Source organism: Bacillus sp. EKM202B (assembly GCF_011066025.1).
GTDB lineage: Bacteria > Bacillota > Bacilli > Bacillales > Bacillaceae_G > Bacillus_A > Bacillus_A toyonensis.
Genome location: NZ_JAAMNK010000021.1, coordinates 1 through 57,671, shown reverse-complemented (window position 1 = coordinate 57,671; position 57,671 = coordinate 1). Strand labels below are relative to the sequence as shown.

Sequence of the window (57,671 nt, the reverse complement as noted above, 5' to 3'; positions counted from 1 at the left end):
TCCGTTCTTCACAATACCATGAATCGCTTGAATCATTGCAGCTGAATGTTCAGATTGCCATATGTTTCGGCCCATATCTACGCCAATTGCACCTTCTTGCAGTGCATTGTACGTAATGTTTAATGCGTCCTCGATTGAATCTAGTTTCGGTCCACCGGCGATGACGACTGGGGCAGGGCATGTGCTCGTTATTTTTTCGAATCCTTCGCAGTAGTACGTTTTAATAATGTCAGCACCCATTTCAACACATACGCGGGAAGCGAGTGCGAGGAAGCGTGCCTCTCGTTTTTGTAGTTCTTTTGCGACCGCGGTAATGCCGAGAACTGGTAATCCGTAATCATGAGCTTCTGAAACTACGTTTGCGAGATTTGAAACCGTTTGTGTTTCATAGTCTGATCCAACAAAGACAGAAACGCCGACGCCAATTGCGTTTTGTTTTACTGCTTCTTTCACAGGTGTAACAATAGTTTCGTTCGCTAAATCTTTACCGACGACAGTAGCTCCGCCAGATACACGCATAACCATCGGTGTGCTGCAGTTTTCAGGAATACAAGAGCTAAGTACACCTCGCGTTAAAAAAAGGGAATCTGTATAAGGAAGTAAGTTTTTAACTGTTTCTAATGGTTGTTCTAGTCCGTGAATCGGTCCTAAAAAATAGCCATGGTCGATCGCTAACATAACCGCTCTTCCATCAGGTAAAATTGTATTTAATCGATTTTTAAATCCCCAAGTCATTCGAAATCACTCCTTCGTTAAAGTTGGATTTTCCGTTTGTACAGTATCTTTATTTGGTAAATGTGGTGACTTTATAAAAACAGCTTTAAAAGGTTTGTCAGAATGGTTAATAAGATAATGAGATTCATGAGGACGAACTTGTAAGACATCACCTTGTTTAATTGGAACTCTTTCATTATTTACATAGAAGTCTATTTCTCCTTCTAATGCATAAAAGACTTCCTCGCATGTTGTATGGTAATGATTTTGAAACTCTTGCCCAGGCTGAATGACAACAAGGCCAAGATCAATATTTGGACCTTGTATTAAATATTTCGGCCCGTTATCACCGAAGCGATAGGAGAAATCATTTTCATTCGCTTTTCGCATACATTTCACTCCTTTATGTAATGTGTTACAGTGCACCTGGTGCGATCCACATATGTGATGTAAGTCCTATATCAGCTAAAGTGAGCTGACTGTCATACACAGTTTTCCAAGTTTCATAGAACGCCTTATATAGTTCGTGATTTTCAGTAACTGGTTCGAATGTGTTTTCCCACTGTACAAACTGTTCGGCAGTCTCTCCTATAGATGAATATATGCCAACACCAACACCAGCAGCAATCGCAGTTCCTAAAGCAGCTGCTTCTTTCACAACAGGTACTTTAACAGGAATTCCGAGTACGTCTGAAAGAATTTGTGGCCAAAGTTTTCCTTTAGCGGCGCCGCCAGCAAAAATAACTTCAGAAGGGAACGTACCAGTTAGATTTTCTATTAATTTTAAGTTACCAAGTGTAACGAAGGCGGCATTTTCTTCGATAGCGCGGAACATTTCTTTTTTTCCACATTTGTCAGCATCTAAGCTTAAATTTAAAAAAGAAGGTGCGGCATGACGCCAAGAAATGTAGTTCATGACGTTTGAAAAAGTAGGGATAATGCCATGTGAACCGACCGGTACGTCTTTCGCTTGTTCTTCTAACAATTCATAAGCATCTACACCGAGTTTTTCTGCAAGTTTCTTTTCTTCTTGGCAAAAGGCATCTCGAAACCAGCGCATAACGAGACCTGGGAAAAAGGCAATCGTTTCATATTGCCATAGGTTTGGAACGACGTGGCAATTTACGCGAATCGCAGCATGCGGATCTGTTATTGGTTTAGTAATATTCACTTCTTGTTGCCAAAAGCTGCCCCCGCATATTAATGTTTGATTAGGCTTCACGACTCCAGTTCCGAGTGATGCCATTTGAGCATCTCCGCCCCCGGCGATTACAGGAATTCCTTCGCGTAAACCAGTTAATGCTGCACACTCTTTTGTAACATTACCAATCACGGTGCCAGCTTCATTTACTTTTGGTGAAAACGGTAAAGTTATCCCGCACTCTTTAGCGACATCGTTATCCCAAGTTCTATTGTGTAAATCAAAAATTCCGGACGTACAACCGTTTGAAGGGTCGATTTGCAGTACGCCGCTTAATTTATATAAAATCCAATCATTTAACATCGTAAAAGAATGAATATTGCTATAGACTTCGGATTCATGTTTTTTAATCCAAAGTAGGCGAGGTAAAGCACCTAATGAAAAAGTTTGACCAGATTTTGTATATAAATCTTTTTCAAGATGTGACCGAATTTCTTTTAGTTCACTAACTTCAGCGGATGCGCGCCCATCAACATTTGCACAAGCCCATATTTCTTGCCCATCTTTATCATATAAAACAAAACCTTCTCGCATACTAGTAGCGCTAATAGCTTGAATAGAAGAAGGAGAGGTATTACTTTTTTGTAGAACTTCTTTCGTGCACTGTTGTACTAGCTCCCAGTTTTCAATTACATCAAAATTCATAGAGCCTGGGTAAAGAGGATCGGTTTTATGAACCCATTCTTTTTGACTGACCGCAATTTGATTACCGAGTAAATCAAAAAGTACAGCTCGAATACTTCCCGTACCAGCATCAAAAGCTAATAAAGTAGACATTAACAATCACCATCCTTTCGTAATAAGGAGAGGGCTGTTTCCTCATCTGTAATTAATGTATGAATGAACTTTCCTTTTAAGGCACCATAAATTGCATCTATCTTTTCTGTACCTCCAGCAACACCAATGACATGTTTCATATTGCGAAGAATAGAGAGCGGCGTACCAATAAGACGATTGTGATGTGGAAGCTCCAATAAATCGCCATTCGTATTATAAAACTGTCCTAAAATATCGCCAGTACCGTTTTGGCTACGAATATATGTCATTTCACGTAGTGTTAATTTTTCTTCTCTCACAATGGTAGCATCTTGAGATAACCCTCCAATACCGACAACTGCCGTTTGTGCAAGTGAAGCGACATGAAGCATATCTTTCACACTCGGTTCTGATAAAATACTTTTTGCCATTTCAGTAGTAGATGCAAGAAAAGGAGTGGGGATAATATGAAGATCACCTTGCATGTAATGTAAATAATTTTGTTTTCTTGGGAGGTAGTGGTTGACTCCGCCTGTTAGCGTTACGATTGAAAGATTAATAGAACTTTCAAAATGAATGTTTTCTAGCATTTTGCTAATCGTTTCTCCCCAGCCAATACCGAGTAAATCGCCTTGCTGGAGCTGAGTCTCTAAATATTGTGCAGCAGCTTTTCCGAGAGAAGTGGCATAATTGTCTATTGGAGTAGGGATAATGAAAGCATCTTTTAGGTTGAATTTTTTCATTAGGTCACGCTCAATGCTCAAACAGTGTAAACCAGTCCCTTTTACGTGAAAAGTAACGATTCCTTCACTGCGCGCCTTATCTAATAACCGAACCACTTTATTTCTTGAAATGTGAAGAAGTGAAGCGATTTCTTGTTGTGTTAATTGATCTTTATAATAGTACCAAGCGACTTTTGTTAACAAATTTTCTTCAAAGTTCAGCTGTGGCATACTCTTCATCCCTTTCAACAATTGACCAATGCTTAAACATATGTGCCACATATTTTGTTTATTCCAGTTGAAACGATGAAACGTCTGGTGAAAAAAGTGTTCTAGATATGAAAAAAGGAATATACAATGCTACAAAACAAGTAGAACAAATAATCATTTTCTCAAAAAATGTTCTGCATAAAGTGAAACTGTAATTAGTGGGGGGGGTTATTCATTCCACTGATTTTCAGCCCGCACCAATCGGGCATGAACGGGTAGTAAATAGCGGGATAAAGGCAGGTGACATCATGTGGAGAACATACCCTTATTACAAGTAAAGAAAATGAGGAAGGCGTTTTCAAATCAACTTGTGCTAAAAGAAGTGAACTTACAAGTAGAGCGTGGAGATATATACGCTTTAGTTGGGGGAAATGGTGCTGGAAAATCAACATTAATGAAAATATTAACGGGGTTATATTCGTATGATAGTGGAGAAATGTATGTAAAAGGAAAGAGGCAACAATTTTCAAATCCGTCAGAAGCACATCGAGAACGTATGTATTTAATACCACAAGAACCACTCATTTTTCCGCATATGACTATTGAAGAAAATATATGTATTGGGCTAAACAGAAAGAAAAAGGAACTGAAAGTAAAGATTCAGCAATTAATGGACAGTTTAGGTTGGGATATTGCCCTTTATGAGCTAGGAGCATCGTTATCCATTGCGCAGCAACAATTAGTAGAAATCGTTAGGGGATTAATACGAGAAGCCGAGATTCTTATTTTAGATGAGCCAACATCGACATTAACAACTCACGAAATGAAGAGTCTTTTTGTGTTGATGAAAAGTTTACAAGAAAAAGGAATTGGGATGATATACATTACGCATCGTTTTCCAGAAATCTTTGAAATTGCTAATAAAGTAGCGATATTACGTGATGGAATGATTATAAGCCAAGGGGATGTATGTGACTATACTTATGACATGCTGATGGAGGGACTATTGCCAAAAGGATATAAACAGGAAGAAAAAAGAGAAGTAGTTCAAGAGATAGAAAGGACGAAAAAAATATTAGAAGTAACGAATGTAACTGGCCACGCATTTTCAAATATATCATTCGCTGTACACGCTGGAGAAATTGTAGGTATTGCTGGCATCGTTGGATCAGGTAGAACTGAATTAGCAGAAGCGATATTTGGATTGAAATCTATAAAAACAGGGTCTATTTTATTAGAAGGAAAATCTATTGATACATTTTCTTTGCATAAAAGGCTAGGCGAAGGACTCGTTTATGTGCCAGAGGATAGAGCGAGGAATGGGATTTTCTCAATCGCATCTGTTACAGAAAATATTACAGCAGCATGTTTACAGCAAAATAATCGTTTTTTTATTAGCCGAGAAAAAGAAAGCGCTTTAGCGAAGTCGTATATAGACCAGTTTCGAATTGTTGTGCCAAACATGAATGAAGAACTGGCATCTTTATCAGGAGGTAATCAGCAAAAAGTCGTGCTTGCGAAATATTTAGCATGTAACCCAAAAATTATTATTCTCGATGAACCGACGCGCGGAATTGATGCAAAAGCAAGACTTGAAGTGTATGAGGCGATAGAAAAAATGAAAGGGGAAGGACTCGCCATATTAATGATCTCTTCAGATATTGAGGAAATTGTCCAATTTTCTAACCGTGTATATGTAATGCGAAATGGTCAATTTGTTTCTCATTTAGAGAAAGAACAAATGAGTGTAGGTGAAGTTACACGTCTTGCATATGGGGGTGTAACGGAATGAAACGCATGTATAAAATGCACGAAACGTCTATCATACTGTTACTACTTATGTATATAGCCATTGTCGGAATGATAAATCCTAGTTTTGTTCAGTTTAACTCGTTATCTTTAATGATGAAATCAAGCGTTATTTTAGTCGTTCTAGCAATTGGCCAATCTTTCGTCTTATTTACGAAAAATATAGACGTATCAGTTGGCTCGATTATGGGATTAAGCGCAGCGGTTTGCGGAATGTTGTTAACGAACGGGTATAGTGCATTCTTTTCAATTGTTGCTACTATGATACTTGGCACTATTATCGGTTTCTTAAACGGGATTGGCGTTGCGAAGTTTCGGGTACCAGCCATTATTATGACATTAGGCATGCTAGGAATTATTAGAGGTGCAATGTTAATCTTCACAGGCGGGAAGTGGATTGAAGATATTCCAAACGATTTTAAGCAGCTGTCATCTATCGTCATACTTGGTCTACCGATAACTGTATGGATTGTTCTTATTATTTTACTACTACTCTATTTCTTTTTAATGAAAGTGCCGTACGGAAGATACTTTTATGCGGTAGGTGATAATGAAAATGGTGCAAGACTCATTGGGATACCTGTTAATAAAGTGAAGATAAATGCGTTTATTATATCGAGCTTAAGTGCGGCACTTGCTGGTTGCATTTTTGTTATGAATATCGGGTTCGTTCCAAATCAAACAGGTACAGGAATAGAACTACAGGTTATCGCAGCTGCTGTGCTAGGAGGAATTCATTTAAAAGGGGGAACAGGTTCTATATTTGGGGCCGCATTAGGTGCATTATTTTTAGAAGCAATAAGCAGTTCACTCGTCTTTTTAAAAATACCAGCATTTTGGAATAATGCTATTTCAGGATTTTTACTATTACTTATTATTATATTAGATAGTGTAATGAAAAAGTGGAGAGCAGAAAGGAGGATGAATATATGAAGCATGTTTACAGATGGGAAGGTGTTCTAATCGTATTCCTTCTTATAGAATTCATTCTCTTTAGTTTTCTAAATAGTGATTTCTTCAACGTTAGTAATCTCCTTTTTAGTACAAATGATTTCCTATTTATCGCAATCGCGGCGATACCAATGACTTTCGTTATTGTAACAGGAGGAATTGATGTATCGGTCGGCTCAATAATGGGGCTCACTTCGATTTTGATTGGTGTACTTTGGATGAGCGGAATACCTATTTTGTTTGCTGTCATAATCGCCCTAATAATAAGTTGCTTAGCAGGCGCTTTAAACGGAATCATTATAAAAATGACAGGTGTAGAACCACTTGTCGTTACACTCGGAACGATGTTTTTATACGGAGGAATTGCACTCGTCATTTCAGGAGGTGCGGGCGCTTCTGGATACGAAGGAATAAGTGGTTTACCTGATGCGTATGTGCAACTGGCAAATGGTAGTTTAGTAGGAATACCTAATCTATTATGGATCCTAATCGTATTAACTGTTTTATGCACTGTATTGTTTCATCGTACCATATATGGGCGCCACGTAAAATTAACAGGCGCAAACGAAAATGCAGCGAAATACACCGGAATCAAAACGGAGAAAGTAGTCATCATCGCTTATATAATTTCTGGGTTAGGAGGTGGATTAGGGGGAGCTTTCTTAACTGCATATTTTGGTTCCGCACGTGCTGATATGGGAAGTGAAACAATTTTACCGATCATTACAGCAGTCGTATTAGGCGGGACACTTATTACAGGGGGAAAAGGAAGTATTATCGGTACTGTACTAGCGAGTGTATTTATAGGACTAATGCAGTATGGCTTGCAAATGACAGGCTTAACTAATGAACAATCCAATGTAGTGATTGGTATTATCCTTATTCTTTCAGTTATTATGAGACATTTCAAAGTACATCCATTCTTAGCGGGAAAAAGAAGAAATTTGCATAAGGGGGAAATGTCATGAAGAGAAAACTGGGGATTGTTATTATTGTATGTATTTGTTTAATCGGTTTAATTGCTTGCTCTAGTCAAACAGCAGATAAGAAAAAGGCTGATGATGTAAAATTTGCATTCATCCCGAAATTAACTGGAGTTGGTTTCTTCACATCAGGTGGTGAAGGCGCGAAAGAGATGGGGGATAAGCTAGGTGTACAAGTAAAATATGATGGACCGTCTGAAGCGAGTGTATCAGGACAAGTAAAATATATAAACAATTTTATTAACCAAAACTATGATGCACTAATGGTTTCTTCTACGTCGGTGGACGGCCTATCACAATCACTGCAACGTGCTAAGAAAAAAGGGATGACAGTGTTAACGTGGGATTCTGATGTGAATCCGAAAGATCGTTCTTTTTATATAAGTCAAGGAACACCAGATCAACTTGCTAATGTATTGATTGAAATGACTTCAAAGCAAATTGGAGATAAAGGAAAAGTAGCATTCTTTTATTCAAGTCCAACTGTAACGGATCAAAACCAATGGGTAACGAAGGCGAAAGAAATAATTAAAAAGAAATATCCGAACTGGGAAATTGTAACGACTCAGTATGGTGAAAATAATGCGCAAAAGTCTTTGTCAGTAGGGGAGAACATATTAAAAACGTATCCTGATATAAACGCAGTCATTTGTCCAGATGCAACAGCACTTCCAGCAATGGCACAAGCAGCAGAAAATTTTAAAATGGATAAAAAAGTAGTTGTAACTGGATTTTCTACGCCGAACGTTATGCGTGATTATGTAAAACGAGGAACAGTACAACAATTTGGATTATGGGATGTAAAACAGCAAGGGGCTCTCGCAACATATGTAGCAAATGAAATTGTTGTAAAAGGGAAGAAGTTAAAAGTAGGGGATAGCTTCGAAGTAAAAGGTATCGGAAAAGTGAAAGTAGAGCCTAACTCCATACAAGGATATGACTATGAGGCAGAAGGAAACGGAATTATCGTATTACCAGAGCGAGTTGTCTTTACGAAAGATAATATTGATAAGTATAATTTTTAATGAAGAAAAAACGTCCGAATATATCGGACGTTTTTATTATGTCATTTTGTGAATGTATTCATTAATTATGAACAGTTTCTTTTTCGTTTAATCCAAGTGTACGTCCAGTTGAAGTGTGTAAATCTTGGAATAGTCTTGGATTTTCAGTAAGAGAAATGCCATAAGAAGGAATCATTTCTTTTATTTTTTCTTCCCATTCTAATATACGATCAGGGAAACATTTTTCTAATACTTCAAGCATGACGTGAACGGCAGTAGAAGCACCTGGTGAAGCACCTAGTAATGCAGCGATTGATCCGTCAGCTGCACTTACAACTTCTGTACCGAATTGAAGTGTGCCTTTACCGCCAGCATCAGTATCTTTAATTACTTGTACACGTTGCCCAGCAACTACAATATCCCAATCTTCACTTTTTGCGTTCGGAATGAATTCGCGTAATTCTTCCATACGTTTTTCATGTGATAACATAACTTGTTGAATTAAGTATTTTGTTAGTCCCATTTCTTTTACACCAGCAGCTAACATCGTTAAGACGTTATTCGGTTTTACAGAACCGATTAAGTCAAGATTTGAACCAGTTTTTAAGAATTTAGGTGAGAACCCTGCGAACGGTCCGAACAGTAAAGCTTTTTTATTATCTATATATCTCGTATCTAGATGAGGTACAGACATTGGTGGAGCACCAACTTTAGCTTTACCGTATACTTTTGCATGATGTTGCTCAATTACTTTTTGATTTTTACATACCATAAATAGTCCACTTACTGGGAATCCACCGATATGTTTTGATTCAGGAATACCTGTCTTTTGTAGTAGAGGTAGGCTACCGCCACCGCCACCGATAAAGACAAATTTTGCAGTATGATGCTCAATTTTACCACTATTCATATCGTGTACTTTTACTTCCCACAAACCATTTTTCGTGCGTTTAATATTTTCGACACTATGTTTGTAGTTTAGCTCGACATTTTTCGTTTGTAAGTAATCAAACAACATACGTGTTAATGCACCGAAGTTAACATCTGTTCCAGAGTCAATCTTCGTTGCAGCCATCGGTTCATTAGATGTACGACCTTCCATAATGAGAGGAAGCCATTTTTTTAATGTTTCAGGAGCATCAGAAAACTCCATTCCTTGAAACAGTGGATTTTTTGAAAGCGCTTCAAAACGGTTTTTTAGAAACTCTACATTTTTTTCCCCTTCTACTAAACTCATATGAGGAAGTGGCATAATAAAATCTTGTGGATTACGAATTAATTTGCTTTTTACAAGATATGCCCAAAATTGTCTTGAAAGCTGGAATTGCTCATTCACTTTTACAGCCTTACTAATATCTATAGATCCGTCAGATTTTTCGGAAGTATAGTTCAGTTCGCATAGCGCAGAATGCCCTGTACCTGCATTATTCCATTCGTTAGAGCTTTCTTCCCCGGCACTTGCGAGTTTTTCAAAAACTTTAATTTCCCATTCAGGTGCTAATTCTTTTAGTAATGAGCCTAACGTTGCACTCATAATTCCTGCACCAATTAAGATAACGTCTGTTTTTTGCTGCATGTTGCTCATGATAATCTCTCCATCCCCTATATTGGCAAAAAAGAGTAGGTGTTTTCTATGTCTAAGCCGTAAAAGAGAAACACCGCCTAGGCCCCACCTAGGTGTATACCTTTTTTGTCTCAATTATATAACCATCTCATACTCTATTATAATAATTAATAGACTAAAATATCTAGTGTTATCTGATAATTTTAAACTATTTAACGTTTTATTTGCCAAAATTCTTATTTAACAAGCACTTTTCAGTTAATGAATAGAAAAAAATTACAGTTTGAAATTATCTCGAAAAAGCTTACGTATCCTTAAGTGACTAAATCGAGTACCTTTTTATGGGATTTTCTCTCGGTAATGGTAAGATTATTCTGAAAAAAGAAAAGGAGGGACTTTAATGCGTACAAAAGAGCAAATTTCAAACTTATTTCGAAACTTTTCAATAAAGGAATGTAAAGGGTCAAGTGATTTATATGAATATTTATCAATGAAAATTGCTGAAGATGAGGAAGTACTTACACTATCGTCCTATGCTCAGGTAGGTCAACCAGTCCCAAACTTATTATTAGGTGCAGTACATTATTTATTGCTTGCAGGGAAAGAACATCATTTAAAAACGTATTATAGTAGTTTAGTTGAAAATGCCGAAACAAATTTAGATAAAGCTTTTGATTATTTTAAAGGTTTCTGTAAAGAATACCGAGAAGAAATCATTACTTTGTTACAAACAAAACTCGTTCAAACAAATGAAGTAAGGAGGTGTGCATACTTATACCCAAGTTTCTGTTACATATTTAACAAAGTGAATAAACCAGTAGCATTAATTGAAATTGGGACAAGCTCTGGATTACAATTGTTCTGGGACCAATACCGTTATTCGTACGGAACGGATGAAATGTACGGAAATGTAAATTCAAATGTGCATGTAACTTCTGAAATAAGAGGGGAGAATGTGCCGCGTTTTCTAAAACAAAGTCCGCCTGTCGTAGAAAGAATCGGGCTTGATTTACATGTGAATGATTTACATAATGAGGAAAATTATTTATGGCTACGTGCACTCATTTGGCCAGAACATAAAGAAAGGCTTGAAATGTTTGACCAAGCAGCGACGCTTGTAAAAGAAAAATCAGTGCAATTAATTGAAGGGGACGGTGTAGCGCTTCTTCCGGCCATTGTAAATCAAATAAGGGAAGATGCTGTTATTTGTATTTTCCATACACATGTGGCAAACCAAATACCTGAAAATGTAAAACATACGCTAGAAAAACAAATGAAAGAAATTGGTGCAAAACGTGATGTATTCCACCTATATAACAACATGTGGGATCGTGATCTTCATATTGATTATTATATTAACGGAAACGAATATCGTGAAACTGTTGGGAAAACGGAAGGGCATGGGAGATGGTTTAGTTGGAAGCTTGGGGATGAGTCGCTTTGTTAATGTAATTCTATAGGAAGGGGACCTTTTGTTTTAGAATTTAAATTATCTGATTAATATGATAATACTTTATGATAAGTTGTATATAAAGATAAGATAAAAAGGATGATAAGCATGCAAAAGAGACCAGACGCAAATGAATATAATCCGTATTATTCAACGTACATAAATTTAATACCAAATGGAGATATCATACGTATTCTAGAGCAACAAATGAAGGAAACAAATCTTTTATTGAAAGATATTTCTGATAGTGAGGGACATTTTCGATATGCTCCTAATAAATGGAGTATAAAAGAAGTAATCGGTCATATTGTGGATACTGAACGTATTATGGCATATCGATTGCTTTCCATAGCAAGAGGTGAGACAGCAGAACTTCCTGGCTATAATGACGATATGTATGTTCTTAGAGCAGCTTTTGATAAGCAATCTATGCAAGATCTTCTTGAGAATTTAACAGTTGTTCGCCAATCTACTGTGCATTTGCTTAAAAGTTTAGATAAGGAAGCCTGGTTACAAAGGGGAATCGCGAACAATTCTGAAGTCACGGTTCTTGCATTAGCAAACATTATCGCTGGTCATGAGCTTCATCATCGTCAAATTATAAAAGAACGTTATTTGGGTTCTAATGCATATCCAGCATGTTAAAATAAAAAAATAGTAGTACCTGCAAAAGAAGGAAGAAATGCATACCAAGTGTATATAAACGATAGTATGTTGTCTAAAAAAGAGCTTGAGAAAGTTTTTACTTTCGGTGGTGGAATAGTGCGTGGTATGTAGAGACTAAATGAAAAACGGTGAAAGTAATAACTGATTCGTTTTTTATACTCATAATATTATTATGTAAACAAATTTAACGGATGTACATTTGTTAAATGATTCAATATTTTTGATTTTTCTATGGCTGTATCAGTATGATGTTCTTAGGGGGGATCATATGTGTAAACACAAAAGGGTCATAGCGATTTCAGGAAGTATTAGGGAAGGGTCATCCAACACAAACGTATTAAAAACTTTAGCAGCATTTATTCCAGAAGGTATAGATTACACTATTTATAATGGGATAGGGGAACTACCTCATTTTAATCCGGATGTAGATCGAGTTGGAGCACCGATTGTTGTTGAAAAATTTCGAAAGACATTAAGTGAGGCACATGCACTTATTATTTGTACACCAGAGTACGCAAAAAGTATTCCAGGAGTTTTGAAGAATGCATTAGAATGGCTTGTTTCATCAGCGGAACTTTATAAAAAGCCAGTTGCTATTATAACAGCTTCACCGTCGATTGCTGGAGGGGATAAAGCTCATGAATCATTATTACTTACGCTAGGTATGCTAGATACAATTGTCGTTCAAAATGGTTCGCTATTAATCCCATCAGTGCGCACTAAATTTAGTAATGATGCAAAGGTAACAGATGAGGATACAAAGGAAGCTCTTATCTCTTTAGTTCAAAGTGTAGTAGACGAGATAAAGAAATAATGATTTAGTTCGTATTAAAGTGAAAATGGACTTTTATAATAATAAAAGATAAAAGCAATGCTACGGTTAGTTCAAATGTAGCACTGCTTTTTTATATAGTTAAATATATGTACTCAAAATCTCCCCAGGCAATCCATCAATCTCGCAAACTTTTTCAGATGTAAAACCGAAGTTTAATAATATTTTACGAGAGGGGATATTATTCGGATCAATAATTGCTTTTAATACGTTTACTTCTGTTTGCTTCGCTATATGCATTAATTCCTTTGCAATCGCACTACCATATCTCTTCCCCCAGTATCCTGGCAAAATCATATAACCAATTTCAGCCTCTTTTTCATTTTCCTCACTGAGTGTAACGTGTCCAAGGCCGATATATTCATTTGTAATAGAGTCATACACTTTATAGGAGCCAAATAGCCGATGCTTTTCGTTGCGCTTTAACAATTTTTCAAAGTCATTTTGTGCCTCATCTAACGGAATGGCACGCTCGGTAATTTGCGCCATCACTTCTTCATTTGATACGAGTTGGAAATATTGATTGAAATCTGTTGCTCCATATTTAGTAAAATATAGCTTTTGCATAATATTCCTCCAAACCAATTTTTATTTGTTCTTCAGAAAAGAAAAAGTAAGCTAAATCGTAATTTCAATTTGATTACCTTCCGGATCGCCTATCACACTTTCGTAATATCCATCTCCAGTGAAACGAGGTCCACTTAATAAAGGGTAACCATCATCTTGTAATGTTGTAGTAAATGTATTTACACGTTCTTCACTACCGACAGAAAAAGCCATATGTGCATAGCCAATTATATGAAGGTTAGGCTGGTTTTCTATACCTTTTTTACGCATTAGTTCGATCCTTGCTCCAGATTCGAACGTAATAAAATAAGATTCAAATTGTTTCGCTTCATTATGATATAAAGAGTTTGATTTACCGTTAAAGTATTTTATATAAAAATCACGCATTAATTCTAAATCATTTACCCAAATTGCGATATGTTCAATTTTCATAGGTTCCACCAATCCTATCTGTACTAATTAGGCTTTCACTGTATAAAAACTGTATTTATATTACAAGGGATTTGATTTGGCAAAAAAGATAATTTTTAATTTTTAGTTGTGTCCGTACATACAATGTGTAATTAAGTGAATGACTTACATAGGAATTACAGAAAAGGGTGAATGAGGCTTATGAGTCAATTTGAGCAAATGATGTACGTTGGTGTCATTATGTCTATTGTACTTTCCGTAATGATATTGGGGTCTGTATATTATAATCCTCGTCTATCATTAAATGATTATCCGAAAGATATTCAAAAGGTAGTTCTTCCGAAATCAATTCATGAAAAAAAGCAAACGATTTACTTTAATATTGCATACAATATAATTCTTTTCGGTACTCCTTTCGTTTCTACATATATACTACATCAACAAGAAAAATTATTGTATATTGAAGCTTATTTACATACTTTAGGCATTTTAATGATCTTCAATTTAGTAGATTTAATTATAATTGATTGGCTTATTTTTTGCTGGATTACTCCGAGGTTTGTTGTTATTCCTTGTACGGATGGGATGAAGGGATATAAAGATTACATGTTCCATTTAAGAGGGGCTATAGTCGGTACTTCATTTTTAGCAATTGTAAGTTTATTTCTGGCAGGAATTGCAACGACTATTTAGTAAAAAGAAAAAGGATTAGAAACGTTTATATAAGATAAAGAGATTGATAATTTATAGAATTAAAAATGAGAATTTGATACTATTGGAGTAAAGGGTTTTAATAACAGTATATTAGGCGGTATAAATATATTGTTGCAAATGTTTTGATATTCCGTGAAATTACCTAATTTTATGGGAGCATTTCATAAAACCCAAAAAAAGCAATGGAGGCTAATATGAAAAAAATAATTGGCGCAGCAACAGCAACAGTTTTTGGATTGGGGGCTTTTACTACATCTGCTATCGCAGAAACGATCGTAACAGCGGATGTACTCAACGTACGTGAAAAGCCAACTACGGAATCAAAAGTTATCGAAAAAGTAAAAGAAGGACAAAAGTTAAAAGTAATAAATACCGAAGAAGGATGGTCAAAAATTGATTTAAATGGTAAAGAATTGTTTGTAAGTTCGGAGTTTACAAAAGATATTTATCATGTAACAGCAAACTTGTTAAATGTACGCTCTGAAGCAAACACAGAATCAGAAATTCTTGGTAGACTGAAAAAAGATGATGTAATTGAATCAACGCATCAAGCAAAAGACGGATGGCTACAATTTGAGTATAAAGGAAAAACAGCTTATGCAAATGTTTCTTTCCTATCAAGTACAGCACCAAGTGAAAAGAAAGCTGGAGAGAAAACGAAGCAAGTAGCGAAAGTACAAAAAGCGGTAAAAGCTAAGGAAGAAGCCAAAACGCAGAAAGTAGCAAAAATACAGGAAATAGCAAAAACGAAAGAAACAACAAAAATGCTGGAAGAAGTAAAAGTACAAGAAGTAGCAAAAGGTAAGGAAGAAAAGAAAGTGCAAGAAATAGCGAAGCCTAAAGAAGAAACAAAAGTACAAGAAATAGCGAAGCCTAAGGAAGAAGCAAAAGTAAAAGAGGTAGAAAAAGTTAAAGAAGAAGCGAAAGCCCAAGAAATAGCAAAGGCTAAGGAAGAAGCGAAAGTACAAGAAATAGCAAAGGCTAAGGAAGAAGCAAAAGTAAAAGAGGTAGAAAAAGTTAAGGAAGAAGCGAAAGCCCAAGAAATAGCAAAGGCTAAAGAAGAAGCAAAAGCCCAAGAAATAGCAAGGGCTAAGGAAGAAGCAAAAGCCCAAGAAATAGAAAAGGCTAAGGAAGAAGCAAAAGCCCAAGAAATAGAAAAGGCTAAGGAAGAAGCAAAAGCCCAAGAAATAGCAAGGGCTAAGGAAGAAGCGAAAGCTCGAGAAATAGAAAAGGCTAAAGAAGAAGAGAAAGCAAAAGAAGAATCTAAAAATAACACACAGTCTGCTAAACGTGAATTAACGGTAGTAGCGACAGCATATACTGCTGATCCAAGTGAAAATGGTACATATGGTGGACGCGTTTTAACTGCGATGGGGCATGATTTAACGGTTAATCCGAATATGAGAATTATCGCAGTTGATCCGAAAGTAATTCCTTTAGGATCTAAAGTATGGGTAGAAGGTTATGGAGAAGCTATCGCTGGAGATACCGGAAGTGCGATTAAAGGTAATCGTATTGATGTTTTAATGGGGTCAAAAAGTAAAGCTATGAATTGGGGAAGACAAACCGTTAAAGTGAAAATTCTATAATATATATAGTTATCTAGATAGAAGTCAGTTCTCTTTATTGAGGCTGGCTTTTATTTTTTGAGTTAGTGTGATTCATTGAGAAATTGACAAGAACAGTATGATGGCAACGAAGGGTTAATATATAATGAAATATATAAATTAAATTATTTGCTAAGCACTTTCACTCATATTCGTGTAATTAAGTTCAAAGGATAGGTGTATTGTATGAAAGAAGTAAGAGAAATTATTGAAACAAAGAAACAAGGTGTATTTGAATTGTATATAAAAGAAACCGAAGAAAAGTTAGGTGTTGTTTTCCCGGCACAATATAGAGATCTTTTTAAATTAGTAAATAACGCTGAAATAGGGGAATGGATATTATATCCTATTAAAGATAATAAAAATGTAGCAAAAACTTGGGATGATGTAGTTAGACAAAATATTGAGTTGAGAGATGAATATATATCTGAAGACCTTATAATAATTGGTGACGATGGTTCAGGGGATAAATTGTGCTTTAAAATACATAACGGAATAGTTTGTGATGAAATATATATTTGGTATCACGAAGATGCGGAAATGGAAGAAATAGCCCGAAATTTAAAAGGATTTATTATAGAAACTATGCAGGAAGACGATGCTTTTTAGTGTTAATTAATATTATATGGTGGATCACATTTATATAAAGCGAGGATGGAATATGACAACGGAATTATATGGCGCATATTGCAATGAAAAGAAAGGGTATAGAGTAATCGAAGGGAAAGATTTGTATAATCATTATTTCGGCGATCAAGATTGTCATTTACCAGTATGTAAGTTATGTGGTGAGAAGATGCACCAAATCATTTGTTTTGATTTGAATGATGAGCGGCTTGCTGAACTTAAAAGTGGAGAACTAAATATTTTACCATTAGTTTCATGCTTGAATTGTGCAATGGTGTGGGAGCCACAATATTTCCAATTAAGTAATGGAGGTAAAACAGTTCAAATTATACGGCAAGAAAATACAGAAGAATGGGTAATGGAAGAGGAAGATAAGCTTCCAGTTTCATTACCAAAAACAACTGTAAAGCTTATAAATATGAAAAATGAAGATATACCTACTGATGAGGATAGTTACTGGGAAGCTTTTGACTTGTTCGGTTCAGAATATGTTTGTAGATTATTAGGGGCACCATTATATGAAGATCTTCCAGAGGATTTTGCATGTCCAACTTGCTCTAAAGAAATGAAGTATGTTGCTACAATTACACAAGATATTAAGGAACGGAAACTTATTTCAGTAGTTGATTTCCAGTTCGGGGAAATGAATATATATTTTTATTTATGTAAAGATTGTTCAATTATAAAAACCGAAATATAAAGTACATCACGAAAATAAGACTGACATATTCTGTCGGTCTTATTTTCGTATCGCAACATCATTAAGAATCGCATAAAATATATCTTTTTGCGTAAAAGCATCTGTAAAAACAGTCTCCCTATTCACTACAATTGTATCGTGAGGATTGTACCATTTTCGTAATGAATCCTCTCTAAACTCAATTCGTTTTTCTCTTGTATTATGGCGTCTAATCGTTTCCTCTAATGATAAATCGAAGTAGTATATATACGCGTTTCCATCAAAGTGGTGTATTAATTCTTTCAGCATATCACCGTATCTACGACTGTTTAAAATACCTTCTAAAATAACAAATTCACATTTTCCTTTTCCGTATTTTGTAATTTCGAATAGTAAATCATGAGATAAGTTACCCATTGTGTCGTGTACTTTTAGCATATCTCTACGCACGACATCTTGTGAGACTAATAGTGTACCTTGCCCGAAATGTTCTTGCAGTTCCTTTGCGATTGTTGTTTTGCCACTTGCGGAGTTTCCCCGAAGGATAATTAAAGTTGATTTTTGTATAGGATTAGACATCATATATTTCCCCCAACATCTTTGATTGTATAGAAAATTTTAACAAATAAAGTGAGGAAAGTGTATAATCAATATGATAGAAATAAAAAAGGTGAGAGCTAGATGGAAGATACATTAAATAAAGTGCAGTCGATTTGGAATTGAATTTGGTTTCGGTATTTAGGGGCATTTTTAATTGTACAATTCATTTTTATTATTTGTGATGTTACTGAATGGAAACCAAACTTTAGACTAGGCGGAGAGTTTTTTAATAGAATTTTACATTCTCAATTTTTCACGGAATGGTTCACACCATTTAAAATCTCGCAATTGAATGTATTTACAATATTTTTTGCGATAACATTACTACCATATGCACTAGTAGGTGCAAGTAAAGATGTAATAGTAAAGAAAAATATACAGGAACAATAGAGGTGTCACATGCTTTTTCAAAAAGGAGATTTATTGGTTAGGTACGTAATAGAAGATGACGCACCTATCATGTCTAAATGGTTAACAGACCCAGAAGTTTTGCAGTATTACGAAGGACGCGATAATCCGCAATCTGTAGAAATGGTGCTTACTCATTTTATACATAATCCAAACAGCCATGAAAAAAGATGTTTAATAGAATTTGATGAAGTGCCGATCGGATACATTCAAATGTACCAAGTTGATTCTGAATGGAAAGCGTTATATGGATATGAAGAATCGCAAAATATATGGGGGATGGATCAATTTATCGGAGAACCGACCTTTTGGGGAAAGGGAATCGGAACAAAACTCGTTCAAGCAGCGATTACATATATTGTAGAGAACGTGGGGGCGGAAGCAATCGCAATGGATCCAAAAGTAAATAATGAACGTGCGATAAAGTGTTATGAAAAATGCGGATTTAAAAAAGTGAAGATTTTAAAGGAACATGAACTGCATGAGGGGAAATTAGAAGATTGTTGGATGATAGAATATAAACAACTATAGTGAATATCCAATGGCTTATACAAACAAAGGGGATGAGCGAAATGAAAAAAGCATTAATAGTAATTGATGTACAAGCAGGTATGTATACAGCAGGAATACCAGTACATAATGGGGAAAAGTTTTTAGAAACATTGTAAGAACTCATTGGGGAATGTCGCTCAAATGATATTCCGGTTATGTATGTCCAACATAACGGGCCAAAAGATCACCCGTTAGAAAAAGGGACAGATGGCTGGGAGGTGCATGCGGCAATTGCACCAAAAGAGGGTGATAGTATCGTTGAAAAGACGACGCCAGATTCATTCCATAAAACAAACTTAAACGAAGTGTTACAAGAAAAAGGAATTGAACATGTTATTATTTCAGGCATGCAAACAGAGTACTGTGTGGATACGACAACGCGCAGAGCATGTAGTGAAGGGTATAAAGTAACGTTAGTAAGTGATGCACATAGTACATTTGATACAGATGTGTTACGTGCTGAAGATATTGTGAAGCATCATAACGTAGTGTTTGGAGCGTTTGCTGATGTTGTGACGTTAAAAGATTTGAAAGTGGCTGCCTCTAAATAAGAGGCAGTTTTTTATTTGAAGATAACATATCAAATATTGTTGGTAAGTCTATATAATTTCATGTACCGAAATGATAGTACAGAAAAAGGAGCCCACATGATTAAAAAGGGAGCTCCTTCATCAAGATGTTACTTCTTCTTATCTTTATCCAATACATTCTGTTCTTCAGCAAACTCCGTACCATATGCAAATCGGCGATTAATATGAATATTATCGTTGTGATGTCTTGTGTGTGAGTTAGAGAAGCGATGTACAATTACTTCTGATAATGTGAAGACAATCGCTGAAAGGATACTTCCCCATGCAATTTGCATGTAGTTGTCTAATAAAATATTACCGAAAATCCAAACGCTTAAATACGCTAATAAGAAATCTGTCATAATGGCACCAGTATTGCCAATGCGATTTAAAATAATTTTATCAACGAACATATAAGATACGATTGTCACAAAAAGACTGAATGAAATAATTTGGACGAACGTTGCAGGGAAAAATAAAGCTAGTCCGATACTAAATGCGATAATGCATGATATGAATTTGATAAGTACTACAGTAAAACCATTCAATAGTTACACCTCCGATTTATACATAGTTTTGCAATAAACTCAGGAGTTCATACATTGTAACTAATATATTTAAATAAAACTTTTTCATGTTCGAATTTATGTCTAAATATTAAAAAAATAACAAAAAAATGTTATAGTAAAATGAGAGTATATGACATTTTTAGGTAAGGGGTGAATCCAAATGTGGATTACTTCAGAAGTAGAAATTCCAGATGAGCTAATCGATCATCTTGAACAAGGAAAGTTAGTATTGTTTGTTGGAGCGGGAGTTTCTATGAAAGGGAAATCAAACTTACCGAATTTTGATGATTTAGTTGATGAAATTGCAAAAACTTTATATGTCGAAAAGCGTGAAATAACAGAACCTCATGATTATTATCTTGGTAAAATTGCGAAAACAAAAGATGTACATCAAGTTGCAAAAGACCTAGTTCATATAGAAACGTCAAAACCAAATCCGCTTCATTTTGCAATTCCGAGGTTGTTTCCTTTAGATACAGAAGTTCGCATTGTAACGACGAATTTTGATCGACATTTTACAACTGCGATGAACGAAATGAACAGAGAATTAAGTGTTTATTATGCACCTGCTTTACCTACAGGTAGAGCGTTTAAAGGGCTCGCTTACATACATGGAAATATAGAACAAGAAAAGGAAGCTTTAATTTTAACAGATGGTGATTTTGGAAGGGCTTACTTAACGGAAGGATGGGCGAGAAGATTTTTAGTTGATTTATTCTCCAATTACACCGTTTTATTCGTTGGGTATAGCCATAATGACCCAGTAATGAAATATTTAGCAACTGGTTTACCACCAAGTACAAGGCGCTATGCATTTGTCGCACAAGGAGAAAATACGTATCACTGGGAACATTTAGGGATAAGGCCGATTGTGTATCCGAATAAATCAAATAATCACCAGTCCCTCGTCAAAGCGGTAAAACGCTGGGCGGAATTAATGGGGGATAATTATATTACAAAAAGAATGCGTATTCGTGACATTGTAACAGTGCCACCATCAGTAGAGCAGGAACAATTATCCTACATAAAACAGTCCATTAAAAAAATTGAAACTGTTCGATATTTTGTTGAATTTGCCCGAGATTATGAATGGGTGGAATGGCTTGAAGCAGAGGGGAAATTACGAAATTTATTTTTGCTTACGTCAACCTATGATGAAGTAGATGAATTGCTTGCAGAATGGTTGGTGGAACAATTTCTTTTTAGTCATCAGAAAGAATTATTTCAATTGATTTTTAAAAATCATTCTAAAATATCCCCGTTATTATGGAGAACAATTTGCAGCTATTTAAACGAGACGAAGATCAAAATGGACCCATTGTTGTTTGCAAGATGGACACTCCTTTTATTAGAAACAGCTGAAAAAGATAGTAAATCTATAGAAAAAATCTCTTACTTATTGCAAAAGTGTTCTTTTCCTGAGCATAAAGAAATTGCTTTATTGTTACTAACGTTTATTTTGGACGGAAAACTTAAGTTGAAGCGTGAAAGAAAGTTAGGAAATGATACGCAAGAATCCATTGAACTCGAGGAATCGAGTCGGTTACCGGTGTCTACATTTTCTCATGTGGAGCAAATTTGGAATGAGAAGATGAGACCGCATATTTCTTATTACGCAGTTCCCATTTTGATGATGGGATTAGAGAAGATGCGAATGTTGTCATTAAGACAAACGGCACTGAAAAAAAGAAATAAGGAAAATGTAGAAAAAGAGTTTCATCAAAATGACCTTGCATTTTTAATTCAAATTGTAAAAGAGTGTCTAATCTATTTATGTGAAAACAATGAAAAAAAAGCGAATTATTATATTACAGAAATGATAGAAGCAAATAGTTTGCTTCAAAAGCGAATTGCAATTGATGCGATGAATAAAAATTTATTTGTTAGCGTAGATGATAAAATGAAATGGTTGTTACAGGAAGGGCTTCTTTTAGATGTCACATATAAACATGAGGTGTTTCAACTTTTAAAAAATCATTACGCACATTCTTTAGAAAAAACAAAGGAAGAAGTCATTCAAACTGCAATGAAGCACCTTGCAGAGGAGAGGGCATTTGATGTTTGTTTAGTCTTAGATTTATTATTCACTTGTGATTCAAATAGTCCATCAACAGCACAAGGATACGAGCTAATGAAACAGAAACATCCGCATTTTCATTCTGATCTATACAGTGTACCTAAAAAAAAGGCTATCGAACAAAGTATTACTTGTAATGTAACTGCCGATGGATTACTGCAGCTGAAAGACGATGAAATCATGAACCAAATTCGGCAATTTTCGAATGACGGTGTTTTTGAACAACGTCATTTTTTAGAGATGTTATCAAAGGCATGTAAAGTAAATACAGAGTGGAGTATTTCATTTGCGTACCAATTAGTAGGCATGCATGAAATAAGTAACGAAGTGTGGTTTGTTTGTATTAGAGAGTGGCGAAATAACCGGAGACTGACAAATGAGCAAATCCAAAAAATTATTCCGCTGTTACAGAAATTTGTTAGAAACACTGCGTTTCATTGGTTAATTAGTAGTTTTCTATATGAGATTAGTAATCGATTAGAAGAGTTAGAGGAGAATAGTATACGGTTTGTAAAACGTTTTGCTTTTTCGGTATTTCCTCAAGTTATGAAAAGCGATACAGATTTTAAGATTGGAAAACAAGACTTTTATAACGAATCGATTCAGCATCCTGTTGGAAAAATGACAGCTGTATTATTAAAACTGTTATCATATGATCATTTATACGATCGCAATGTGTATGAATATTTATTTTTATTTGAAGAACAAGTAAGAGTAAGTTCTGAACGGACAAACTTTATGTTTGCGCGTTTAATAGCAGATATTACATTTTTATATCATATTGAGAAACAATGGTGCCGAAAATATTTGTTACCTTACTTAGAATTAAAGAAAGAAAATGAGATTACGAAATATGCTTGGGCAGGTCTATGTTATACGCAAATAAATTTACCTTTATTTACTGAAATGAAGAGGTTTATTAAGTATGCAGTAGAGCATTTAGAAGTTTTACACCCGCATACGAGGGAAGCTTTCTTGAAGTGGCTTAGTTTTGTATTTATAAAATGTGTGCTGTATTGGGAACAAAAAACAGATTGGCTATATCCGTTGCTTATACGAGAAAATGAAGAGAATAAAATTAAATTTATGCAACATTTATGCTATTACGTTAAAACATTAAGTGTAAAAGAACAACAAAAATTTTGGACAGCTTGGCTCAGTATATTTTTACGAGAACGACCAAAAATGGGTGAGATAACAACGAGAGAATATGTAATGATTTTACGTATTATTTTATACATGGATGAAATTTTAGAAAAAGGATTACGTATTATGTCGCGTACATTTATAGATGTAAATGGAGAATGTGCAGGGGAGGAAATGAAACAGTTATTTATTGAAATGTTTGAAAAGAAAGAGAGTATGAAAGCGTATAAAGAAATGTATGCAAATGTCTTTTTCACTTTACTGCAAACACGTCAGGAAGCTGATTTTCTTGAAAATGAAATCATACAAATAAAAAAACGATTAGCCCAGTTTGGAATAGAAAAACACGTATTAAATTTAATAGAAAATGAGATGATTCGCATCGGAATTGTAATGGGGAATTTACAAGAAGAAATATAGGACGAAAGTGGAATTTTAAAAAATATATAAAAAAGATATTGACAGTGTTTTGAAAAGCGTTCTATAATACGAATCATACTTATTCAATTTCAAAAACATTTGAATAAACAAAGTGCAATGAAGAGATCACAGTAGTGGTTAGTCTTACTGTAACAGAGAGCTGGTGGTTGGTGTGAACCAGTACAGGGATAATCATGAATTACAGTCTTGGAGCATCTTTTTCGTAGTAAAGATAGGATTGTCTTTATGAAGAAAGGGCGGTCAATTGATCGTTAACAGTGAAGAGAGGTAGACGGAAAGTTAGTCTACAACTAGGGTGGTACCGCGATAAATATCGTCCCTACTGATTTATTCAGTAGGGACTTTTTGTATTTTAGTGGTCCAACTTGAAAATAAAATAGTCATGCATTGAAAGGAAAAGCAGTAGTTGTTGTTTCCCTGTAACAGAGAGCTGGTGGTTGGTGCGAACCAGTACAAAAACAAGAGCGAATTACAGTCCTGGAGCATCTTTTTCGTAGTAAAGATAGTATTTGTCTTTATGAAGGGAAAGACGGTCACATTGATCGTTAACAAGGAAGAGAGGTAGACGAAAGAAGTCTACAACTAGGGTGGTACCGCGATAAATATCGTCCCTACTGATTGGATCAGTAGGGCTTTTTTGTACAAAAAAAGTGGTTTTCAGCTAGTAGATAGTGTCTTTGTGGTAATTATTAGTTTAAGATAAGAAGAGGTATCGATTCCACTTTAAATTTGTATAATTAACCAGTTCAGAAAATAGAGAATTTTTTATTCTCTTACTATACTTTTAAAACATTAGAGGAGGATTTCCAAATGGCAAATCATGAATTAGATCAATTACGTAAACAGGTAGATGAAATTAACTTACAACTATTACACCTTTTAAACAAACGTGGTGAAATCGTTCAAAAAATCGGGGAGCAAAAGCAAGTACAAGGTACGAAACGCTTTGATCCAGTACGTGAGCGTGAAGTACTTGATATGATCGCAGAGCATAACGAAGGACCATTCGAAACGTCAACAGTTCAACATATTTTCAAAACAATCTTCAAAGCTAGCTTGGAATTACAAGAAGATGATAACCGTAAGGCGTTATTAGTATCACGTAAAAAGAAACAAGAAAATACAATCGTTAATGTAAAAGGTGAATTGATTGGGGACGGAACACAAACGTTCATCATGGGGCCTTGTGCAGTAGAAAGCTTAGAGCAAGTTCGCCAAGTAGGGCAAGCTATGAAAGACCAAGGCTTAAAATTAATGCGCGGTGGTGCTTTCAAACCGAGAACATCTCCATATGATTTCCAAGGTTTAGGAGTAGAAGGGTTACAAATTTTACGCCAAGTAGCAGATGAGTTCGACTTAGCGATTATTAGTGAAATTTTAAATCCGAACGATGTTGAAATGGCATTAGAATACGTTGATGTAATTCAAGTTGGCGCACGTAACATGCAAAACTTCGATTTACTACGAGCTGTAGGTAAAGTTAATAAGCCAGTATTACTAAAACGTGGATTAGCAGCAACAATTGATGAGTTCATTAATGCAGCAGAATACATTATTGCGCAAGGTAATGACCAAATTATTCTTTGTGAGCGCGGTATCCGCACATACGAAAGAGCAACACGTAACACATTAGACATTTCTGCAGTACCGATTTTAAAGAAAGAAACACATTTACCAGTTATCGTTGACGTAACACATTCAACTGGACGTAGAGATTTATTATTACCAACAGCGAAAGCGGCACTTGCTATTGGAGCTGATGCAGTAATGGCTGAAGTTCATCCAGATCCAGCAGTTGCATTATCAGATTCTGCACAACAAATGGACATTCCAGAATTCCATAGATTCATGGATGAGTTAAAAGGTTTCAAAAATAAATTATCTTAATTCCATATCATATATGCGCTGAAGAGGAAACAGTAGTGCTTATCTCACTGTTATAGAGAGCTGATGGTCGGTGTGAATCAGTACAAAGATAAGCATGAATTACAGCCTTGGAGCATCTTTCCCGACAACTTTTGGAGGGGAGGACGGTCAAACGATCGTTAAAGAAGAAGAGAGGTAGACGATAGTTGTCTACAACTAGGGTGGTACCGCGATAAACATCGTCCCTACTGAGCGCTCAGTAGGGACTTTTTTGTACAAAAAAATAGTAAAGGGGCAAAAGAAATGAGATACATTACAGCTGGAGAATCACATGGTCCGCAGTTAACAGTTATTTTAGAAGGTGTACCGGCAGGTTTAACATTAACAGCGGAACATATTAATAAGGAATTATTAAGAAGACAAAAAGGACATGGGCGCGGAAGACGCATGCAAATTGAAACAGATACAGTTGAAATTGTAAGTGGTGTTCGTCACGGGATGACACTTGGCTCACCGATTACGTTAATCGTAAAAAATGATGATTTCAAACATTGGACGAAAGTAATGGGTGCAGACCCGATTTCAGAGCAAGAAAGTAAAGAAATGAAACGCACAATTACAAAACCACGTCCAGGACATGCAGATTTAAACGGAGCTATTAAATACGGTCATCGTGATATAAGAAACGTATTAGAGCGCTCATCTGCAAGGGAAACGACAGTTCGTGTAGCTGCTGGAGCAGTTGCGAAACAAATTTTGAAAGAGTTAGGTGTGGAAATTGCAGGGCATGTGCTTGAAATTGGTGGGGTGCAAGCGAAGCATATTTCCAACTTATCAATTGAAGAGATTCAAACGATAACTGAAAATTCACCTGTTCGATGTTTAGATAAAGAAGTAGAACAAGAGATGATGGATGCGATCGATAATGCAAAAAGTAGTGGAGATTCAATCGGTGGTATTGTCGAAGTCATTGCAGAAGGTATGCCAATTGGTGTTGGTAGTTACGTTCATTACGATCGTAAATTAGATGCAAAACTCGCTGGTGCTATTATGAGTATTAATGCATTTAAAGGTGCTGAAATTGGTGTTGGTTTTGAAGCGGCAAGACAGCCAGGAAGTAAAGTGCACGATGAAATCCTTTGGGATGAAGAAAAAGGATACACGAGAAAAACGAATAATGCCGGCGGTTTAGAAGGTGGTATGACAACGGGAATGCTGATTGTTGTAAGAGGTGTTATGAAGCCGATTCCTACATTATACAAACCGTTAGCAAGCGTTGATATTGATACGAAAGAAGCATTCCAAGCGAGTATTGAAAGATCTGATAGTTGCGCAGTACCAGCAGCAGGTGTAGTAGCTGAATCTGTTGTGGCATGGGAACTTGCAGATGCACTAGTCGAACAATTCGGAAAAGATCGTATGGAATTATTAAAGCAAAACATTACAGAACATAACAAATACGCAAAAGAATTTTAAAAAAGGTGGGTTTAACATGCAAGTAAAAGATCAACTATCATCCTTACAACCATATAAACCAGGTAAATCACCAGAACAAATGAAAGAAGTGTACGGAGATCATTCGTTTGTGAAATTAGCATCAAATGAAAATCCATTCGGTTGTTCGCCACGAGTGTTAGAAGAGTTGCAAAAATCGTGGTTAGAACATGCTTTATATCCTGACGGAGGTGCTACAACGCTCCGTCAAACAATTGCAGAGAAATTACAAGTTCAAATGGAACAAATACTTTGCGGTAGTGGTTTAGATGAGGTCATTCAAATAATAAGTCGCGCCGTACTTCGAGCTGGAGATAACATCGTAACGGCAGGTGCAACATTCCCACAGTACCGTCATCATGCAATTATTGAAGGTTGTGAAGTGAAAGAAGTTGCTTTAAATAACGGTGTATACGACTTAGATGAAATTTCGTCAGCAGTTGATAACAATACGAAAATCATTTGGCTTTGTAATCCGAACAACCCTACAGGCACATATGTGAATGAGCAAAAATTGACTCAGTTCATTGAAAGCATTAGTGAAAATACGTTAATTGTCATTGATGAAGCGTACTATGAATACGTAACAGCAAAAGATTTCCCTGAGACATTACCGCTTCTAGAAAAACATAACAACATTCTTGTACTTAGAACGTTTTCTAAAGCGTACGGATTAGCATCTTTCCGCGTTGGTTATGCGATTGGACAGGAAGAGTTAATCGAGAAATTAAATGTCGTACGTTTGCCATTTAACGTATCTTCATTAGCGCAAAAAGCAGCAACGATTGCTTTTAACGATGAAGCGTTTATTGAAGAAATTGTACGTGTTAATACAGAGGGAATACAACAATACGAAAGTTTTTGTAAGGAAAACGAATTTCCATTTTATCCGTCACAAACAAACTTCATCTTCTTACCGGTAGAGAATGGTGGAGAGATTTATGAAGCTTGTGCACACGCAGGGTTTATTATTCGTCCGTTCCCGAATGGTGTCCGTATTACAGTCGGCACAAGGGAGCAAAATGAAGGAGTGATTTCAGTGTTAAAACTACACTTTGAAAATAAGAAAAATAAGTCTCGAGATGAGGCAAATGTGTAAAAAGGTAGTATTAATTGGAACAGGCTTAATAGGAGGTTCTCTCGCATTAGCAATTAAGAAAGAGCACGATGTAACGATAACAGGTTATGACATATTTCAAGAGCAAGTAGAGCGTGCGAAAGAATTACACGTAGTAGATGAAGTAGCAGTAGATTTACAGCGTGCATGTGAAGAGGCACATTTAATTGTTTTTGCTTCTCCAGTTGAAGAAACGAAGAAGTTATTACACAAATTAGCGTCATTTCGTTTACGAGAAGATGTGATAGTGACCGATGTTGGTAGTACAAAAGGAACAATTATGAACGAAGCGGAAGCTTTATTTTCAAAGGAAATTTCTTTCATTGGTGGACATCCGATGGCAGGTTCTCATAAAACTGGGGTTGAAAGTGCAAAAGCACATTTATTTGAAAATGCATTTTACATTTTAACACCGATGAACCATGTGCCAAATGAACAAGTGGAAGAACTAAAAGGTTGGTTAAAGGGAACGGGGTCTCATTTTCTCGTTTTAAATACAGAAGAGCATGATTATGTAACAGGGATCGTTAGTCATTTTCCGCATCTTATCGCAGCAGGGTTAGTCAAGCAAGTGGAGAAACATGCAGGAGATAATCCGCTCATTCATCAGCTAGCTGCAGGCGGATTTAAAGACATTACACGCATTGCATCTAGTAGCCCGAAAATGTGGAGTGATATTGTAAAGCAAAATCGTGAGCATTTAATGGTAGTATTAAAAGAGTGGATCTCTGAAATGGAAGAATTATATGATACTGTTTCTACTGGAGATGCAGGCGAGATTCAAAACTATTTTGCAGATGCGAAAGAATACCGTGATTCTTTACCAGTACGAAAAAGAGGGGCAATTCCTGCCTATCACGACTTATACGTCGATGTTTTAGATAAAGTAGGGGCATTGGCTCATATTACGAGTATTTTGGCGCGTGAAGAAATTAGTATTACGAACTTGCAAATATTAGAAGCGCGAGAAGGATTGCTTGGCGTATTACGCATTAGCTTCCAAAGAGAAGAAGATCGTATGAAAGCGAAACTAGCGCTTAGAGAAGAAGAATACCAAACTTATGAAACAATTTAAATGAGAAGGTGAAAACATGAAAGAAAGAACGATACAACCTATAAATAGCGGATTGAACGGCAACATTACAATTCCAGGTGATAAGTCCATTTCACATCGTGCTGTTATGTTCGGCGCAATTGCAGAAGGAAAAACGACAATTAAAGGTTTCTTGCCCGGTGCAGACTGTTTAAGTACGATTTCGTGCTTTAAGGAAATGGGAGTAGAAATCACGCAAAATGGTGATGAAGTAACTGTAGTCGGAAAAGGAATTGAAGGCTTACAAGAACCGAAAGCTGTATTAGATGTTGGTAATTCTGGTACAACGATACGATTAATGTCAGGAATATTAGCAAATACACCATTTTTCTCTTGCGTACAAGGTGATGCGTCTATCGCAAAAAGACCGATGAAACGTGTTACAAATCCATTAAAACAAATGGGCGCAAAAATTGATGGCCGAGAAGAAGGAACGTTTACGCCGCTCACAATACGTGGCGGAGATTTAAAAGCAATTGAGTATATTTCTCCTGTTGCAAGTGCACAAGTAAAGTCAGCTATTTTACTTGCAGGTCTTCGGGCAGAAGGTGTAACAGCTGTTACAGAACCACATATTTCGCGTGATCACACGGAAAGAATGCTTGAAGCATTCGGTGTTAACGTAACTCGTGAGGGAAAAACAGTGAAACTTGCAGGTGGACAGAAGTTAACAGCGACAGACGTTCAAGTACCAGGTGACGTATCATCAGCAGCATTTTTCTTAGTAGCGGGAGCAATTATTCCAAATAGTAAACTAGTATTACAAAATGTAGGAATGAATCCAACTCGTACAGGTATTATTGATGTTTTAGAGACAATGGGTGCTACATTTACTGTAGAGCCGATTAACGAAGGGGCATCAGAACCAGCTGCAAACATTACGATTGAAACATCTTCATTAAAAGGAATTGAAATTGGTGGGGATATTATTCCAAGACTAATCGATGAAATTCCAGTTATCGCTTTAGCGGCAACACAAGCAGAAGGTATTACAGTTATTAAAGATGCACACGAGTTAAAAGTAAAAGAAACGAACCGTATTGATACAGTCGTTGCGGAGTTAACGAAACTAGGAGCTCGCATAGAAGCAACTGATGATGGCATGATTATATACGGAAAATCAGCTCTAAAAGGCAGTACAGTAAATAGTTACGGTGATCACCGCATCGGAATGATGCTTGCGATTGCTGGCTGTCTAGCAGAGGGAAAAACAACAATTGAAGATGCAGAAGCAGTAGGCGTATCATATCCTACATTCTTTGAAGAACTTCAAAAGTTAGCAAAATAAGGTGATGAGAAGCAGATACATTATGTATCTGCTTTTTTATGTTAGGTTGTTGTAAAATCGATATTTTTTGTTGAAACGTCTGTGTAATTTCACTTACCGAACTACAATAGTAAGAATTATGATACAATTCAATCAGGGAATGGAGGAGAATTATATGAATGTCATACAATTACAAGAAGATAAATTTAGAGAAGCATTACGTTTATCAGAATACGCTTTTCAATATAAAGTAAATGAGGAACGATTGCAGCAGCAAATCACTCGAATGAAAGAAAGTCATGAAATATACGGCATTATGGAAGGGGAAGACTTAGCAGCAAAACTACATCTTATTCCATTTCATATATACATAGGAAAAGAAACATTTAAAATGGGCGGCGTTGCAGGGGTAGCGACGTATCCTGAGTATAGAAGAAGTGGGTATGTAAAAGAGCTACTTCAGCATTCTCTTCAAACGATGAAAAAAGATGGATATACAGTATCGATGTTACATCCATTTTCTGTTTCATTTTACCGTAAATACGGCTGGGAACTTTGTGCGAATCTTCTCGTATGTCATATGACTAAGAGCGATTTAGTTATGAAAAAACAAGTAAATGGCACTGTGAAACGTTTCAATAAAGAAAATCATCCAGAAGAAGTCGAGAAGCTATATGAAATCTTTGCAGAACGTTTTTCAGGTATGTTAGTTCGAGAGAAAAACTGGTGGTTACAAGTGGTTTATGATGATTTAGCATTAGCGATTTACTATGATGAAAATAAAACGGCAGCTGGTTACATGTTATATAAAATAGAAAACTATAAAATGACAGTAGAAGAATTTGTACCACTGCATAATGAAGCACGAAATGGTCTGTGGAACTTTATTTGCCAGCATGATTCTATGATTAAAGAACTTGAAATGACAGTAAGTGAAAACGAACCGTTGTTATATACATTGCAAGAGCCACGCGTGAAGACAGAAATAAAACCATATTTTATGGGAAGAATTGTAGATGTGGAGAAGTTCTTAAAACAATACGAGTTGAACTGGAACAATGTACAGCAAGAAGTGATCTTACATATTACAGATTCATTTGCTCCGTGGAATAACGTAGTAGTGAGACTTGCAAATCATGAATTAACAATTGTAGAAGAAGCAACGGAAAAAGGAATCAAACTGGATATAAATGCACTATCGACAATAATGTTTGGATACAAACGTCCATTAGAACTAAACGAACTTGAATTAATTAGCGGAAGCGAAGAGGCAATGCGGTCATTTGAGAATTTAGTACCAGTGCGTAAGCCGTTTATTTATGATTTCTTTTAATTAATATACTGTGCAATGTGTCATTAGAAAAGTACTATAATGAAAAACAGTTATTATAGTACTTTTCTATTAATAGAATGAAAGCATTATTTTAGGAGGGGAAATAGAATGATTAGGCAAGCTGTAGGCGCAATCATATTCCAAAATAGTGAATTTTTATTGGTACATAAGGTAAAAATAAGCGATATAGAAGGAGAATACAATTTGTCAAAGGGGGAGTGGGATTTTCCTAAAGGCGGATTAAAACATACAGATAATGACTTAGAAAGTGCTATATTGAGAGAGCTTGAAGAAAAAACCGGTTCAAAAAAGTTTATAGTTATGAAACAAATGGAAGATAAAATTTGCTTTGAGTTTCCTGAAGAATTAAAAGTGAAAACTGGATTTGAAAAACAAGAAACAACTATGTTTTATGTAGAATATATAGGTGATAGAACAGATTTGAATCCAAAAGATAATGAAATAAGTCAAGTTCAATTTTTTAAGACACAAGATATATTGAGCATTTTAAGTCACGATGATACAAAGAATTTTTTTGAAGTGTTAATTCAAAAAATGCATTGAAATCTAAGTGAGTGTGTTATTTGAAAATGCTACATTTGCTTAGTCACACACTTGACTTTTAATCCATCTAATTTATAATTAAAAAAGGAATGAATTTTCATTCCTTAAAATTGAGGTGAGAAAAATGGCTAAAAATAAACAAGAAGACATTTTTGAAGCAGCTATACAACTATTCGCAGAGCGTGGTTACGATGGTACGACAATTCCGATGATCGCTGAAAAAGCAAATGTCGGCGCTGGTACGATTTATCGCTATTTTGAAAATAAAGAGGCACTCGTTAACTCATTATTTTCAAAAAGTATGTTGCAACTATCTGAAATGATAAAAACAGATTTTCCTGTTGAAGCAAATATTCGTGAACAGTTTAGTCATACATACAACCGTTTATTTGAATTTGCGAGAAACAATGTGGATGCTTTTCTTTTTACAAATTCTCACTGTGATAGTTATTTTCTTGATGAACAGAGTAAGAAAATATTTGACGATTTTATAGGCTTCTTTATGAATATTATAGAAGATGGAATCGCAAAAGGGTTTCTCCGTCCATTGCCTCCAGTTGCATTAATTATCATTGTATACCAACCGCTAGAAAAATTAACTAAAGTAATGGCGACAGGGCAATTAGAATACTCAAAAGAATTAGTAAAAGAATTGGAAGAAAGCTCTTGGAATGCTATTAGAATCATTTGATTCTAATAGCTTTATAAGGACAGGAATGAACATTCATTCCGAAATGGATTTTAAAAATGAAATAGGGGATGATATATTTGTAGTACTAAGAGAATGAATATTCATTCCGTGAAAGGTAATTTAAAAGGGTTTTAAAAATAATTTAATAGAGTGATAGGAATGAACGTTCATTCCGAAATGATAGTTTTAAAAGGATAGAAATGAATGTTCATTCCTAGCTTAACATGACAAGCTAAAAATGGGAGATGATTCAAATGAGCAAGCTAAAAAATTGGAGAAGTTTATCTTTTCTATTATGGATAGTTATTACTATTACAATGATCGTAGCGATGCCTAATATGGATAAATTAGTGAAGGAAAAAGGGAAAATTACAATTCCTAATACAGAACAAAGCAGTATTGCTGACAAAATGATCAAAGAAATGGATAAAGAAGGGGTTGAAAAATACGAAGTTATCGCCGTATTTAATAGTGGCAATAAAGCAGCTTTAACTACTGAGCAAAAAGAGGAAATAACAAAAACAATCAACGCTTTGCAAAATGAAAAAGAGCAATTAGGAATTAAGGAAGTTGTTTCACATTTAGATAATAAAGAATTGGAGAAACAATTAGTTTCTAAAGATAATACGACTATTTTAACGCAAATATCAATAGATAAAAAGCATGGTGAAATATCAAAAGTTGCAAATAATCTTCATAAAAAAGTGCAAACGAAAGGAGTAAAAACGTACTTAACAGGAAGTGACTTAATAGCGGGTGATTTTCTTACATCCTCTCAAGAGGGAGTGAAAAAGACTGAAGTTATTTCAATCATTTTCATTCTTATAGTATTAATCATTGTATTCCGTTCACCAATTGTTCCAATTGTTTCTCTTCTTACAGTTGGTATATCGTATTTAGTTTCAATGGGTATTATTGCTCATCTTGTAGATCAATTTAATTTTCCGTTTTCTAACTTTACGCAAGTGTTTGTAGTTGTCGTACTGTTTGGAGTAGGAACAGATTACAACATTTTATTATATACGAGGTTTAAAGAAGAATTAAGTAAACAAGAAAATGCATTTTTGGCCACGAAAGAAACATTTAAATCGGCAGGTAAAACCGTTTTATATAGCGGGATAGCGGTGCTAATTGGTTTTGCATCACTTGCTTTAGCGAGTTTTAAATTATATCAATCTACTTCAGCGGTAGCAATTGGTGTTTTAGTATTACTACTCGTAATAACCACTTTAAATCCATTTTTTATGGTGCTTTTAGAAAAAGGAATGTTTTATCCAGTTAAAACATTTAAAGGTCATGAGGATAGCCGTTTATGGGGATTCTTTGCTAAAAATTCAGTAGCAAGACCATTTGTTGCTTTAATCATCGTATTCGTGATATCGATTCCTTTCGTATTAAAATACTCTAATACACTGAATTACAATGATTTGTTTGAAGTGGATAATAAGTATGAATCAAAAATGGGTATTAATGTGATAGAAGAACATTTTCCACCAGGATTTTCTTCACCAAGTACGTTAGTGATTCAATCTAACAAAAAATTAGATGAAGGAACGTCTCTACAAACTTTAGATGAATTAACTGATAAAATTTCGAAAGTTAAAGGTGTTTCAGAAGTATATGCACCGACGCGTCCAACTGGTGATAAGATAAAAGAATTATATTTAAATAAACAAGCGGGAGAACTAAATACTGGTTTAGGCGATGCCAATGGTGGCATAAAGGAAATTAATGATGGCTTAACGGATGCGAAAGATAAAATGGGTAGTAATGACTCAAATAGTCTTGCAAATGTTCAAAAGTTAATTGATGGAACGAACGAAGCGAAAAATGGAGTATCAGCATTAGGAACAGCTTTAAATCAATTATCCACTGGCATAAACGAAGGTGCACAAGGAGCGCAGCAAATTGAGAGTGGGTTAACTTCAGTAAATGAAAATATAAATGTCCTATCGGGTGCAACGTCACAGCTTCATGCTGGTTATGCACAGTTAGAAAAGGGTTTAAGTTCTTACGATCAATACTTCGGAAGTATTTCTCAAGCGATTGACGGTGCGAAAAAAGGATATGAACAAATTGAAGTGTTAATGACTAATTTCATTCAAACGAAACCAGAAGTAGCAAATGATCCTAATGTACAGCAAACGATAGGAATTGCGAAGGAAGCTCAAAAGCAATTAAGTGGACTTTCAAAAGAATTAAATCAATTAGCAGTGCAACATAAAGCTGCGGTGAATTCATTTAAAGAAGCGAATCAATCATTACTGAAAGTAGATAACGGCTTAAAGGAAATGAATAATGGCGTTACCGAGTTACAAAAAGGAGCTGCCGGACTAAAAACTGGATTAAACGAAGGAGCTACAGGTTCAAAACAAATTGCAAACAAATCATCTGAGCTACAATCCGGCTTAACAAAAATAAATGATGGGCAAGGGCAGCTTTTAACTGGATTGAAAGACCTGCAAGAAAAGATGGGGCAATTACAATCCGGCTTATCTAAAAGTACAGAAGGGCTTGGAAAAGTAAGTAACGGCCTAGGGGATGCTCAGAAATATTTAGGCGAGCTTAATGAGTCAAAAAGCTCTGAGAAATTTTATATTCCTAAAGAAGTGTTAGCGGGAGAAGATTTCCAAAAAGCATTGAATACGTACATGTCACATGATAGAAAGACTGCTAAAATGACAATCATTTTAGACGTAAATCCGTATTCAAAAGAAGCGATGCCAATCATTCAAGAAATTAATAAAACGATAGATGGTACGCTAAATGGTACTGAATTAAAAACGGCGAAAAAAGCGATCGGCGGGACAACAGCTAGAAATGTTGATTTAAAGGAAGTAACCGGGCAAGATTTCTTACGTACAGCTACGATTATGTTGATTGGAATTGCGATTGTATTAATCGTAATTACACGCTCATTACTAAACACAATATTTATTATTGGCTCATTACTATTAGCGTACTTTGCATCACTTGGTATAAGCGAACAAATTAGTGCACATGTATTACATGTAGATTCATTAAGCTGGAATGTTCCATTCTTTAGCTTCATTATGATTGTCGCTTTAGGAGTGGATTATAGTATTTTCGTAATGATGCGCTATAACGAGATAGAAGGGGATTCGGTAACGAAAATTGTAACTGCATCTCGTCATATAGGAGGAGTTGTATTATCAGCGGCGCTAATTTTAGGCGGGACATTTGCCGCATTAATTCCATCAGGTGTATTGACACTTATACAAGTAGCATCAGTTGTTGGCGTTGCACTATTACTATTAGCTTTAACCGTGATGCCGATATTGTTACCTGCTTTAATAGGGTTAACGAGTAAATTGAAGAGTTATAAAGAGAAAATAATAAATACGAAATAAGAAAAAACTGTAGGGAATGTTTTCTCTACAGTTTTTTCTGTATATAAAAATTAAAAATAGGAAATTAATCCAATGTATTACAGAGTGAGAATCGATAAAAACTATCCGATTTCATTGTAGAAAGGTAATCAACCGTTGCTATTCATCCAGCTTCTACTATATAATAGCTATAGTCTACAATAATTGAGTCGTAATATGCGATTTTTTAAGACAATCGGTGAGAAAACGCTGAAATAAGCGGTATTAGTAGGAGGACACAAATGATTACAGTAAGTAACGTTAGTTTGCGTTTCGCGGATCGCAAATTGTTTGAAGATGTTAACATAAAATTCACGCCAGGTAATTGCTACGGTTTAATTGGAGCAAACGGTGCTGGTAAATCAACATTTCTAAAGATTTTATCTGGAGAAATCGAACCATCAACAGGTGACATACATATTACGCCAGGTGAGCGTCTAGCAGTATTAAAACAGAACCACTTCGAATATGAAGAGTTCCCAGTATTAGAAACAGTAATTATGGGTCACACGCAACTTTATAAAGTAATGCAAGAGAAAAATGCTATTTACATGAAAGAAGACTTTAGTGATGAAGATGGTATGCGTGCTGCTGAACTTGAAGGTGAGTTCGCTGAGCTTAACGGTTGGGAAGCTGAGTCAGAAGCTGCAATCTTACTAAAAGGACTTGGTATTGGTGAAGATCTTCATGATAAGAAATTGTCAGAATTAACTGGGGCAGAGAAAGTAAAAGTATTACTTGCTCAAGCTTTATTCGGTAAACCTGACATTCTATTACTAGATGAGCCTACCAACCACTTGGACTTAAAAGCGATTCAATGGTTAGAGAACTTCTTAATGAACTTTGAAAATACAGTAATCGTTGTATCCCATGACCGTCACTTCTTAAATAAAGTTTGTACGCACATGGCTGATCTTGATTTCGGTAAAATTCAACTTTATGTTGGTAACTATGACTTCTGGTATGAGTCAAGCCAATTAGCTTTAAAATTAACACAAGATGCTAATAAGAAAAAAGAAGAGAAAGTAAAAGAGTTACAAAACTTCATTGCACGCTTTAGCTCAAACGCATCTAAAGCGAAACAAGCAACTTCTCGTAAAAAATTATTAGATAAAATTACATTAGATGATATTAGACCATCATCACGTCGTTATCCATTCGTTGGTTTCACACCTGAGCGTGAAATAGGAAATGACTTATTAACTGTTGAAGGACTTTCTAAAACAATTGATGGCGAAAAAGTGTTAGATAATGTGTACTTCACTTTAAATAAAGGTGATAAAGTTGCATTTATCGGTCGTAACGATATTGCGATGACAACATTATTTAAAATCCTTATGGGTGAAATGGAGCCAGATAGCGGTTCATTCAAATGGGGTGTTACAACATCTCAATCGTATTTCCCAAGAGATAACTCTAAATACTTTGAGAACAGTGACTTCAACTTAGTTGATTGGTTACGCCAATTCTCTCCACAAGATGAGTCAGAGAGCTTCTTACGTGGTTTCTTAGGCCGTATGTTATTCTCAGGTGAAGAAGTTAAGAAGAACGTTTCTGTATTATCTGGAGGCGAAAAAGTTCGTTGTATGCTATCTAAAATGATGTTAAGTGGTGCGAACGTAATCACACTTGACGATCCGACGAACCATTTAGATCTTGAGTCTATCACTGCATTAAACAACGGTTTAATTGCATTCAAAGGTACAATGTTATTCACATCTCATGACCATCAGTTCGTACAAACAATTGCAAACCGCATTATCGAAGTAACACCAAACGGTGTAATCGATAAAGAGGCAACTTACGATGAGTACTTAGAAAATGAAGAACTTCAAAAACAAGTAGATGCAATGTATAAAGGTCAATAATATATGATGAAAACCCCCGCTCTTTGTTAGAGCGGGGGTTTTGTTGAAAAGAGATGAAGACCAAGGTACGAAATGAATAATTATTCAAATATAACATTTATGGTGGTAAGAAGTTGTAATGTTATGATTGCATAGATTTTTGACATATAGATGACATGTAATGTGTATAGAATTGAAGGAGTTAATTGTAACAGGAGAAGTGTATTTTGAGTAATAAGATTAAAATACACTATTTTTTTATGTGAAAAATGTACCAAAAATGGAGATAGATTAGTTTGCGAAGTAGTGAATAAAGGTTTATAGTATGTGGTGTCATAATTAGTGGATGAAACTTGGGAGAAAACAGGAAATGTTACAAATGTATTTTGTTAAATAGAAACCAAGGTCAAAATGTCTGGAAAGAAATAGTTGAATAAATACTAGCTTCAAATTATAATTACTAATATTCTTCATATAGTTAAATAAAAATAATCTATTTGAAGAAGAAAAAATGAATAGAGAGACAGACTTATAAAAAATAAGCCTTGGATGATCAAAAGAGGTGGAGAAATGAAACAATTCTTATTAAAGAGCAAAAGTGTGTTAAGTAATCATTTTGGATTCTTTCTGTTTGCCGTTATTTTATTATGGCTCAAAACATATGCAGCCTATGTAACGGAATTTAATTTAGGAATTTCAAACACAATCCAAAAATTCTTGCTGTTTTTTAACCCGCTTAGTTCAGCAGTTCTATTTTTAGGACTTGCATTATTTGCAAAAGGGAAACGATCTTATATTTGGGTAATTATTATTAATTTGTTATTGTCGATACTTTTATACGCAAACGTAGTATATTATCGCTTTTTCAGTGATTTTATTACGTTCCCGACATTAACACAAACGAATAACTTTGGAGATTTAGGTGGTAGTATTTTCGCTTTACTACACTTATATGATCCACTATATTTCTTAGATACAATTATTTTAATTGTTTTAGTCGCAACAAAATTTGCAAATCCAAAACCTATTCGTGTTGCGAAACATAAACTATCACTAGTATTTGTAGCGGGTATTTTATTATTCAGTGTGAACCTAGGGCTTGCAGAATCTGACCGTCCTGAATTGTTAACAAGAACGTTTGACCGTAATTATATCGTGAAATATTTAGGGGCATACAATTATACGATTTATGATGGTATTCAAAGTGCGAAAGCATCAACAGAACGAGCATTAGCTGATGGAGATAATATGACAGAAGTTAGAAATTATCTTGCATCAACATATGCAAGTCCAAATCCTGAGTACTTCGGTAAAGGAAAAGGAATGAACGTAATTTATATTCATTTGGAGTCATTCCAAAACTTTTTAATCGATTATCAATTAAATGGTCAAGAAGTTACACCATTTCTAAATTCATTTACAAAAGATGCGAATACGTTATACTTTGATAACTTCTTCCATCAAACAGGACAAGGTAAAACATCTGATGCGGAGTTCATGTTAGAAAACTCAATGTACGGATTACCGCAAGGATCTGTATTTACAAATAAAGCTCATAACACGTATCAATCGGCACCAGCTATTTTAGGGCAACAAGGATACACTTCAGCAGTGTTCCACGGTAACTACAAAACGTTCTGGAACCGTGATGATATTTATAAATCATTTGGTTTTAATAAATTCTTTGATGCGTCATACTATGATATGAACGAAAAAGACGTTGTAAACTATGGCTTAAAAGATAAACCGTTCTTTAATGAATCAATTCCATTATTACAAACGTTAAAACAACCGTTCTATACGAAGTTCATTACGTTATCAAACCATTTCCCTTATCCTATTGATAAAGCGGAAGCAACGATTGAACCGGCGAAAACAGGTGACTCATCAGTAGATACGTATTTCCAAACAGCAAGATATTTAGATGAATCTGTAAAAGGGTTCATCGATTACTTGAAACAATCTGGCTTATACGATAACTCAATTATCGTTATGTACGGTGACCATTACGGTATTTCAGATAATCATAATGCAGCAATGTCACAAGTAATGGGTAAAGAAATGAACTCATTTGAAAATGCACAGTTACAACGTGTACCATTAATCGTTCGTGTACCAGGAGTGAAAGGTGGCGTACAACATCAATATGGCGGTGAAATTGACGTTCTTCCAACGTTATTACACTTACTAGGTACAGATACGAAAAATTATGTTCAATTCGGTTCAGATTTATTATCACCAGATCATAAACAAGTCGTTCCATTCCGTAACGGTAATTATGTAAGCCCAACAGTTACGGCATTGAACGGAAAATATTATGATACAACAACTGGAAAACCTGTAGAATTAACAGATGAAATAAAACAAAATGAACAAATGGTTCAAAACTCATTAAAATACTCTGACCAAGTCGTAAATGGTGACTTATTACGATTCTACACACCAGAAGGCTTCACTCCAGTAGATCGTTCAAAGTATAACTATAACCATCGTGATAAAAATAAAACGAAGGTAAAAACGACTGAAGACGGGGAAGCTAAATAAATATTAAAAAGCGCTACTCATATGAGTAGCGCTTTTGTTTGTAACTATAATTACATTGACATTATATAGTATCATCTTTAGTTTTTTGTTTCATCTTTCCGAAGAATACCACACCGATGATGATAATAATGATGAATGCCCATTTCATGAAAGGGTTACTTTCGAAAAATCCAGCGAACCATTTTTCATCTACAATCATTTTTGCGGCAGTATAAGCTAAAACAGCTGCTCCAATCGTAATGATGACAGGGAAACGGTCAACCCATTTTAAAATTAATGTACTGCCCCATACAACTACTGGAATAGACACTAATAATCCGATGATTACTAAAGAAAAGTTACCATGGGCAGCTCCCGCAACAGCGAGTACGTTATCAATTCCCATTAACGCATCAGCTATAATAATGGTTTTAATAGCAGACCAAAATCCTTCTTCAGCTTTAATATCATGATTTTTGCCCTCAGCAATTAATTTGTAAGCAATCCATATGAGGAGTACACCACCAATTAGAAGTAATCCTGGTATTTTTAATAACCAAACGACAATTAAGGTGGCGAGGGCTCTAATAGCGATAGCCCCGACAGTTCCCCATATAATAACTTTCTTTTGTTGATCTTTCGGTAATCGCCTTGCTGCTAATCCAATTACGATGGCATTATCTCCAGCTAACACTAAATCAATTACAATAATGGCAAGCAAGGCTGACAAATATTCAGATGAAAGAAAATCCATATACATATCACTCCTTATGATTAATATGTACTTATAAGCTATTCAGTATTAAGAATTCTAACGATTATTTAAAAGCATAACTGTAAAATATAATCTCTTCAAATAGTAATCGAGGATTATAATTATAGTCGTAAGCACTCAAAAAGATGGCTTCGGTATAATTCCGGAGCCATCTTTTAAGTGCTTAATTTTTAACAATCATTTTATGTTTGAAGATTTACTTTCGTATCTTTTGATTACTACTTTTTGGGGCATGAAACTTGCGATAATCAAAGCTATAAAAGATAAGACTAACATAAACACGTATGCATCACTTGAGCTGAAGATAGAAGATAATTTTGTTACTTGCGTAGCTGTTATATTTCCATTCCTACTAGATAACTGTGATATGTGTGAAGTAGATTGAATTGTATACACCGTGATGATAACTGCTGTCCCAATCGCACCTGCTAATTGGCGAATTGTATTATTTACTGCTGAACCATGTGAACCCAGTTCTATTGGCAAAGCGTTTAAGCCGGCTGTATTTAAAGGCATTGAAATGAAACTTAACCCAATTCGTAAAATAATGGTACGAACCATTAAATACATATAAGTTGTGGAGTCGGTCAAATCAATTACACCCCACATCGAAATAATGACACAGATTAAACCGGTAATAAAGAGTGGTTTCGCTCCATATTTATCAAACATTTTGCCTGTGATAGGTGATAAGAAGGCGTTAATGACAGCTCCAGGTAATAGAAGTAAACCTGATTCAAATGCAGTAAAGCCTCGTCCGTTTTGTAAGTAAATTGGTAATAGAATTAAATCTGCATACATAATCATCGTAATGAGTACGTTAATGACTGAAGTAAGAGTGAAAACTTTATATTTAAATACTGATAAATTCAATAATGGATCATTAGACTTTATTTGACGTAAACAGAATAAAGCTGTAACGATGATACCGATAGTAATTGTTATAATAACAACGGGATGATTCCATCCTTTACTTCCTGCACTACTGAATCCGTATATAACACAACCAAAGCCAATTGTTGATAAAATGACACTTACGATATCTACTTTTGCTTTTGTTGTATTTGCAACATTCATTAAATATTTAATCGCGAGAATAATTACGATGAATATAAATGGAGCTAATCCAATAAATAGCCATCTCCATGATACATATTCAATAATAAAGCCAGATAAAGTTGGAGCGATAGCTGGCGCAAAAATTATAGCGAATCCGATGGTCCCCATAATACTTCCGCGTTTTTCACTAGGGTACAAATATAAAATAATAGTCATCATGAGTGGCATAATAATTCCTGCTCCAACTGCTTGAATCATTCTTCCTGTTAACAAAATGCTAAAATTCATGGCGCATGCACAGAGAACGGTCCCAATAAACAAAGAGAGCATTGAGCTAATAAATAGCTGCCTTGTTGTAAATCGTTTCATTAAAAATGCAGTAATTGGAACTAGAACACCATTTATGAGCATAAAGCCTGTTGATAGCCATTGCACTGTTGCAGCTGTTACATCAAATACCTTCATTAAATTACTCATTGCCACATTTAATAGCGTCTGATTTAAGGTTGATAAAAAACAGCCGGTAATGAGGACAACTAATATAATTTTTTTATTTCTTTCTGATATTTCCTTTTGCATTGGTAATCTCCTTCATTGTTACCTTGATTTATCGACATTGTGTCGATAAAATTAATGGTAACAAAATACGTTTTCTCTGACCATGAACAGTTTTGTTGAAAATGTTCACTACTCGACAGAGAAGATATGTACTGTCGAGAAAGTAAAGAGAAAATCTATAAAGGAGTTTCAAAATGTCTACACTTAAAAAAGAGGACCCTCGTACAGTTCGTTCAAGAGAAATGTTTAAAAATGCTGTTTTTTCTCTTTTATGTGAGAATCCTACTATTTCAAGCTTAACGGTTCAGAAAATCGCAACAAAAGCAGGATTAAATCGAACAACATTTTACTTACATTATCAAGATATTCAAGATTTACTAGACCAAATCAATAGCGAGATTTTAAATGAGCTTTCTAATAAAATTGTTGATTTAATACATGCAAAAGATTTATCAGAAAAACAAAAGCTAACACAATTGCTAGATTATTTATATATCCACCGGAATTTTTTATTTATATTATTTAAAATGAATCAATTTGAAGAGCAATTATTTTTATTTTTAAAGCAATTAATAGAAACGAGAAGAGAGAATACGAAAAATAAATTACCTGATGATTATGTTGCAGTTGATATTAAAACAGCCTCTTTGGTAGGTATTATCATGTGGTGGATAAGGAATGGACTTCACTTTAGTTCAGATTATATAGCAAATCAAATATATTTAATGTATAAAGGATGATATGTTAGAATCAGCCATGTGTATTAATAAACGAAAATCATTATATTTAAGAATCGAAATTAACAGGAGATAGAAAAATAATTGTCTTGCAAGTAAAGGCTTATATATTTCAAATTTATAAAGTAAAAGTTTTATAGCAAGAAGGGGAGCAATTTATGGATTTTCAAAATGAAAAAGTAGCATTACATTTAGAGGTGGTGAGATACCAATTTAAAGATGTAAAAGAGGAGTGTGATAGAAATTGGCTTATGGTAAAAGCGAAACTGTCAGAAGGAAATAAAGTTTTTGAAACGATGGATCCTTTTCTACAAACTTTCGACTTACAGCATATGAAAAAATGGTTTCAATCATTATCGAATCCTACATATACCGAACTAGATTTCATAGAGCCTAATATAGCGTTTGAATTAATGGGGAAAAATGAAGGTGAGTTTCAAATTGTAGTCCGATTATCTCAGGAACTTACCCCTTCATGGTGTAAGGAAGAGGAGTACGAATTTTCTATAAGTATTACGCATGAGGACAGAGAAAAGATTATTCGTTTTATTGAAGAGCAACAAAGAAACTTTCCAAAACGTTAAAAAAAGACTTGATATCCTACTAGAGGGAATCAAGTCTTTTCATTACATACGATTATCATGCCAGAAGTTTAATGGGAAGTGTTCGTTCTCATTATAGGCTTCTAATTCATATCCTTTTTCTTTCAGTCCTTTTATAATTCCAGGTACTGCTTTAACTGATTGTGGGTGAATATCGTGCATAAGGATAACTTCTGTTGGATTTGTAGCACCATGTAGAACGTTTTCTACAATTTTAGCTGATGCAGCATCAACTTGCATTTTGTTGTATCTCCAGTCTAAAGAATCAATTGTCCAATCCCAAACTTTCAACCCGTTTTCCACCACTTTGTTGCGAAGTGCTTCGTTTAATCCTGGCATTGAGCCGTATGATGGACGAGTTAATACGGGTGATTTGCCTAGAACGCCAGCGATTAAGCCTTGATCTTCTTTCATTTCATCTACGTAATGTCCTTCTGTGTAAAGTTTCTTATAGTTATGAGTCATACTGTGCATCCCAACATAGTGGCCTTCAGCATCTTCACGTTTCACAAGATCAGGGAAAGCTTTCACGTTTGAACCAATTAGGAAGAATGTTGCTTTTGCATTTTCTTTCTTTAACATATCTAAAAGCTCAGCTGTGTATTTTCCAGGACCGTCATCAAATGTTAAGTAAGCGACTTTTCTAACTTGCCCATTATAGTGTTTTGGAGCTTCTTTCGGTGCAAGAGATGTTTGAATTTCACTTACAAATTGAACAGACTTTGCTTCATCTTCTGTACTTGCTAGAGCAGTATGTACTGATCCTAAAGCGGCCTCATATGTAAATAATACCCCAGCGCAAATCAACATAGCCCTTTTTACTAAAGTTGTCATTCGAATTCCATTGTGCATAATTTTCCTTCTCTCTATAAAAGTTCTACTCTACTATATTAGCAATTATAGGTAGGGAAATGCAAAAAAACTTTTTTACAACTGTAAAAAAGTTTGGTCAAAAATATGCAAGATTTTGTATCAACTGCATGCTTGAAAAATTGGATGGTTTTAAACTTTATTATGAAAATCTTCAAGCATCAAATTTAATTCTTCTAATAATGATGCGGATGCTTTTTTTGGTGAACCTGTATCAAAAGGAGGCTGTGGGTCGTATTCTAACATGAGCTGAACTGCTTTACTCTTTTCATCTCCGAATTCCCAAGCCATCAACTGGAGAGCCATATCAATACCTGCAGATACACCAGCTGCTGTTATGATTTTTTCATGGCGAACGACTCTCTCTTCAGTTGGAATAGCCCCGAGAGAACGAAGTAAGTCAAAAGAGCTCCAATGACTAGTGGCTTTAACACCAGTTAGTAGGCCAGTAGCACCTAAGATTAAAGAACCTGTACATACAGTTGTAGTCCATTTAGTAGTTTCATGTATTTGGAGAATCCAATTGAGAGTTTCTTCGTCCTCCATAAGTTGTTTAAAGTTAGGCGGGCGACATCCAGGAATAATAAGGATATCAGCTGAATTAACTTCAGTAAAATTATAATCGGCATGTAAATAGCCCATTTTTGAATCTAATTTAATTAAGCCCGTAGTTTTAGCAACAAACTTTATGTTGTTATTGCTTTCTGCTGCAAATACTTCGTACGGACCAATAGCATCTAATGCAGTAATTCCTTCATAGAGCATAATAACGATTTCCATTATAATCTCCCCTTAAGTTATTACAAATGTAATCTAGTAACGATTAAAAAATAATTTATTCAATATTCTTTTTTATCGTTACTTTAAATATACTATACCCCAGATGTGTATTAGTTTATACTACAGTGTCAAACTTGTGACAAAAACTATGAATAGGTTCATTTATTTCGTATAGAGTTACTCTTTCATGTAATGATTGAAAAATTTAACTTCCCAGAAAGAAGAAATATAAAATATAGTACTTAGACTAAATTCTTAAATAGAAGGGGAATAATCGTACTTTCGTATGACTTCATTTTAGTCACAATTATTGATTTAATTATTTTCGTTTTTTATTAAAATATTGGTAAAGAATCAATTACATTTAAAAAGGGAGTGGGAATATGGTTCATTATATTTGCACGACATGTGGAGTTCAGTATCCCGAAAATAAAGAGGCACCTTCTCGTTGTAAAATTTGTAATGAGGAAAGGCAATATATGAATCCAATGGGGCAGTCATGGACAACATTAGAAACAATGCAACATAGCAATTTATACAAAAATGAAATAATAAAAGAAGAAACTGGTTTGTATAGCATTACTACTAAACCTAAGTTTGCAATTGGACAAACAGCATTTTTAATACAAAGTAAAACTCTAAATGTTTTGTGGGATTGTATTAGTTATTTAGATGATAAAACGATACAACGTATATATGATTTAGGTGGTATTCAAGCAATAGCACTTTCTCATCCACATTATTACTCTACACAAGTAAAATGGGCGGAAACATTTCATATACCTATCTATATTCATGAAGATGATAAAGAATGGGTGGTTCACCCGAGTAAGCAAATTAAATTTTGGTCTGGGGAACATTTGATATTATCGGAAGAACTTACATTGCATCGGTTAGGAGGCCATTTTAAAGGTGGAACTGTTATGCACTGGAAAGACGGTAATGAAGGGAAAGGTATTTTGTTATCAGGTGATATTATACAAGTAGTTTCGGATCGAAAATGGGTAAGTTTTATGTATAGTTATCCCAATCTTATCCCATTACCAGCGAATAAAGTTAGAAAAATGGCAGAGAAAGTAAAAGGAATCCAATTTAGTCGACTGTATAATGCGTTTCATGGTGTTGTGATGGAAGATGCGAATAGGGCTGTACAAAGATCTGCTGATCGATATATAAAGGCCCTACAAGGAGAATTATTTCATACGTAATAATATATATGGAAGAAATCGTTATTTTATCTCCATATTTGTATAACTAAGTTTATATGAATTTTATACTAAAGTCCTACTATGTATGAACGAATAGGTCTTTCAACTTAAGCAGTTCTCACACTAATGAGGGATATTAAACTAAATATATGTAACTTATAATGGCTACTATAAAGCTTTGGAAAATGAAAAGGAGGAGATTTGCATGAAGAATTGGGTTCAATTTAGAATTGCAAGACCAACAGATAAATTTGAAGAAGTTATAAGTTTTTACGAAACAGGATTAGGGTTAAAACGTATAGGGGAATTTCACAATCATGAAGGATATGACGGGGTTATGTTTGGATTACCGGGTGAAGAGTACCATTTGGAGTTTACTACGCATGTAAATGGAAGCCCATGCCCAGCACCGACAAAAGATAATTTACTAGTTTTTTATATGCCGAATAAAGATGAAATTGAAATAATCGCGAATCGGTTAAGTGAAATGGGCTACCATGAGGTGGAACCGGAAAATCCGTATTGGATAGAGAAAGGTACTACAATAGAGGATCCAGATGGCTGGAGAATTGTGCTTATGAATGCATTTGAATAAAGAAGTTCTTTTCGTATGTAATAGAGTGCAACAAAATGATTTAGACAAAAATCCCTACAACGTTTGTAGGGATTTTTTATAGGAAAATATAGTTAATAGCGTAATTGAAATATAGAAAGTATTTTGACTAAGAACAAATGTTATAAATATGATGTATGACGGAGGTATAAAAGTATGATAGTAAACCATTTTGAAGAGTTTTCTAAAAATGTTGGAAATACCCCTCTCATTAAATTAGAATGCGAAGAAACGAAGAATCTTTCAATCTATGCTAAATGTGAATGGGACAACCCTACAGGATCGATTAAGGATAGAGCAGCACTTGGAATGATCAATAAATATTTACAAGAAGCGAACAAAAAACAACATATTTTAGAGTATAGTGGTGGAAGCTTAGCGAGGTCAATTGGCTATCTTTGTTATTATTTAGGGATTGAATGCACGTTAGTGTTAAGTTCTGCAACTGGTCAATCTCTATTAAATGAACTCGAATATTATGGTGCTAACGTAATCTTAGTTGATAAATGTAAGGGATTTTACGCTGTAATTGAGAAGACAATAGAGATTAGCAAACAAAAACAAGAGTTATACTTTTTGTTCCAACATTATAATAATGCAAATTTATTAAGTCATATAGAAGGAACAGGCCGAGAAATTATTGCACAAATGAACGGAAAACCAATACACGCATGGGTAGCATCCGCTGGTACTGGTGGAACTCTAATTGGGGTCTATAAAGCAGTAAAGAAGTATACAAAAAATGTTGAGCTACATTTAGTAATGCCTGCCGAATTACCATATGGATCTGAACAACCGCCAAATGCTTTAAAGAAATATGCAGGATCAGGTGGATTCGGTCTAGGACGGAAACAACATTTCATAGAAAAGGAAGACAATTTGATAGAAAAGCAATGGACTTATTCATATGAAGAAACCTTGTATGAAATGGCCCGTTTTTATAAGGCTACTGGTATGAAAATAGGAACGTCTGCGGCAGCAAACTTATTAGCTGCAAAACAATTAGGAAAAGAAAAAGGTGCGAATTTTAATGTAGTTACCGTTTTTCCGGATGCAGGTTCTATAGAAGAGTGGTCAGATGTAAAGAGTTTAGCCAAAATATAGCGGAGATAAATTATTGAGAGAACGAACCAAAGGTGGTTCCTTCGTTTATTTCTTATTTTATGGAAATTTGATACCATGAAAAACCTGCATGTTTACAATGTGTAGGTTTTTCATGGTGTGATTGCGTAGTATATTTAAAATTTCACATACCGTATTTTAAAAATAAATATAGGAAAATCAAAAAATAATGTAGAATATATCGTACATACCTATATGAAGTCAACAGAAAACATAAAAGAGGTGGACAAATGCTACTTGAAGAGGTCATGCAGCAACTAGAGAAATATGGAACGGAACAAAATCGAAAAACGTATAAAAATCATGGGGCGAAAGAGCCGCTATTCGGAGTCAGTTTTGCAAATTTAAAATTATTAAAAAAGAAGATAAAAAAAGATCATGATTTAGCAATTTCATTATGGGAAACAAAAAATATGGATGCAATGACTTTAGCAACGTATATTTTAGAACCGAAGAATGTAACATCAGAACAGCTGAATAGTTGGATTAGGGATGTTGATTATTATTGTTTAATGGACGTTCTTATGACAGCTATATGTACGTCGCCAATCGCAATAGAAAGAATGGACGAATGGACGAAATTTGATGATGAATGGATCGGGAGAGCAGGTTGGTCATTATTAGCGAATATCGCAATAAAAAATAAAAAGTTAGACGATAACTTCTTCATGCCGTATTTAGAAGAGATTAAAGTTCATATACATAATGAAAAAAATAGAAAAAGAGAAGCAATGAATAGCGCTTTAATTGCGATAGGGATTCGAAATGAAGCTTTAGAGCAACAAGCAATTGAAATTGCTCGTGAAATTGGAAAAGTAAAAATTGATCACGGTGCAACGTCATGTAAAACACCAGATGCAGAACCGTATATAAAAAAGGCTCGAGAAAGAGCAGAAAAAAGAAAGTAAAATAAGCGAAGGAGAAAAGAAAATGAAACCAATTGAAGCGGCACAAAGTATAATTACATCACAATTTCCGAATTGTGATGTAGCTTTACTGGGAGGAAGCGTTGTACGAGGAGAAGCGACAAAAACATCTGACCTTGATATTGTTATAGTCGATCAAAGTTTGTCATCTTGTTATAGAGAATCCTTCTATAGTAATGGATGGCCCGTTGAAGTATTTGTACATAATTTTGTAACGTATAAAACCTTTTTTAAAATGGATTGTGATCGCGGGCGACCTTCTCTACCTCAATTAGTTTCAGAAGGAATTGTATTAAAAGGGGAAAGTGAAATTGTTGAGAAATTAAAAAAAGAAGCGAACGATTTACTAATTAAAGGACCAGATAAATGGACCGAAGAAACGATGAAACAGAAGCGCTATTATATTTCGGATACTTTGGATGACTTCATTGGTGCATCAAAAAGAGAAGAAGAACTATTCATTGCTAATTTATTAGCGGAATTAATACATGAATATGTATTAAGAGTAAATGGCCAATGGCTTGGAAATTCAAAATGGTTTATTAGAGTTTTAAGAAGATATGATGACCATTATGCAGAACAATTTGTAGCGGCTTTTGATCATTTTTATAAAAACGGTGATAAAAATGTATTAATTAATTTTACAGAAAAGACGTTAGAACTATACGGAGGAAGAGTGTTCGAAGGATTTTCTATTGGCAAATAAAAAGGGGATAGTAAAATGAAAATACCATTCGTTCAATTAAGGGAATTGACACTAGAGGATGTAGAAGATCGATATCAATGGTCATTAGATACAGAAGTGACAAAACACTTAGTCGTACCAGATCAATATCCTCCGTTCACTCGTGAAGATACGAGAAAATGGATTGAAGCATGCATAAGTCGAAAGAATGGTTATGAACAAAGGGCTATCGTTACAGAAAACAATATACACATTGGCTGGGTAGACCTTAAAAATTTTGACAAAACAAATAAAAATGCGGAACTAGGAATTACGATTGGGGATAAAGAGTATTGGGGAACAGGGTATGGAATAGCATCTCTATATAGTATATTACAACTGGGATTCTTTGATTTCGAATTGGAGAAAGTTTGGCTACGTGTAGATGAGGATAATTTACAAGCTAGAAAGAGTTATGAAAAGGCTGGCTTTGTTTGTGAAGGACTAATGAGAAATGATCGGTTACGTCAAAAGAAGTTCATTCATCGCTATCGTTATAGTATGTTAAAAGAAGAATATCAATCTATAATTAGTGGTTTATAAAAATATTATGTAAATTAAAAAGGGGTAGAGATACATGATTCGATTACTTACGAAAGAAGATGCAAAAAAATATTGGGATTTACGTTTACAAGCATTACAAGTAAACCCAGAGGCGTTTATAACAACTTATGAAGAGGCGATTCGTCAGGAAAATCCTATTGAGCGAGTTGAAGGGAATTTAACATCTACTATTAGTTGTACACTTGGCGCGTTTAATGAAGAAAAATTAATTGGTGTAGTCACTTTACTAACGGAAGAGAAAGTAGCATATAAGCATAAAGGCCATATCGTTGCGATGTATGTAGACGCACAAAACAGACGAAACGGGTTGGCACGTGAGCTAATTGCAAATGCAATTCAAAGAGCGCGGGATATACAACTAGAGCAATTGACATTAGGTGTTGTATCTACAAACGAACCAGCAAAAAATTTGTACGAATCAATGGGCTTTAAAACATATGGAATTGAAAAAAGGGCTATAAAGATTAATGGTGCGTACAGTGATGATGAACATATGGTGCTGTTCCTTTAAAGGACGGAGTTTATCATGAAAGATCTTTATTTAGAAAAAAATATGAATCCGCAAGTAGCAATTTTGTATGCAACGGTTCGAGATACATATATACGATTGCGAAATTTAGTAGAAAGTACTGAAGAGAAGGAATTATCTTTTAAAGGGTCTGAAAATAATGAAAATAGCATCGGACAGCTACTTCAGCATTTAGCAGTTGTCGATTTACATTGGGTGTATCGCTTAAAGGGAGAAGAAGTTCCACTGAACTAGAAAATAAATATGGGCCTATGTTGAATGAAGTGGGAGAACTGCCAGTTTTAAGAAAACACACGTTACAAGAGTTAATGCAAGATTATGAAGCAGTGCAACAATTGTTTTATCCCGCATTAACAGGCAGCCCGATTGGTTAAACTAATAATCAGTGGGGGATGAACAAAACCCCCACTGATTAAAGTTTCACTTTATGAAGAATGTATGAAACTAACAGAAAATGATTTAACACGGGAAGTTTTTTATGAAAAGGGCGAAAATGCGACAATAAGATGGGGCATATGGCATATAGCTGATCATAATCGGTATCATCAAGCGCATATTGGTCAGTTAAGAAAATTATATAGAGCTAGATTACATGTAAGTTAAAGTGCGTGAATTTTAATTATATTCATTTTGTTGTATAGTATTAAGAAGAAACTAAACAAGGGGTTTTATAATGAAAGCAATTGCAATAGGGATATTGGCATCATTTTTCTTTGCCTTTACCTTTGTTTTAAACCGGGCGATGGACTTAGAAGGTGGAAGTTGGATTTGGAGTGCATCATTACGGTATTACTTTATGGTACCAATGCTACTACTTATTGTCATGTATAGAGGCAACTTAAAGCAACTCTTTCAATATATGAAAAACAATCCGAAAGAATGGTTGGTATGGAGTATTGTAGGTTTTGGTCTTTTTTATGCACCACTTAGTTTTGCTGGCGCATTTGGACCAGGGTGGCTTGTTGCATCAACATGGCAAATTACGATAGTCGCAGGGATTTTGTTAACACCATTTTTTGCGGTAGACCCATTACATAAAAAACTTCCGATGAAAGAATTAGTAATGTCGGGTATTATTTTATTCGGTGTTGTACTCATGCAAGTAGAACATGCTTCTTCTTTAGGAATTCGTGAAACCATTTTATGTGTAGTTCCTGTTCTCATTGCGGCGTTTGCGTACCCACTTGGAAATCGAAAAATGATGCAAGTATGTAAAGGGGAATTAGATGTATTCCAGCGAGTTCTCGGGATGACATTAGCAAGTTTACCATTTTGGTTTTTACTATCTGGTTACGAAGTATCAACAGGTGGATTACCGTCAAGTAGCCAAGTTTTTCAATGTTTTATTGTAGCAGTTAGTTCAGGTTTAATCGCGACAGTATTATTTTTCTTTGCGACAGATCTTGTGAAAGATGATCCGCAAAAGCTAGCAACGGTTGAAGCGACACAATCCGGTGAAGTTTTATTTGCTTTAGTAGGAGAGCTTATTTGGCTTTCTGCTCCAATTCCATCATCTTTATCTTGGGTTGGAATGAGTCTCGTTATTGTCGGAATGATACTGCATAGTTATGTGGCGGTCGTTGTGAAAAAAGAAGAAAAGATAACAGCGTAATGAGATTAGCTCTTTTTTATAAAGAGCTAATCTTTTTTCATAGAAAGGGATGAAGATATGAATTTGCAACGTGTTGAACAAATTGGAAGGGATTCAATTTTAAATGTGCTACAGTATGCAGTCGGTCCAAGTGAAACAAGCTTAAAGAAAGCGGTAGTATTTTATCAAAGCAATAAAGGTAGATTATATAAATATGAAAAAAAGGCTTGTATAGGTATTGAAATAATCGGAGCAAATGAAGCGAGAATATGCCACATAGCAGTCGTTCCAGAATATCGTCATACAGGAATTGCGTTTCAAATGATAAGGGAAGTAGTAAGAATGCATCAATTGACTTATGTCGAAGCTGAGACAGACAATGAGGCAGTAGAATTTTATAAGAAAATTGGTTTTAAGGTTAAAAGTTTAGGAGAAAAATATCCAGGGATAGAAAGATTTCATTTGTATTTTAAAAATAAAACATATTGAAATAATCTGAGAATATAATATCCGGAATAGGAATTGAAGAGATAGTTCGTTTTTTATTTATCTGTTCTATTTTTACTAGAAGATCTTTCTTAGTTTTTGACGAAAACTTAAGAAAGATTGGAATGTTCATTTGATGTTAAGGAAGGAAGTAAAATATGGATAGATCAATAAATGATAGAACAATTGAAAAAAAGCGTGCAGTCTCATTGGATTTAGCAAGAGGCACTATGCTACTGTTAATCGTACTTGCTCATGCACCGCTTTACTTGTATGCAGCAGATCCTGGAATTATGCATAGAGTGGAAAGCAGTAGTTTCTTTGATCAAATTGTAAATCTTTTTGGTATATTCATAATTGATAACCGTGCAAGAGCAATGTTTGCCGTATTATTAGGCTACGGTTTAGTTCTAGCATTTGAAGGGCAAATATCAAAAGGGAAAAATGAAATTCAGGCTGTAAAAATAGTAAGAAAACGCTCCTTGTATTTAATACTGTTTGGGATTGTGTTAGCGGTCTTAATTGGAGGGCAAGATATTCTTATGGCCTATGGTTTAGCGGGTATTTTTGTTAGTCCACTATTAAAGTGTAAAATGAAAACATTAATTCGAACGTTTATAATTATCGCTATATTGTATACCATTTTTATTCCAATAATATGGGGACTTAATATGCAATCAATAGGTGATTATGGTTTTTCACCAGATGTTTCGGCAAAAGACACGTATCTTAGTACTACAATGATACGATTACTTTTCTTTCCTATTATACCTGTACTCATCCATTTTATGTTCCCAATTCTTCCTTCTGTAATTCTTGGTTTGTGGATTGCTAAATATAAGTTATTAATAAAACCAGAGCAACAGTTAAAAAAATTATATTTTATAACAACTATAGGATTAGCAATTTCTTTAATAGGTGCTTTGCCTTTATCTTTTATAGGGACTATATGGTATCCAACTGTATTTACAGCTGGAATGATAAATGGAATCCATATTTTAACTGGAATTGCTGGAGGATTAGCATATGCAACAGGTTTCGGGATAATAGGGAGTAGATTGAAAAATCCAGGGTACTTTAGCCTTGCATTAATCGCTCTAGGAAAACGTTCATTAACATTTTTTGTTTTAAATGAAGCACTGCTTGTTATATTTTTATCACCAGTAGCATTTGATTTAGGAGGGCATGTAAGTAACGCTTTTGCTGCATTGATAGCAATATGTATTTGGATATCGTCTGTCATAGTAGCTTTAATAATGGAAAAAAATAATCTTAATGGACCATTAGAAATTTTATTGAGACGTTTAGTATATAAAAAATAAATAAAGTGAAAGACGACATAATACAAAATCGTCTTTCACTTTATTTAGGTGTACAGATAGACAATTCGGCTATTATAATATTTCATTTTCATTTAGGGAATAAATAGCATGAAAATATGTAAATATGCATATTGAGTATAGTTTGTAAAAAGTGATATTTGCATTATATAATATAGTTAAATGGAAAAATATAGATAAAAGAAATTAGGTGTATAGCACATGAGAATGGAAAAAAATAAATTTTTGAAAGTCGCTGCTTCAATTGGCGTGTCATCTTTTTTATTAACAGGTTGTGGTGACTATGAAGAAGAAAATGTACAACAAGAAAATACCGCTGTTAAAACGGATGGTGGGAAGCAAGGGAGCGAACAAGAACCATTAAATTGTGATGATAAAGCCCCAACTACTGAAAATGTAGAAAAAGATGAGTCATGCAAGGAAAATAATCCATCATTTTCATCGTATCAAGAAAACTCTCACTTACCGATATTACCGTTCGTAGCAGGATATTTATTAGCAAGTAAAACCTCAAATATGAACTATACAGCCAAACCAAATGTAATGAAGAAACCATATACAAACAATGTTCTTTCTTATCGTGAAAAAGATGAACGGAGAACTGGTGGCAGCGGTGGCGGAGGTTATTACGGCGGAACTACTAGCAACAACGATTCTTCAAAGAAAGTGGATTTAAATAAACAACAGCCCAATCCATCAAATAAAGTGACGCCAGATACAAATACATCTAAATCATCTACGACACAAACGCCGAAAGTAAATTCTGGTTCAAGTGGAATTGGGAACGCAAAAGCGCCGGCCGGATCATAAAGAGAAAGGATAATAGAGACATGTATACAGAACAAGAACAGAAAGAGTATATGAAAATATGGTTTTCACTTGCGGAAGAGGCTGGTAGGAATGGTTTTACGTGGCCGAGTCTATTAGAGAATGAAGAGTGGAATCAGTATATGGCAACAGGGATGTTTCGTATGTCGGTAAACACATATACCGCTATTTCGAAAGCGACAGAAGAAATAATGTATGTGTTATATAGAACGTATCAATATATTGTACATACGACAGAAGATTTTCAAAAGCTCGGATTCCCGCCTGAAACGTGGGAGATTGCGAGAATGAAACATACTGGTTTGTTTTCTTATTTTACAAGGCTCGACTTTATTGTAAATGGTGATGTTATTAAATTAATAGAAGTGAATTGTGATACACCAACAGGATATTTAGAACCTTCTGTTGCAAATGAAGTGTTGTGCCGTTATCACGATGTGAATCACCCGAATCATATTGAGGAGCATATTGTACAGGCATGGGAACAAATTAAACATGACTATAATATTGATCCTGAAGAAACGATATATTTTAGTAGCTATGATTGGCACGATGAAGACCATCAAACAGTCCAGTTTTTAAGAAGTTATTGCCTAAATCAGCCCACGGAATATATAGGAATTCAAGATATTGTAGTTACAGATGATGGAATATATACGCCAAATGGCAAGCGAATTCATTATTTATATCGACTGTATCCAATTGAATATTTAGTTACAGATGTTGATAAAAATGGAAAAAGAATTGGTCTGCAGTTTTTAAATCATATAGCGCAAGGAAGAGTGAAAATTATTAATCCACCAGCCGCATTCGTAATGCAAAATAAAAATGTGCTTGCATTAATTTGGAAGCTTTATGAAAAAGCGGTTTTCTTTGAAGAAGAAGAGCGTGTTATTATTAATAAATACTTCTTACCAACATATTTTACAAATAAGCCATTTAAAGAAAGAAATGAATCATTTGTTTCTAAACCTTTATATGGACGTGAAGGTGGGGGCGTATCTATATACGAAAATGATGAACTATTAGCTGAAGATAAAACGGAATATTACTTTGAACAACGGAAAATATATCAGCAATACATAGAAATGCCTGACTATACCATTGATACATGGGATGGTCCGTATACTGGTAAATTATTAATTGGCTCACATTGTATTAGTGGGAGAGCGGCAGGGTTATTTTTACGAGTTGGTGAGAAAATAACGGGAAACTTATCGATGTTTACTGGGGTTACGATTGAAGGATAAAATGAAAAGAAAAGCCCATCATTTTGAACTGAACCCAAAAAATTAGACAAATATATTAAGCAGCTACTAAGGATTGAACTCTGTATTGCACAGGGG

The 57,671-nt window shown here is 34.9% G+C and carries 52 protein-coding genes, 2 pseudogenes and 3 other annotated features (1 of these 57 running past the window's edge); of the genes and pseudogenes, 41 read left to right on the top strand and 13 right to left on the bottom strand.

Going from position 1 to position 57,671, the window contains the following annotated elements; genetic code table 11:
• The 4 genes in view from lsrF to G9F74_RS21435 are tightly spaced (at most 25 nt apart) and all read right to left on the bottom strand, a layout consistent with a single transcriptional unit that may run on beyond the window.
• Nucleotides 1–735, bottom strand: partial view of a 3-hydroxy-5-phosphonooxypentane-2,4-dione thiolase gene (lsrF, locus tag G9F74_RS21450; RefSeq protein WP_016108642.1) — the 5' portion only. The gene continues 48 nt to the left of window position 1, outside the view; 735 of the gene's 783 nt are visible here — the first part of the coding sequence; the start codon lies at nt 733–735; its stop codon lies beyond the left edge, outside the window.
• 6 nt (nt 736–741) lie between these two features.
• Entirely contained in the window at nt 742–1,104 is a 363-nt protein-coding gene (locus G9F74_RS21445) for a cupin domain-containing protein (protein ID WP_001224016.1), read from the bottom strand.
• Between the two features lie 25 nt (nt 1,105–1,129).
• The gene (gene lsrK, locus G9F74_RS21440; RefSeq protein WP_016108641.1) at nt 1,130–2,692 is read right to left on the bottom strand and encodes an autoinducer-2 kinase; all 1,563 of its coding nucleotides are present in this window, start codon (nt 2,690–2,692) and stop codon (nt 1,130–1,132) included.
• The gene (locus tag G9F74_RS21435; protein WP_002048403.1) at nt 2,692–3,642 is read right to left on the bottom strand and encodes a sugar-binding transcriptional regulator; all 951 of its coding nucleotides are present in this window, start codon (nt 3,640–3,642) and stop codon (nt 2,692–2,694) included. Before G9F74_RS21435 ends, lsrK begins: the two co-directional genes overlap by 1 nt.
• Nucleotides 3,643–3,913: 271 nt before the next feature.
• On the opposite strand from G9F74_RS21435, the gene G9F74_RS21430 reads away from it, so the two are divergent.
• The 4 genes from G9F74_RS21430 to lsrB are packed head-to-tail and all read left to right on the top strand — an operon-like array spanning nt 3,914 to nt 8,371.
• Nucleotides 3,914–5,395 carry a sugar ABC transporter ATP-binding protein gene (locus tag G9F74_RS21430; protein WP_016108640.1) on the top strand — a complete coding sequence of 494 codons (1,482 nt, stop codon included), beginning with the start codon at nt 3,914–3,916 and terminating at the stop codon, nt 5,393–5,395.
• Nucleotides 5,392–6,345 carry an ABC transporter permease subunit gene (locus G9F74_RS21425; protein WP_000827681.1) on the top strand — a complete coding sequence of 318 codons (954 nt, stop codon included), beginning with the start codon at nt 5,392–5,394 and terminating at the stop codon, nt 6,343–6,345. The genes G9F74_RS21430 and G9F74_RS21425 overlap by 4 nt, the downstream gene beginning before the upstream one ends.
• On the top strand, nt 6,342–7,331 hold the full coding sequence (locus G9F74_RS21420) for an ABC transporter permease (RefSeq protein WP_000683486.1): 990 nt from the start codon (nt 6,342–6,344) through the stop codon (nt 7,329–7,331). Before G9F74_RS21425 ends, G9F74_RS21420 begins: the two co-directional genes overlap by 4 nt.
• Nucleotides 7,328–8,371, top strand: coding sequence for an autoinducer 2 ABC transporter substrate-binding protein LsrB (lsrB, locus tag G9F74_RS21415; RefSeq protein ID WP_016108639.1), 1,044 nt, complete (start codon nt 7,328–7,330; stop codon nt 8,369–8,371). Before G9F74_RS21420 ends, lsrB begins: the two co-directional genes overlap by 4 nt.
• 61 nt (nt 8,372–8,432) lie before the next feature.
• Here lsrB and G9F74_RS21410 read toward each other — a convergent pair whose 3' ends face one another.
• Nucleotides 8,433–9,935: a malate:quinone oxidoreductase gene (locus tag G9F74_RS21410; protein WP_016108638.1), complete on the bottom strand. Its 1,503-nt coding sequence runs from the start codon at nt 9,933–9,935 to the stop codon at nt 8,433–8,435.
• 379 nt (nt 9,936–10,314) lie between these two features.
• Between G9F74_RS21410 and G9F74_RS21405 the strand changes: the two genes are divergently transcribed.
• The 3 genes from G9F74_RS21405 (at nt 10,315) to G9F74_RS21395 (ending at nt 12,844) form a co-directional block, all read left to right on the top strand.
• The gene (locus tag G9F74_RS21405) at nt 10,315–11,361 is read left to right on the top strand and encodes a DUF2332 domain-containing protein (protein ID WP_016108637.1); all 1,047 of its coding nucleotides are present in this window, start codon (nt 10,315–10,317) and stop codon (nt 11,359–11,361) included.
• Between the two features lie 111 nt (nt 11,362–11,472).
• Nucleotides 11,473–12,009, top strand: coding sequence for a DinB family protein (locus G9F74_RS21400; RefSeq protein WP_016108636.1), 537 nt, complete (start codon nt 11,473–11,475; stop codon nt 12,007–12,009).
• Between the two features lie 289 nt (nt 12,010–12,298).
• Nucleotides 12,299–12,844: an NADPH-dependent FMN reductase gene (locus G9F74_RS21395; RefSeq protein ID WP_016108635.1), complete on the top strand. Its 546-nt coding sequence runs from the start codon at nt 12,299–12,301 to the stop codon at nt 12,842–12,844.
• 99 nt (nt 12,845–12,943) lie between these two features.
• On the opposite strand, the gene G9F74_RS21390 is transcribed toward G9F74_RS21395, so the two are convergent.
• The gene (locus tag G9F74_RS21390; protein ID WP_001171007.1) at nt 12,944–13,429 is read right to left on the bottom strand and encodes a GNAT family N-acetyltransferase; all 486 of its coding nucleotides are present in this window, start codon (nt 13,427–13,429) and stop codon (nt 12,944–12,946) included.
• 51 nt (nt 13,430–13,480) lie between these two features.
• Nucleotides 13,481–13,861, bottom strand: a complete 381-nt coding sequence (locus G9F74_RS21385; protein ID WP_016108634.1) for a VOC family protein — start codon at nt 13,859–13,861, stop codon at nt 13,481–13,483.
• 180 nt (nt 13,862–14,041) lie between these two features.
• On the opposite strand from G9F74_RS21385, the gene G9F74_RS21380 reads away from it, so the two are divergent.
• From G9F74_RS21380 to G9F74_RS21365, 4 genes are all read left to right on the top strand, one after another.
• Nucleotides 14,042–14,533, top strand: coding sequence for a hypothetical protein (locus G9F74_RS21380; protein ID WP_000077243.1), 492 nt, complete (start codon nt 14,042–14,044; stop codon nt 14,531–14,533).
• A gap of 215 nt (nt 14,534–14,748) precedes the next feature.
• Entirely contained in the window at nt 14,749–16,143 is a 1,395-nt protein-coding gene (entB, locus tag G9F74_RS21375) for a cell wall-binding protein EntB (protein WP_016108633.1), read from the top strand.
• 204 nt (nt 16,144–16,347) lie between these two features.
• Nucleotides 16,348–16,770 carry an SMI1/KNR4 family protein gene (locus tag G9F74_RS21370; protein WP_016108632.1) on the top strand — a complete coding sequence of 141 codons (423 nt, stop codon included), beginning with the start codon at nt 16,348–16,350 and terminating at the stop codon, nt 16,768–16,770.
• A 52-nt stretch (nt 16,771–16,822) separates the two neighbouring features.
• Nucleotides 16,823–17,488 carry a hypothetical protein gene (locus G9F74_RS21365; protein WP_016108631.1) on the top strand — a complete coding sequence of 222 codons (666 nt, stop codon included), beginning with the start codon at nt 16,823–16,825 and terminating at the stop codon, nt 17,486–17,488.
• A gap of 39 nt (nt 17,489–17,527) precedes the next feature.
• Here G9F74_RS21365 and G9F74_RS21360 read toward each other — a convergent pair whose 3' ends face one another.
• Entirely contained in the window at nt 17,528–18,049 is a 522-nt protein-coding gene (locus G9F74_RS21360; protein WP_016108630.1) for a kinase, read from the bottom strand.
• A 141-nt stretch (nt 18,050–18,190) separates the two neighbouring features.
• Here G9F74_RS21360 and G9F74_RS21355 point away from each other — a divergent pair, with 141 nt between their 5' ends.
• From G9F74_RS21355 to G9F74_RS21345, 3 genes and pseudogenes are all read left to right on the top strand, one after another.
• A complete protein-coding gene (locus tag G9F74_RS21355) occupies nt 18,191–18,457 on the top strand; it encodes a YfzA family protein (protein WP_097838270.1) in 267 nt (88 codons plus the stop codon).
• Between the two features lie 9 nt (nt 18,458–18,466).
• Nucleotides 18,467–19,006: a GNAT family N-acetyltransferase gene (locus G9F74_RS21350; RefSeq protein ID WP_000898791.1), complete on the top strand. Its 540-nt coding sequence runs from the start codon at nt 18,467–18,469 to the stop codon at nt 19,004–19,006.
• Nucleotides 19,007–19,047: 41 nt separating this feature from the next.
• Nucleotides 19,048–19,578 (top strand): annotated as a pseudogene (locus tag G9F74_RS21345) (cysteine hydrolase family protein).
• Nucleotides 19,579–19,706: 128 nt separating this feature from the next.
• Here G9F74_RS21345 and G9F74_RS21340 read toward each other — a convergent pair.
• Nucleotides 19,707–20,144, bottom strand: coding sequence for a YndM family protein (locus tag G9F74_RS21340; RefSeq protein WP_001013100.1), 438 nt, complete (start codon nt 20,142–20,144; stop codon nt 19,707–19,709).
• A 181-nt stretch (nt 20,145–20,325) separates the two neighbouring features.
• Between G9F74_RS21340 and G9F74_RS21335 the strand changes: the two genes are divergently transcribed.
• The 12 genes from G9F74_RS21335 to ltaS all read left to right on the top strand — a co-directional run bounded on the left by G9F74_RS21335 (nt 20,326) and on the right by ltaS (nt 41,034).
• Nucleotides 20,326–23,808 carry a DUF4020 domain-containing protein gene (locus G9F74_RS21335; protein ID WP_016108627.1) on the top strand — a complete coding sequence of 1,161 codons (3,483 nt, stop codon included), beginning with the start codon at nt 20,326–20,328 and terminating at the stop codon, nt 23,806–23,808.
• 108 nt (nt 23,809–23,916) lie between these two features.
• Nucleotides 23,917–24,153 (top strand) — a binding site (T-box leader).
• Between the two features lie 54 nt (nt 24,154–24,207).
• Nucleotides 24,208–24,445: a binding site (T-box leader), on the top strand.
• A 194-nt stretch (nt 24,446–24,639) separates the two neighbouring features.
• Nucleotides 24,640–25,716: a bifunctional 3-deoxy-7-phosphoheptulonate synthase/chorismate mutase gene (locus tag G9F74_RS21330; protein ID WP_001273577.1), complete on the top strand. Its 1,077-nt coding sequence runs from the start codon at nt 24,640–24,642 to the stop codon at nt 25,714–25,716.
• A gap of 9 nt (nt 25,717–25,725) precedes the next feature.
• Nucleotides 25,726–25,945, top strand: a binding site (T-box leader).
• A 53-nt stretch (nt 25,946–25,998) separates the two neighbouring features.
• Nucleotides 25,999–27,171: a chorismate synthase gene (aroC, locus tag G9F74_RS21325; protein ID WP_165406243.1), complete on the top strand. Its 1,173-nt coding sequence runs from the start codon at nt 25,999–26,001 to the stop codon at nt 27,169–27,171.
• Between the two features lie 16 nt (nt 27,172–27,187).
• Entirely contained in the window at nt 27,188–28,288 is a 1,101-nt protein-coding gene (hisC, locus tag G9F74_RS21320) for a histidinol-phosphate transaminase (RefSeq protein ID WP_016108626.1), read from the top strand.
• Nucleotides 28,281–29,381, top strand: coding sequence for a prephenate dehydrogenase (gene tyrA, locus G9F74_RS21315; RefSeq protein WP_016108625.1), 1,101 nt, complete (start codon nt 28,281–28,283; stop codon nt 29,379–29,381). The genes hisC and tyrA overlap by 8 nt, the downstream gene beginning before the upstream one ends.
• A gap of 16 nt (nt 29,382–29,397) precedes the next feature.
• Nucleotides 29,398–30,687, top strand: a complete 1,290-nt coding sequence (aroA, locus tag G9F74_RS21310; protein WP_000664599.1) for a 3-phosphoshikimate 1-carboxyvinyltransferase — start codon at nt 29,398–29,400, stop codon at nt 30,685–30,687.
• 154 nt (nt 30,688–30,841) lie between these two features.
• The gene (locus G9F74_RS21305) at nt 30,842–31,999 is read left to right on the top strand and encodes a GNAT family N-acetyltransferase (protein WP_016108624.1); all 1,158 of its coding nucleotides are present in this window, start codon (nt 30,842–30,844) and stop codon (nt 31,997–31,999) included.
• A gap of 108 nt (nt 32,000–32,107) precedes the next feature.
• Nucleotides 32,108–32,563, top strand: a complete 456-nt coding sequence (locus tag G9F74_RS21300) for an NUDIX domain-containing protein (protein WP_016108623.1) — start codon at nt 32,108–32,110, stop codon at nt 32,561–32,563.
• A 124-nt stretch (nt 32,564–32,687) separates the two neighbouring features.
• Entirely contained in the window at nt 32,688–33,254 is a 567-nt protein-coding gene (locus tag G9F74_RS21295; protein WP_001107311.1) for a TetR/AcrR family transcriptional regulator, read from the top strand.
• Between the two features lie 254 nt (nt 33,255–33,508).
• Complete coding sequence (locus tag G9F74_RS21290) at nt 33,509–36,625, top strand: MMPL family transporter (RefSeq protein WP_016108622.1); 3,117 nt, start codon at nt 33,509–33,511, stop codon at nt 36,623–36,625.
• Nucleotides 36,626–36,885: 260 nt separating this feature from the next.
• Complete coding sequence (locus tag G9F74_RS21285; protein ID WP_000633859.1) at nt 36,886–38,511, top strand: ABC-F family ATP-binding cassette domain-containing protein; 1,626 nt, start codon at nt 36,886–36,888, stop codon at nt 38,509–38,511.
• Between the two features lie 549 nt (nt 38,512–39,060).
• Nucleotides 39,061–41,034: a lipoteichoic acid synthase gene (gene ltaS / locus G9F74_RS21280; RefSeq protein ID WP_016108621.1), complete on the top strand. Its 1,974-nt coding sequence runs from the start codon at nt 39,061–39,063 to the stop codon at nt 41,032–41,034.
• Nucleotides 41,035–41,095: 61 nt separating this feature from the next.
• On the opposite strand, the gene G9F74_RS21275 is transcribed toward ltaS, so the two are convergent.
• Together G9F74_RS21275 and G9F74_RS21270 are read right to left on the bottom strand one after the other, a co-directional pair.
• Nucleotides 41,096–41,767: a TerC family protein gene (locus G9F74_RS21275; RefSeq protein WP_000346961.1), complete on the bottom strand. Its 672-nt coding sequence runs from the start codon at nt 41,765–41,767 to the stop codon at nt 41,096–41,098.
• Between the two features lie 198 nt (nt 41,768–41,965).
• Nucleotides 41,966–43,426, bottom strand: coding sequence for a DHA2 family efflux MFS transporter permease subunit (locus tag G9F74_RS21270; protein WP_016108620.1), 1,461 nt, complete (start codon nt 43,424–43,426; stop codon nt 41,966–41,968).
• A gap of 173 nt (nt 43,427–43,599) precedes the next feature.
• On the opposite strand from G9F74_RS21270, the gene G9F74_RS21265 reads away from it, so the two are divergent.
• Both G9F74_RS21265 and G9F74_RS21260 read left to right on the top strand, forming a co-directional pair.
• Nucleotides 43,600–44,145 (top strand): TetR/AcrR family transcriptional regulator, encoded by a 546-nt coding sequence (locus G9F74_RS21265; protein ID WP_000105643.1) that lies wholly within the window; start codon nt 43,600–43,602, stop codon nt 44,143–44,145.
• Nucleotides 44,146–44,300: 155 nt separating this feature from the next.
• Nucleotides 44,301–44,726 carry a WapI family immunity protein gene (locus G9F74_RS21260; RefSeq protein ID WP_165406242.1) on the top strand — a complete coding sequence of 142 codons (426 nt, stop codon included), beginning with the start codon at nt 44,301–44,303 and terminating at the stop codon, nt 44,724–44,726.
• A 42-nt stretch (nt 44,727–44,768) separates the two neighbouring features.
• Here G9F74_RS21260 and G9F74_RS21255 read toward each other — a convergent pair whose 3' ends face one another.
• Both G9F74_RS21255 and G9F74_RS21250 read right to left on the bottom strand, forming a co-directional pair.
• Complete coding sequence (locus G9F74_RS21255; RefSeq protein WP_000551438.1) at nt 44,769–45,596, bottom strand: peptidoglycan-N-acetylglucosamine deacetylase; 828 nt, start codon at nt 45,594–45,596, stop codon at nt 44,769–44,771.
• Between the two features lie 150 nt (nt 45,597–45,746).
• Nucleotides 45,747–46,394: a DJ-1/PfpI family protein gene (locus G9F74_RS21250; RefSeq protein WP_016108618.1), complete on the bottom strand. Its 648-nt coding sequence runs from the start codon at nt 46,392–46,394 to the stop codon at nt 45,747–45,749.
• A 383-nt stretch (nt 46,395–46,777) separates the two neighbouring features.
• Here G9F74_RS21250 and G9F74_RS21245 point away from each other — a divergent pair, with 383 nt between their 5' ends.
• The 13 genes and pseudogenes from G9F74_RS21245 to G9F74_RS21185 all read left to right on the top strand — a co-directional run bounded on the left by G9F74_RS21245 (nt 46,778) and on the right by G9F74_RS21185 (nt 57,575).
• Nucleotides 46,778–47,602: an MBL fold metallo-hydrolase gene (locus tag G9F74_RS21245; RefSeq protein WP_016108617.1), complete on the top strand. Its 825-nt coding sequence runs from the start codon at nt 46,778–46,780 to the stop codon at nt 47,600–47,602.
• Between the two features lie 205 nt (nt 47,603–47,807).
• Nucleotides 47,808–48,197 carry a VOC family protein gene (locus G9F74_RS21240; protein ID WP_000800673.1) on the top strand — a complete coding sequence of 130 codons (390 nt, stop codon included), beginning with the start codon at nt 47,808–47,810 and terminating at the stop codon, nt 48,195–48,197.
• Nucleotides 48,198–48,371: 174 nt separating this feature from the next.
• Entirely contained in the window at nt 48,372–49,319 is a 948-nt protein-coding gene (locus G9F74_RS21235) for a PLP-dependent cysteine synthase family protein (RefSeq protein ID WP_016108616.1), read from the top strand.
• Nucleotides 49,320–49,567: 248 nt separating this feature from the next.
• Nucleotides 49,568–50,245 carry a DNA alkylation repair protein gene (locus G9F74_RS21230; RefSeq protein ID WP_016108615.1) on the top strand — a complete coding sequence of 226 codons (678 nt, stop codon included), beginning with the start codon at nt 49,568–49,570 and terminating at the stop codon, nt 50,243–50,245.
• A 22-nt stretch (nt 50,246–50,267) separates the two neighbouring features.
• Nucleotides 50,268–50,969, top strand: coding sequence for a nucleotidyltransferase domain-containing protein (locus G9F74_RS21225; RefSeq protein WP_016108614.1), 702 nt, complete (start codon nt 50,268–50,270; stop codon nt 50,967–50,969).
• Nucleotides 50,970–50,984: 15 nt separating this feature from the next.
• Nucleotides 50,985–51,530: a GNAT family N-acetyltransferase gene (locus G9F74_RS21220; protein ID WP_000701132.1), complete on the top strand. Its 546-nt coding sequence runs from the start codon at nt 50,985–50,987 to the stop codon at nt 51,528–51,530.
• A gap of 34 nt (nt 51,531–51,564) precedes the next feature.
• Complete coding sequence (locus G9F74_RS21215; RefSeq protein ID WP_000620331.1) at nt 51,565–52,062, top strand: GNAT family N-acetyltransferase; 498 nt, start codon at nt 51,565–51,567, stop codon at nt 52,060–52,062.
• A gap of 15 nt (nt 52,063–52,077) precedes the next feature.
• Nucleotides 52,078–52,683: pseudogene (locus G9F74_RS21210) on the top strand (DinB family protein).
• 70 nt (nt 52,684–52,753) lie between these two features.
• A complete protein-coding gene (locus G9F74_RS21205) occupies nt 52,754–53,692 on the top strand; it encodes a DMT family transporter (protein WP_000643649.1) in 939 nt (312 codons plus the stop codon).
• Between the two features lie 57 nt (nt 53,693–53,749).
• Entirely contained in the window at nt 53,750–54,160 is a 411-nt protein-coding gene (locus G9F74_RS21200; protein WP_001053326.1) for a GNAT family N-acetyltransferase, read from the top strand.
• 155 nt (nt 54,161–54,315) lie between these two features.
• Nucleotides 54,316–55,479 (top strand): DUF418 domain-containing protein, encoded by a 1,164-nt coding sequence (locus G9F74_RS21195; protein WP_016108612.1) that lies wholly within the window; start codon nt 54,316–54,318, stop codon nt 55,477–55,479.
• 219 nt (nt 55,480–55,698) lie between these two features.
• Nucleotides 55,699–56,307 carry a hypothetical protein gene (locus G9F74_RS21190; RefSeq protein WP_016108611.1) on the top strand — a complete coding sequence of 203 codons (609 nt, stop codon included), beginning with the start codon at nt 55,699–55,701 and terminating at the stop codon, nt 56,305–56,307.
• 20 nt (nt 56,308–56,327) lie between these two features.
• The gene (locus tag G9F74_RS21185; protein WP_000287859.1) at nt 56,328–57,575 is read left to right on the top strand and encodes a glutathionylspermidine synthase family protein; all 1,248 of its coding nucleotides are present in this window, start codon (nt 56,328–56,330) and stop codon (nt 57,573–57,575) included.
• Nucleotides 57,576–57,671: the final 96 nt, after the last annotated feature.

Coding starts and splice junctions, on each gene's coding strand:
- G9F74_RS21445 (WP_001224016.1), bottom strand. CDS start 1,104: ATGCGAAAAGCGAATGAAAATGATTTCTCCTATCGCTTCGGTGATAAC.
- lsrK (WP_016108641.1), bottom strand. CDS start 2,692: ATGTCTACTTTATTAGCTTTTGATGCTGGTACGGGAAGTATTCGAGCT.
- G9F74_RS21425 (WP_000827681.1), top strand. CDS start 5,392: ATGAAACGCATGTATAAAATGCACGAAACGTCTATCATACTGTTACTA.
- G9F74_RS21420 (WP_000683486.1), top strand. CDS start 6,342: ATGAAGCATGTTTACAGATGGGAAGGTGTTCTAATCGTATTCCTTCTT.
- lsrB (WP_016108639.1), top strand. CDS start 7,328: ATGAAGAGAAAACTGGGGATTGTTATTATTGTATGTATTTGTTTAATC.
- G9F74_RS21410 (WP_016108638.1), bottom strand. CDS start 9,935: ATGAGCAACATGCAGCAAAAAACAGACGTTATCTTAATTGGTGCAGGA.
- G9F74_RS21405 (WP_016108637.1), top strand. CDS start 10,315: ATGCGTACAAAAGAGCAAATTTCAAACTTATTTCGAAACTTTTCAATA.
- G9F74_RS21400 (WP_016108636.1), top strand. CDS start 11,473: ATGCAAAAGAGACCAGACGCAAATGAATATAATCCGTATTATTCAACG.
- G9F74_RS21395 (WP_016108635.1), top strand. CDS start 12,299: ATGTGTAAACACAAAAGGGTCATAGCGATTTCAGGAAGTATTAGGGAA.
- G9F74_RS21390 (WP_001171007.1), bottom strand. CDS start 13,429: ATGCAAAAGCTATATTTTACTAAATATGGAGCAACAGATTTCAATCAA.
- G9F74_RS21385 (WP_016108634.1), bottom strand. CDS start 13,861: ATGAAAATTGAACATATCGCAATTTGGGTAAATGATTTAGAATTAATG.
- G9F74_RS21380 (WP_000077243.1), top strand. CDS start 14,042: ATGAGTCAATTTGAGCAAATGATGTACGTTGGTGTCATTATGTCTATT.
- entB (WP_016108633.1), top strand. CDS start 14,749: ATGAAAAAAATAATTGGCGCAGCAACAGCAACAGTTTTTGGATTGGGG.
- G9F74_RS21370 (WP_016108632.1), top strand. CDS start 16,348: ATGAAAGAAGTAAGAGAAATTATTGAAACAAAGAAACAAGGTGTATTT.
- G9F74_RS21365 (WP_016108631.1), top strand. CDS start 16,823: ATGACAACGGAATTATATGGCGCATATTGCAATGAAAAGAAAGGGTAT.
- G9F74_RS21360 (WP_016108630.1), bottom strand. CDS start 18,049: ATGATGTCTAATCCTATACAAAAATCAACTTTAATTATCCTTCGGGGA.
- G9F74_RS21350 (WP_000898791.1), top strand. CDS start 18,467: ATGCTTTTTCAAAAAGGAGATTTATTGGTTAGGTACGTAATAGAAGAT.
- G9F74_RS21335 (WP_016108627.1), top strand. CDS start 20,326: ATGTGGATTACTTCAGAAGTAGAAATTCCAGATGAGCTAATCGATCAT.
- G9F74_RS21330 (WP_001273577.1), top strand. CDS start 24,640: ATGGCAAATCATGAATTAGATCAATTACGTAAACAGGTAGATGAAATT.
- aroC (WP_165406243.1), top strand. CDS start 25,999: ATGAGATACATTACAGCTGGAGAATCACATGGTCCGCAGTTAACAGTT.
- hisC (WP_016108626.1), top strand. CDS start 27,188: ATGCAAGTAAAAGATCAACTATCATCCTTACAACCATATAAACCAGGT.
- tyrA (WP_016108625.1), top strand. CDS start 28,281: ATGTGTAAAAAGGTAGTATTAATTGGAACAGGCTTAATAGGAGGTTCT.
- aroA (WP_000664599.1), top strand. CDS start 29,398: ATGAAAGAAAGAACGATACAACCTATAAATAGCGGATTGAACGGCAAC.
- G9F74_RS21305 (WP_016108624.1), top strand. CDS start 30,842: ATGAATGTCATACAATTACAAGAAGATAAATTTAGAGAAGCATTACGT.
- G9F74_RS21300 (WP_016108623.1), top strand. CDS start 32,108: ATGATTAGGCAAGCTGTAGGCGCAATCATATTCCAAAATAGTGAATTT.
- G9F74_RS21295 (WP_001107311.1), top strand. CDS start 32,688: ATGGCTAAAAATAAACAAGAAGACATTTTTGAAGCAGCTATACAACTA.
- G9F74_RS21290 (WP_016108622.1), top strand. CDS start 33,509: ATGAGCAAGCTAAAAAATTGGAGAAGTTTATCTTTTCTATTATGGATA.
- G9F74_RS21285 (WP_000633859.1), top strand. CDS start 36,886: ATGATTACAGTAAGTAACGTTAGTTTGCGTTTCGCGGATCGCAAATTG.
- ltaS (WP_016108621.1), top strand. CDS start 39,061: ATGAAACAATTCTTATTAAAGAGCAAAAGTGTGTTAAGTAATCATTTT.
- G9F74_RS21275 (WP_000346961.1), bottom strand. CDS start 41,767: ATGGATTTTCTTTCATCTGAATATTTGTCAGCCTTGCTTGCCATTATT.
- G9F74_RS21270 (WP_016108620.1), bottom strand. CDS start 43,426: ATGCAAAAGGAAATATCAGAAAGAAATAAAAAAATTATATTAGTTGTC.
- G9F74_RS21265 (WP_000105643.1), top strand. CDS start 43,600: ATGTCTACACTTAAAAAAGAGGACCCTCGTACAGTTCGTTCAAGAGAA.
- G9F74_RS21260 (WP_165406242.1), top strand. CDS start 44,301: ATGGATTTTCAAAATGAAAAAGTAGCATTACATTTAGAGGTGGTGAGA.
- G9F74_RS21255 (WP_000551438.1), bottom strand. CDS start 45,596: ATGCACAATGGAATTCGAATGACAACTTTAGTAAAAAGGGCTATGTTG.
- G9F74_RS21250 (WP_016108618.1), bottom strand. CDS start 46,394: ATGGAAATCGTTATTATGCTCTATGAAGGAATTACTGCATTAGATGCT.
- G9F74_RS21245 (WP_016108617.1), top strand. CDS start 46,778: ATGGTTCATTATATTTGCACGACATGTGGAGTTCAGTATCCCGAAAAT.
- G9F74_RS21240 (WP_000800673.1), top strand. CDS start 47,808: ATGAAGAATTGGGTTCAATTTAGAATTGCAAGACCAACAGATAAATTT.
- G9F74_RS21235 (WP_016108616.1), top strand. CDS start 48,372: ATGATAGTAAACCATTTTGAAGAGTTTTCTAAAAATGTTGGAAATACC.
- G9F74_RS21230 (WP_016108615.1), top strand. CDS start 49,568: ATGCTACTTGAAGAGGTCATGCAGCAACTAGAGAAATATGGAACGGAA.
- G9F74_RS21225 (WP_016108614.1), top strand. CDS start 50,268: ATGAAACCAATTGAAGCGGCACAAAGTATAATTACATCACAATTTCCG.
- G9F74_RS21220 (WP_000701132.1), top strand. CDS start 50,985: ATGAAAATACCATTCGTTCAATTAAGGGAATTGACACTAGAGGATGTA.
- G9F74_RS21215 (WP_000620331.1), top strand. CDS start 51,565: ATGATTCGATTACTTACGAAAGAAGATGCAAAAAAATATTGGGATTTA.
- G9F74_RS21205 (WP_000643649.1), top strand. CDS start 52,754: ATGAAAGCAATTGCAATAGGGATATTGGCATCATTTTTCTTTGCCTTT.
- G9F74_RS21200 (WP_001053326.1), top strand. CDS start 53,750: ATGAATTTGCAACGTGTTGAACAAATTGGAAGGGATTCAATTTTAAAT.
- G9F74_RS21195 (WP_016108612.1), top strand. CDS start 54,316: ATGGATAGATCAATAAATGATAGAACAATTGAAAAAAAGCGTGCAGTC.
- G9F74_RS21190 (WP_016108611.1), top strand. CDS start 55,699: ATGAGAATGGAAAAAAATAAATTTTTGAAAGTCGCTGCTTCAATTGGC.
- G9F74_RS21185 (WP_000287859.1), top strand. CDS start 56,328: ATGTATACAGAACAAGAACAGAAAGAGTATATGAAAATATGGTTTTCA.